We start from the raw sequence: 57,245 nt of genomic DNA on the forward strand, positions 1-57,245 counted from the left end.
ATGTCGGTCAGGGCTATGAGCACAAGCGCTTCAAGCCGCCGAGCCTGAAGGACATGTACGTTACGACCAACTATATCGAGGAAATCGATTCGCCGAAGAGCAAGGAGTTCTACGCCAAGTTCAAGGCCAAGTTCCCGAGCGAGCCTTATGTGAACCAGGAAGCGGAGAATTCCTATCTCGCGGTCTATCTCTACAAGCAGATGGCGGAGCGGGCGAAGTCGACCAAGCGCGACGACATTCGCAAGGTGATCGCGCAGGGCGACGTCTGCATGGATGCGCCCGAGGGCAAGGTCTGCATCGACCCGAAGAGCCAGCACATGTCGCACACGATCTATCTGGCGAAGGTCGGCGCCGATCACTCGATCTCCTTCCCGAAAGTCTGGGAGGACATCAAGCCGTACTGGCTCGGCGAAGCCGGCTGCGACCTGACCAAGAAGGATCCGATGGCGCAATACACGCCGTCGAATCCGCCCCCGCCGAAGCCCTGATCGGCGGAAGAGTCGCCCCGGCGTCCCTCACGCCGGGGCGGCTCTTGCACCCCCCGCAAATCTGCGCCCCCGCATATCTGACCTTGCGCAAACCTCGACCGAAGTCATGGACATCGCGACACTGACATTCTCCGCACTCTACCAATTCGGCGACGCATTCGCGTTCCTCGTGCTGTCGGCCTGTGGCCTGGCCGTCATATTCGGCATGATGGGGGTGATCAATCTCGCTCATGGCGAGTTCATCATGTGCGGTGCTTACGTGACCGCGGCGACGGTGCATGCCGGCCTGCCGCTGCCGCTCGGCATCCTCGCCGGCACCCTGGTCGCGGCTCTGGTCGGCGTGCTGGTCGAACTGCTGGTGGTCCGGCATCTTTATGAGCGTCCGCTCGATACGATTGTCGCGACCTGGGGACTGAGCCTGATCGCCACACAAGGCACCTTGATCCTGGTCGGCTCCACTATGGCCGGCGTCGGCACGCCGTTCGGAAGCTTTCAGGTCGGCGCCTATTCCTACTCGGTCTACCGCATCGTGCTGTTCCTGGCGGCGCTCGCGGTGCTGGGCTTGCTCTATGCGTTGTTCAATTGGACCCGTTTCGGTGTGCTCGCGCGCGCGACTATCCAGGTGCCGCACATGGCGGCAGCGCTGGGGGTCGACACCCGCCTGATCTACAGTCTGACCTTCGCATGCGGGGCAGGGCTCGCCGGCCTCGCTGGCGGGCTCTACGCGCCGACCATGACGCTGGTGCCGACCATGGGCGCGACCTTCATCATGGAGGCGTTCGTCACGGTGGTGATCGGCGGCGCCGATGTCTTCCTCGGCACCGCTCCCGCCGCCGGCGTGCTCGCGATCGTGAAATCCGCGATGACCTCCTGGCAGGGGCAATTGTTCGGCCAGATCGGGCTGCTGATCGCGGTCATCATCGTGGTCCGGGTCCTGCCGAAGGGCATTTCCGGCTTCGTGCTGCGCGAGCGGACCTGAAGGAGAGCGATCGTGACCGGACTCGTTTCGCTGCTTCGCCGTCTTGAAGGTCCTCAGACGCTCGGTCGGGGCCGGGGCTTTTGGTCGTTGTTCGCGCTGGTGCTGGCGGGAGCCGTGGCCTATCCGCTGTTCAGCGACGGCTACACCGTCGGCAACACGGTGTACTTCTTCGTCTGGGTGTTCATCGCGCTCAGTCTCAGCCTGATCTGGGGCTATGGCGGCTCGCTATCGTTTGGCCAGACGGCTTTCTTCGGCATCGCCGGGTACGGGTACGGAATCCTCACCATCAATTTCGGCTCGGCCTATGGTTTCACCTGGATCGCGCTCGTGCTCGCGGTCTTGATTGCCTCGCTGTTTGCGGCACTGCTCGGCTATTTCATGTTCTTCGGGCGTATCGCGGGCGTCTTTCTCGGCATCGTCACGCTGGCCGTGACCCTGATGCTCGAGCGCTTCATGGCGCAGACGGCGGGGCCTGAATGGCACATCGGAAGCGCACGCCTGAACGGGTTCAACGGCATGAGCGCAATGCCGCCGCTGACCATCCCCTGGTTCGACGAGCCGATCGTACTATTCGCCGACGTCGGTCTTTACTACGTCGTGCTCGCGATGCTTGTCGTGGTCTATCTCGCACTGCGCATCCTGATGAATTCCTCGTTCGGGAACGTGATTGTCGCGATCAGGGAGAATCCGGAACGGGCCGAGATGCTCGGCTACGACATCCGGAAATACCAGCTGATCACGTTCGTTATCGGGGCGGCGCTCGCCGGCCTCTCCGGCGTGCTCTACACGGTGTGGGGCCAATACATCACGCCGTCCAGCATGGGCATGACCGCTGCGTCGCTGCCCTTGATCTGGGTCGCCGTTGGCGGCCGCAGCGACATCACCGCGACCCTGATCGGCACGCTCGTCGTGCTCGCGGGCTTCCAGGCGCTGACGATCTACGGCAGCCAATATGCGCTGGTATTCATGGGCGTTCTGCTAGTGGCGACCGTCCTGATCGCACCGAACGGGCTGGTGCTCGGCATCATCAGCTGGGTCGGCCGGCTCGCCACCCGTCGTAAGCGGGAGGCTGCCTGATGACGCTGCTCGAACTGCGCGGGCTGAACAAGCATTTCGGCGGCCTGCATGTGACGAATTCGGTCGATCTGGCGCTGCAGCCCGGCGAAATCCATTGCCTGATCGGGCCGAACGGCGCCGGCAAGAGCACGCTGTTCCGTCTGATCCTGGGCGAATATAGCGTCGGCAGCGGCCACATCTATTTCAGCGGCGAAGAGATCACGACACTGAAATCCTTCGCACGTATCCGCCGCGGCCTGTCGGTGAAGTTCCAGGTGCCCGGTGTGTTCAAGGGGCTCTCGGTCCGGCAGAACCTGGAGATCGCGCTGCAGAGCCGGCATCGCGGCGCCGTACTCGCGCAGGAGATCGATCGGCTGCTCGCTTTTCTCGCCCTCGAAGCCGAGCAGGCGCAGAGCGCGGGCAATCTCAGCCACGGCCAGAAGCAATGGCTGGAGATCGGCATGGCGATCGCGCTCAAGCCGCGGCTGTTGTTGTTGGACGAGCCGACAGCCGGGATGTCGCCGGAAGAGACACATATGACTGGCGAGATGGTGCGGCGGCTCAATGCGGAGGGCGTGACTGTGCTTGCGATCGAGCACGACATGGCCTTCGTCCGTCAAGTGGCGCAGCGGGTCACGGTGCTGCATCTCGGCCAGGTCTTTGCGCAAGGCTCGATCGAGGAGATCGTCGCCGACGAGCGCGTCGCGGCGATCTATCTGGGACAGGCTCATGCTTGAGGAAACGCGTAAGGAAGTCATCCTCACGACGCTCGGCCTGCGCGCCGGCTACGGCGGCAAGCCGGTGCTGCAGGGGCTCGAGATCGAGGTGCGCGAGGGCGAGATCGTCGCGGTGATCGGCCGCAACGGCGTCGGCAAGTCGACGCTGATGAAGAGCCTGATCGGGCTGGTGCCGGCGATGTCAGGTTCGATCGTCTATCGCGGCGAAGCCGTCGAGCATCTGCCCGCGCACAGGCGTGCGCGGCTCGGCATGGGCTATGTGCCGCAGGGCCGGGATGTATTTCCGCGCCTGACGGTCGGCGAGAACATCGCCGTGGGCGCCGCGATCAAAGGCGGCATTCCCGAAGACGGCAAGCGGCGCGTGCTCGATGCGTTTCCGATCCTGCAGGAGCGTTGGACGCAGCGCGCGGGCACCATGTCCGGCGGGCAGCAGCAGCAGCTTGCGATTGGCCGCGTCTTGATCGCCGATCCCAATCTGATTCTGCTCGACGAGCCCTCCGAAGGCATCCAGCCGAACATCGTCCAGGACATCGCGCGCAACATGGTCGAGCTCAACCGCCAGACCGGTGTCACGATCATCCTGGTCGAGCAGAATCTCGACATGATCCGAGCGATGGCGCAGCGCTGCTACGTCATGGACAAAGGACGCATCACCGCGAGCCTCGCGCACGCGGCGCTCGACGACCAGGCCGAGATGCGCCGCCACCTCGCGGTCTGATGCAAGAAACGTCACAACCAGAACAAGGAGAATGAGAATGGCCTGGCAGTCGGAATCGATCATGGCCCGCAAGGGCATCGCCAAGGGCAAGCGCGGCAGCGAGCACGTGATCACGGAGAAAAATCAGGGCAAGTACCACTATGTCTACGGGCCCTATGTGAACCCGATCCTGAGCGTCGATCCGGGGGCGGTGGTCTCCGCGGAGACCCATGATGCCTTCGAGGGCCAGATCAAGCACGAGACCGACAGCCCGTCGAAGATCCTGAATTTCCCGTTCCTCAATCCGCAGAATGGGCCGATCTACGTCAACGGCGCCGAGAAGGGCGACACGCTCGCGGTCTATATCGAGAGCATCGTGCCGCGCGGGCCGCAGCCGCGCGGCACCACCGTGGTCATGCCTGATTTCGGCGGCCTGGTCTCGACCGGAAATACGGCCTTGCTCAACCCGGCACTGCCCGAGCGCGTCAAGAAGCTCGAGATCACGCTGGAGAACGGCACCAAGTGGAACGACAAGATCACGCTACCCTATGAGCCGTTCATCGGCACCATCGGCACCTCGCCGGAAATCGAGGCGATTTCCTCGCTGGTCCCGGACTATTATGGCGGCAACATGGATCTGCCTGACGTTGGCGTCGGCGCCATCATCTATCTGCCTGTGAACGCCAAGGGCGCGCTGCTCTATCTGGGCGATTGCCATGCCGCGCAGGGCGACGGCGAGCTCTGCGGTGTCGCGATCGAGCATCCGACGGTGACGACGGTCCAAGTCGACCTGATCAAGAACTGGACTATCGCTTGGCCGCGGCTCGAGACCAAGGATTTCATCATGACGATCGGCTCGGCGCGGCCGATGGAGGATGCCGCACGCATCGCCTATCGCGAGCTGTGCCGCTGGATGGCCGCCGACTACGGCTTCGAAGAGATCGAGGCTTATATGTTGCTGACTCAGGCCGGCCGCGTCCGCCTCGGCAACATGGTCGACCCGAAATATACGCTCGGTGCTTCGATCAAGAAGTCGTTCCTGGTCTGAGGGGAACGGCAGGATGTCGTCGACATACAAGGTCGCCACCGTTCAGTTCGAGCCGACATTGTGCGAGAAGGAGCGCAACATCGCGCGCCTGCTCGAGCTTTGCGAACAGGCGGCTGCTGCGGGCGCCAAGCTCATCGTGACGCCCGAGATGGGGACGACCGGCTATTGCTGGTACGACCGCGCCGAGGTCGCCGCGTTCGTGGAGAAGATCCCGGGCTCGACCACGCACCGGTTTGCCGCTTTGGCGCGCCGCCACGGCTGCTACGTGGTGATCGGCATGCCCGAGGTCGATGACGACGACATCTATTACAACAGCGCGGTGCTGATCGGCCCCGACGGCATCATCGGCCGGCACCGCAAGACGCATCCCTATATTTCCGAGCCGAAATGGGCGGCGGCCGGGGACCTGCACAATCAGGTGTTCGAGACGGAGATCGGGCGCATCGCGCTCCTGATCTGCATGGACATCCATTTTGTCGAGACTGCGCGGCTGATGGCGCTCGGCGGGGCGGATATCATCTGTCACATCTCGAACTGGCTCGCCGAACGCACTCCGGCGCCGTATTGGATCAGCCGCGCATTTGAGAACAGTTGCTACGTGATCGAGAGCAATCGCTGGGGGCTGGAGCGCACGGTGCAATTCTCCGGCGGAAGCTGCGTCATTGCGCCCGATGGCGCCGTCGCAGCCGCAATCGACAAAGGGGACGGAATCGCCTTTGCCGAGGTCGATCTTGCAGTTGCGCGGACAAGACGCGTGCTCGGAGAGCCGGTGTTGGCGCAGCGTCGGCCGGAGCTCTATCCGGAGCTGCTGACCAATACTTACAGCTGGAACCCCCGCGATTTCTTCGGGCTCTACGGTCATCAGCCATGGCCGGCTGGAAAGCGCTCGCGGGTAAGTGTCGGGCAATTTGCGCCCACACCGGAGGTCGCGACGAACTTGTCCATCATTGCCGATCTCGCGCGCAAGGCGAAGGTGGACGGCGCCGAGCTCGTGGTATTCCCCGAACTTGCGGCGACGGGCCTCACCGACCCGGCCGGGTCGGCGCAACCGATCCCGGGGCCGGTGACGGAGCGGCTTGTTGCGCTTGCTGGCGAACTCGACATCTATCTGGTCTGCGGGCTAGCCGAGCGCGTGGGCGAAGAGAGCTACAACAGCGCCTGTCTCGTCGCTCCCGACGGAGCCGTCTCGGTCTATCGAAAGACGCACCTTGCGAGCGGCGATCGAAGCTGGGCTACCGCGGGCGACAGTTGGACCGTCGTTGACACCCCGATTGGGCGCATCGGCTTGTTGATCGGCCACGATGCGCTGTTTCCTGAAGCAGGGCGGGTGCTCGCTTTGCGCGGCTGCGATCTGATCGCTTGTCCGGCGGCGGTGCAGGGGGCGTTCACATCGTCGCACGCGGGCACCACGGTCGCGCAGCCCGCACCGATTCCAACTGGAGCCGACCCCCAGCATTGGCATCATTTTCGGGTGAGGGCGGGAGAGAACAACACCTTCTTTGCGTTCGCAAACGTGCATGATCCGGCCCACGGCTACTCCGGACTGAGCGGCATCTTCGGCCCCGACACCTTCGAATTCCCGCGCCGTGAGGCAATTGTATCGGATGGGGCGGCGATTGCGACCGCGCAGATCGATACCAGCAACCTCGACACTGCCTATCCAACCAACGTTGTAAGGCGCAAGGATCTGGTCGCGATGCGCATGCCCCACAGCTATCGTGGGCTCGTCCGCACACAGGCCGGCAATCGATGACCTCCAGCGGAGGTTGATGACGAAGCAGAGGAGCTGACAATGGATATGGGGCTCAAAGGAGCGAAAGCTCTGATCACGGGTGCTACCAAGGGGATCGGCCGGGCAATCGCTGAGACGCTGGCGGCAGAAGGCGCCGATGTTGGTATCTGCGCTCGCAACACCGGAGATGTCGAGGCGACGGTGGCCGCGCTGAAAGCAACAGGTGTCACGGCGGCCGGAAAGGCGGTCGACGTCGCCGATGGACCCGCGCTGAAAGCCTGGGTCAACGAAATGGCCGATGCGCTCGGCGGGATCGATATCGTGGTCGCCAATGTGAGCGCGCTCGCCATCGGTCAGGATGACGAGAGCTGGAGCAAGGAATTTTCTACGGACATGATGGGGACGGTTCGGCTCGTCGATGCCGCCATGCCGTATCTCGAGAAGAGCAAGCACGCGGCCATCGTGACGATTGCCAGCGTGTCGGGGCGGGAAATCGATTTCGCCGCGGGTCCCTACGGCACATTCAAGGCTGCGATCATCCACTACACTCAGGGGCTCGCTTATCAGCTGGCGGCCAAGGGCATCCGTGCCAATACGGTTTCACCGGGCAACACCTATTTCGAGGGCGGCGTATGGAACACGATCAAGGATGGCAATCCCGATCTCTATAAGGCGGCGCTTGCGCTCAACCCGACCGGACGGATGGGGACACCTCAGGAGATGGCCAATGCGGTCGTGTTCTTGGCGAGCCCCGTCGCGAGCTTCATTTCCGGCACGAACCTAGTCGTCGACGGAGCTCTGACGAGAGGTGTGCAGTTCTGAGCGTGGACACTGGGCGAGAGGCAGCAACGCGGTGATGTTGATCGGGCGTCGGCAGACGGTCCCCATCACCGACGATAAGTGCCGATGAGGGTCGCTTCGGCGAGCGTGAACTGGCGAGCCTTGTGCGCGACCTCCCGGCAAGACGTCCCTGGATGGACCTTGAGGTGGTCGGTCGAAAGAGCCAGGAGCTGGAAATGATAGTGGTGAACTCCATGGCCCCGAGGAGGGCATGGACCTCCATACCCGATCGTTTTGAAATCGTTGAGCGCCTGTTTCAGGTTGCCGGCTTGGGCCGCCCCCTCGGCAAGCCCGGCCTGATCGGGCAGAAGATCGTAGACGGCCCAATGATGCCACGTTCCAGCCGGCGCATCCGGATCACTGCAAAGCAGGACCAGGCTGCGTGCGGTGCTCGGCACGCCTGACCATTGCAGAGGCGGTGAGATATTTTCACCGTCGCAGGTGAAGCGTTGCGGCAAGGACGATCCGTCCGCGAAGGCGCTGGATGCGAGTTTCATGCGGCCTCTCCATCAGCTTGCGAGTGAAGTCGCCTCCGGCTTCACCAATTCGTCCAGATCCGGCTCGCCGACATGGGCGAGCATCACGCGGCGCACTTGGTCCCTCAAACGAATGACGGCCTGAAAGTCGGAGCCGGATGGCATTATCGGATCGCAGATCGCAACGCTGATTGCGCTGTGACGCGGAAACCACTGATCGCTGCGCAGCATGGTTCGCGTGCCCTTGATGATGCCCGGCAGAACCGGAACGTTGAGCTCGGCTGCGATCTTGAATGCGCCCAGGAAAAAGCCCGAAAGCCCCGCGCGCCGGGTGAAGGTGCCTTCGGGGAAGAACACCAGAATGCGTCCTTGTTGTGCGAGAGCGGTCAACGTCGCCGTGTCCGTCAGGCTGCCTGCAACATCGTAGCGCTCCACGAACGGGATGGCGAGCCGTCGCAACATCAGTCCGGCGATGACTTGTTGAGCCAATTCGCGCTTGGCGACGATAGCGGGTTCCGACGGTAGCGTCGCGGCCAGCACAAAGGCATCCATGTAGCTCGAATGATTGAACACGAGCACGGCTGCATGGCGGGGGATCTTTTCGAAGCCCAGAGTCGTGAGTGGCACGCCCATGGTGCGGAGCGCGCCGCGGCCGATGCATCGAAGCGCCGACCAACGGGCGGATACGCTCGGCAGCACCAGGACGGCCAGGCATCCGGCCAGGGCCGAACAGCCTAGTACGCTGCACCACCACGCCGCATAAGATGTTTCGGAGATGCGGCGCGCCACCCGCCGGAGTTGCGGGCCGATGCCGGCGAACGCGAGCCGGAGCAATTGCCACCAGAGGACCCGCTGGATTGGGCCGATATGGCCGCTCTGATAGAGTTTCTTGGCGGCGCTTCGCCGGATTTTCCCGCTGGAGGTCTTCGGTACCGTGCGGGGAGGCGCAAGCACGATCTCGTCCGGCGGCGTTCCCGCGACATCGGTGACAATCTCATGTGCGCGGGCCTGCAAAGTGGCCCGCATGCCTGGATCGGACTCTCGCGTTTCGAGCAGAACCACTACGCGTTCGGTCCCGGTTGCGCGATCGGCAACGCCAAACACTGCAACCCCGCCTTTGTGCGCACCTGGCAAGGCTGCGACGGCCTCCTCGATCTCCTGCGGATAGAGATGGCGGCCGGCCCGAATGATGATGTCCTTGATGCGGCCGGTGATGAAGATGTCTCCATCGGCCATGTAGCCGCGGTCTCCCGTGTCGCGCCAGTCGCCGCGGACCAGTTCACGCGTCTTTGCCTCATTGTGGAAGTAGCCGCTGGTTGCGGATGGACCGCGAAATTCGATGCGTCCTTCCCGCCGGTCGCCGAGTTCTCGCCCGGCCTGATCGACGATCCGGATTTCGTGGCCGGGGAGCGGCTGGCCGCAGCCGACGAGTTCGAACGGTCGCGGATCTTCTGGCTTGGCAGGGACCGCAACACCATGGAGGCTGAGCTGATCCCGGTCGATGCGGTCGACCGGCGGAAGGCGTCGCGCAGGCCGGAAAGCCAGTCCGACCGAACATTCCGCCAATCCATAGACTGGCGCCATCGCGTTCGCAGGAAAGCCGTACTTGGCAAACCGTTCGGTGAACTTACGTAGGGTTTGGACGCTGACCGGCTCGGCGCCGTTGGCGACCATGCGCAGCGAACCGAGGTCCAGGCCCTCAAGCTCCTGGTCGGCGATCTTGGTAAGGCAGAGCTCGAAGCCGAAATTGGGCGATGCCGAGAACGTCGCGCGAAAGCGATGCATCGCCCATAGCCAGCTTTGTGGCCGGATCAAAAAGCTGAGCGGCGACATGACATAGAGCCGGGCGGCGTAATGCAGGCATCCGAGCCAGGCGCCGATCAGGCCCATGTCGTGATAGAGCGGCAGCCAACTGACGAAGATGTCGGATGAGTTCGCGCCGATGACGGTTCCCATTGCGCGGATGTTGGCCAGGAGATTGGCGTGTGACAGGACCACGCCTTTTGGATCGCCGGTGCTGCCCGAGGTGTACTGAATCAGCGCGACCGCAGCCGGATCGTCCACATGCGGGAGCGCCGCCGATACAGTAGACTCGATATCGGCGACGCTGACAACGTGATCGAGATCGCCTGCCATGGCCCGAAGCAGATTCCCCACACGCAGGGCTTCCGGCACGGCTATCAGCACGCGTGCTCCTGCATTCTGCAATATGGTCGTCTGTCGACGAAGATGGTCTTCGACCTGGGATAGACGCATTGGCGGGTAGAGCGGCACCGGGATAGCACCCGCATAGAGAATGCCGAAGAACGCCACGAAGAAATCGACGCTGGTCGGAAGCATCAGCGCCACGCGGTCTCCGGGAGAGATATCCCGCTCGAGCAGTCCGTAAGCGACGCTACGCGCGCGGGCTGCAAGCTCGCCGTAGGTCAGCGTTCCCAGCGAGACCGTTTCGTCCTGCAGGACGGTCAGATGTAACCGGTCCGCATGTCGGGCCGCATGCCAGTCCAGAACGGCCGTCAAGGTGACGGCTTCATCCGGTGCAGGGACGCTCGGAAGCGCGGTCGTGGTGAGGACCTTGAGAGCGGCGACATCACCCGCCGGCCCGCCGCGTTGGACGCAGCGAATGACATCCTCGACCGTTTCCGCTTCGCCGACCGCTTGCGCCGGCAGATGCAGATGAAGCGCGCGTTCGATGCGGAGCACCAGCTCGATGCGCGCCAGACTATCGATCCCGAGATCGCGCTCGATGCGGCTGGAGGGAGTAATCTGGATAAATCGGCTGCGCTGCGGATGCAGCTCGCGGACGAACTCGCGCACGAGCGAAATCAGATGTTCCCGCTGAGATGGTCCCAGTGCGTCATCCATGGTGTCTCTCTAAGCCGCCGAGGCGGCCTGGCGTTGACCCGTATCAATCCGGAGGATGTCGGCTCCTCTGGCTCCCGGCGGATGCGACATCGAAGGTGGCTCTGGCAGGCCTGATCTACGTCAAAGTCTGGCTCCGGCTTGTCGCTAGGCTTGGACGGAGGGATGGAGACACGACGATGCCGGTCCAAAATGCCGAGATCGCCGAGATGTTCGACCACACCGCCGAGCTGCTCGAGATCAAGGGCGATAATCCATTCAGATCGCGTGCCTATCGTAATGCCGCGCGGGTGATCGAGCGGTTGCCGAAGAGCATCACGGGGCTGCTGAAGGCGGGCGAAGACCTCTCGGAACTCCCCGGCATCGGCAAGGACCTGGCCGGCAAGATCGCCGCTATTGTGACCACGCACAAATTCGACGTGCTCGAGCGACTCAAGCGCGAGTTGCCCGGTGATCTCGGCGAGATTGCCGCTTTGCCGGGTCTCGGTCCCAAGCGCGTCAAGTTGCTCTACGATAGCCTGGGAGTGCGGACGCTCGACGATCTGCGGCGAGTGATCCAATCGGGACGCTTGCGTGATCTGAAGGGATTTGGCCTCAAGAGCGAGCAGAAGCTGGTCGCTGCGCTGGCGAAGCCCCCGGCCGAAAGGCGCTTCAAGCTGGTGGAGGCTGAGGCCGAAGCGGAGGCGCTGCTCGCCTATCTCCGCAAAACAAAGGGGCTCGCCGAGGCCGTGGTCGCCGGGAGCTTTCGTCGCAGGCGCGACACGGTGGGCGACCTCGATGTTCTCGCCATTGCGCGCAATGGTGCGGCGGTCGGCAACCGACTTGTCCGCTATGAAAATGTGGCTCATGTGGTCGCGCACGGTCCGACGCGGACGACTATCATCCTCCGGTCCGGCCTGCAGGTCGATCTCAGGGTGGTCCCAAAAGCAAGCTATGGCGCGGCATTGATGTACTTTACCGGATCGAAGGCGCACAATATTGCGTTGCGCGGCCTCGCCAACGACCATGGCTGGAAGCTCAACGAATATGGGCTGTTCGACGATAGGCGTCGGATTGCAAGCGCCACGGAGAATGAAATCTATCGCAAGCTCGGTCTGGCCATGGTTCCACCCGAAATGCGCGAGGACCGCGGAGAGGTTGCGTTGGCGGCCACAGGAGATCTGCCGAAATTGATCACGCTTGGTGATATTCGCGGCGATCTTCATGTTCATTCGCGCTGGAGCGATGGAACCGCGTCGATCGAGGAGATGGCCATTGCTGCGAAGGCGCGCGGCTACGCCTATATCGCGATCACCGATCACAGCAAGCACGTCACGATTGCTCACGGTCTCGATTCCGCGCATCTTGCCCGGCAGCTCGACGAGATCGATCGCGTGAATGAAAAGCTCTCAGGCTTCACCGTGCTCAAGGGAGCGGAGGTCGATATCCTGGCTGATGGGAAGCTGGATCTGCCGGATAAGGTGCTCGTGCGTCTCGACCTCATTGTTGCTGCGGTGCACTACAAATTCGATCTCTCCCGCAAGGCCCAGACCGAGCGCATCATTCGGGCGATAACCAATCCCTACGTATCTGTGATCGCGCATCCGACCGGCAGACTGATCAATGAGCGAGTGCCGTACGAGGTAGACATGGAAGAGATCATTGCCGCGGCGGCTGAACATGGCTGTTGTCTGGAGTTGAATGGAGATCCGGATCGCCTAGATCTTGACGATATTCATGCCCATGCGGCGAAGCTGAACGGTGTCAGGCTGGCGATTTCGTCCGACGCCCATGCCATTGGCGGCCTCGGCAATATGCGCTTTGGCGTGGATCAGGCTCGCCGCGGGTGGCTTGAGGCTGGGGAGGTGATCAATACGCGTCCAATCGCCGAGTTACGCATGCTGCTGAAGCGACGGCACTAGCCGGTTTCTTGCCACGATGGACCGGCAGCAAGACGGAGGAAGAGGTGAGTAAACTCAAGATCCCACATGATGCGCTGATCTTTGTTGGCGACGGCCGAAAGGCATTATTCCTCCGCAACGAGGGAGACGAGAAATTCCCAAATTTGAAGGCTGAGAAGGTCTTCGAGGATGAAAACCGGCCGACTCACGAGCAGGGCAGCGAACGGCCTGGACGGGTCAGCAAGGCGCATCAGTCGGGGCATCGGAGCGCCGTGGATGCGGTGGACTGGCATGAACTTGAAGAGCATCGGTTCGTGCACAACGTTGCGGCTGCGATGGAGCAGATGGTCCGATCGCAAAAGGCGAAAGCACTGATCGTTGTGGCGCCTCCACGAGCGCTCGCCGATCTGCGTGACGCGTTCCACGACGACGTCAAGGCGCGCATCATTGCTGAATTGCACAAGGATCTGACGAAGCATTCGGTCGGCGAAATCGAGAAACATCTTCTCGGGGAGTGAACGACCGACGTGGAGCGCGGATCGGAATTCTAGGAGCGCTGGCAAGCGAATGAATTGGCGCGACGTTAGCTTGACGTTCCCAACGATAGAGCGCACGAAGAACTTGATCGGAAGCGTCAAGTTCGCCGTCCTAAGGCACGACGACCACAACGCAGGGGGCGAGGCTGACAAGCTTCTGAGATACGCTGCCGAGCAGTAGCCCGGTAAGGCGTCCGCGGCCTCTGCGCCCGACGACAATGGCGTCCGGTCCTAGATCTGCGATCGCATCCAGGATGGCCTCGGCCGGGTCACCCCATTTGAGCAGCGTTCTTGCGGCTGTAAGGCCGGCCAGATCCAGGCGGTGTTCGGCTGCCTTGAGAATCTGTTGGGCCATCATGTCGGACGCATCCGCAACGTTGCCCTCGGCTCGTTCGAACGCGGTCTGCTCTGCCTGCGTCAGGGGAACGGCGACCGCCAGCAGGGACAATGTTCCGGACGCAGCCTTCGTCATGGCGATGGCAACATCCAGCGCGCGCGTGGCAGACTCGGACCCGTCCACTGTCGCTATAAAGGTCTTGATCCGGATAGGCATGATGCTCTCCGCGCAACAATTGGCGGTCCAGTCTGTTTGATGACACGAGCGGCAGGTTGATTTCGCTCAAAGTCAACAGATGTTGGCGTGCTCAAATGTCTCATAACTGAGGTGGAGAATTGCGATGCAAACGTCAGCTCGGATCGAGTTCGAGGGATTTGAGGCTTCGAACGAACTGCAAGCGGCTATCGAAAAGCATCTCGCGGAACTCGAAAGCCGTTACGGCCGCGTGACCTCGGGGCGCGTCGTGGTAAAAGGGCCGGGTGAGCACCACCGCACCGGCGGTCAATATCACGTCAACATTCGGCTTGCGCTGCCGGATGGACGCGAGGTCAATGTCGGACGCACGCCGAGTCAGGACGAGCGCTACGCCGACCTCACATTTGCAGTCGACGACGGATTCAATCGCGCCCGCCGCCAATTGCAGGACCAGGCGCGCGTCATGCGTGGCGATGTCAAGGAGCACGAAGCGCAGCCGATCGGAACGGTGGTACGCTTCGACAAGGACGGCGGTTTTGGTTTCCTCGCAGCTGCCGACGGGCACGAAGTGTACTTTCATCGCAATAGCGTTCTCGGCACCGCCGAGGTTTCCGTCGGGATGCGCGTGACCTATGTCGAGGAGCAGGGCCAAAAGGGGCCGCAGGCGAGCTCGGTCAGGGTGCTCGGCAAGCACGCCCTTAAGATCTGACCGGTGGAGCCCAACGTGGCCAACGGCACGTCTTTGTCCCGACGGCCATTGAATGGCAGCGACCGGTTACGTCTGTTCGCGCTGAGGGGCTCGGTCGAAATCGGTCAGGATATCGCCGACGCGCTGGGTTGCCGACTTGCCACGGCCGAGGAGCGCAGCTTCGAAGACGGTGAACACAAGATCCGTCCACTGGACAATGTCGCGGGTTGCGACGTGTACGTCGTGCATAGTTTGCATGGGGGACCGCAAGAGAGCCCAAATGACAAGCTGTGCCGGTTGTTGTTCTTCATCGGTGCACTCAGGGATGCGGGCGCGGCGCGCGTGACGGCAGTTATTCCCTATCTGTGTTACGCCCGTAAGGACCGCCGGACCAAGACCAACGATCCCGTGACGATCCGGTATCTTGCCAGTCTGTTCGAGGCGGTTGGCGTCGGTCGTGTCGTTACGCTTGAGGTTCATAACCAAGCAGCGTTCGAAAATGCCTTTCGCTGCCCCACGGTCGCGTTGAGTGCGGTGCCCTTGCTCACCGAGAAGGTTAGGGACATGGCCGGGGTGCGGCCGATCTGCGTGGTCTCGCCCGATCTAGGCGGCGGCAAGCGGGCCGATCTGCTCCGCGAGACCCTCGAGAGGTCATTGGGGCAGCCGATCGGCAAGGCCTTCGTCGAGAAGCATCGGAGCTCCGGAAAGGTCGCTGGCGATCTGTTCGCCGGCGACGTCGCAGACGCGTTCTGCGTGGTTTTTGACGATCTGATCAGCACGGGAGGAACGTTGGTTCGCGCCGCCAAGGCGGCACGGGCTCGCGGTGCCGCCGAGGTGGTGGCCTGCGTCGCCCACGGTCTATTCATGCCTGGGGCCGAGACTAAGCTTTCGGACGGTGCGATCGATCGCATCGTGATCACGAACTCGGTTCCGCCCTTCAGGTTGCCATCAGGACCCGTTCAAGCCAAGCTCGATGTTGTCTCGGCGGCGCCATTGTTCGCGGCCGTCATTGGTCGGCTGCATCTGGACGAGCGACTGGATGATCTGCTGCCTTACCAGGCCTGATCAGCGGAACGGGTATCCGTCGCGATCCAATAATCGTTCGAGCGCCATAACATCGGTGCCGACGAGCTTCAGATAGGTCTGCGCAAGTCTTGGCCATTTGTCCGGCGTTCGTACATGGGTGTCGGCAAGATGCGCAATGGACAGGCGAGCTCGCAACATGGCACGTCCGATCCGATAGAATAGGAACAGTCCGGAAGCCGGATCGTCGTTCAGAACGACTGCCAACTGTCGCCGTAGGGTGTCGCCGACCGCGACCCCTCCGAGCCGTTCGCATTCAAGATGAAGGAAGGCGAATTCGTCGAGGGCGTCTCCGGCACGCAGCGCCGCATTGAATTCCAGGCAGTCGATGATGGGATAGGAGCCGCCGAGCCATATGTGCTCAGGTCTCAAATCGCCGTGCCCGTCAAGAATGAGCCGGCGATGGATTCGGGATGCCAGGACCGGCCGGCGCTGCTGCAGGAAACGGTGCTGAATATTGACGATCCGTTGGATTTGGCCCGGTCGCAGGTCAAACGTGCCGCCCAGGAGAAGGCGGCGGTCGGCCAGGATCGCCTTATTCAGTCCGGACAGATAGCTATCGGCGCCGAGCAGGAGGCGTGGTGCGCGCGAGTAAAAGCACGTCAGTATCTCCCCGAGCTGACGAATCCGGGCTCGCGGGATTTCTCGGCGGCCAAGCGCAGCCTCGAGGGTCTGGCTTTCGTCCAGGCGGCGCATGACAACGAGCCAGTCGACCACGGTTCCGCTAGCGCCGATCGTGTAGCCTTGCGGGGTGATCGTGAGGGGCGCGACCCCGAGGTAGACATCCGGCGCCAGCCTGCGATTGAGGGTCACTTCAGCATTCGCTGCCGCGGCGCGGCGTTCGAGCGTAGAGAAGTCGAGATAGGGAAAGCGGACCGGCTTCTTGAGTTTGTAGACGCGGTGGCCAGCCATGAAGACCCACGACATATGAGTTTCGCGGACAACGACGTTCTCCGGAGCCGGCACATAGGCCTCGGGACGGCTGAGAAAGCTCACTTTGCGCCTGAGCGAGGCCGGATCGTCTTGGTCGATATCGTTCTGGTCTATGTCGCTAGTCATAGTCCGTGCTGTCGCCCGGCATGCCGTGGCCCTTGATCGATTGCGATCCGTCGTGAACTTGACGCGGATCAACCATGTGCGCAATGGGCGTCGGTAGGATTTTGAAAGCTGGAGATTGCGCCATGTCGTTTGAGAACCGAACGGATGCCGGCCGGCAACTCGCCGGGAGGCTGCTCAATTACAAGGATAGAGATCCGGTGATCCTTGCATTGCCGAGGGGCGGCGTTCCGGTTGCTGCCGAGGTGGCGGCGCTGCTCGACGCTCCCCTCGATTTGCTGATCGTGCGGAAGATCGGCGTACCGACCCAGCCCGAACTGGCCATGGGAGCTGTCGCGGAGGGAGCGGAGGCAACGGTCGTCCGCAACGCCGATGTGATCGAGCTTTGCCAGGTTTCTGCGGCGGAGTTCGATTCCGTCTGCCGCGACGAACAGGCCGAGATCGAGCGCCGCAGCAAACGCTATCTGAAGGGCCGGCATCGGGCGCAAATCAAGGGCAGGTTGGCGATCGTCATCGACGACGGTATCGCCACCGGCGCGACCATCCACGCGGCTATCAAGGCAGTCCGGAAGCAGGGGCCGGAAGAGATCGTTCTGGCGGTTCCGGTAGCTCCGTTGGAGACACTTGAAAAGCTCCGACCGGAGGTCGATGTCATCGTCTGTCTGGATACGCCGGTGGAGCTTGGGGCAATCGGCTATTTCTATCGCGACTTTCACCAGGTCAGCGATGAGGAGGTCATCGCACTGCTAGAGCAGTACGGGTCTAAAGAGCCCGTAAAGCGATCGGCAAACCCGTGATTTGCAATGACAGGGCGATCGAAGTGCTGCGGAGTGCATTGCTGACGGATCTCTATCAGTTGAGCATGATCGAGGCCTATTTGGTCTCGGGTCAGACGGATGCGGCTGTCTTCGAGTTCTTCGTACGTAAATTGCCGAGAGAGCGACATTTTCTGCTTGCTGCGGGTTTGGAACAGGCACTTCAGTTCCTGGAAAATCTGAAATTCTCAGACGAGGAGCTGAACTGGCTCGCCCAGTCCCGGAAGTTCAATCAGCAGCTCCTGGACTATCTCGCCACGTTTCGCTTCAGCGGCGATGTTCATGCGATGCCGGAAGGAACAGCGTTCTTCGAGAACGAGCCCATTCTCCGGGTTACCGCACCTTTGCCGGAAGCCCAGCTTGTTGAAACGCGTCTCGTCAATATCCTGCACTTTCAGAGCTTGATCGCCTCCAAGGCCGCCCGATTGAAGCTGTTGGCTCCGGACAAGCTGCTGGTCGATTTCGGCCTCCGCCGTGCCCATGGTGCCGAGGCCGGGCTGCTGGCGGCGCGAGCGAGCTATCTCGCCGGATTTTCCGGCACCGCTACACTTTTGGCTGAGAAGACATTCGGTGTTCCCGCCTATGGCACGATGGCGCATTCGTTCATTCAATCGTTCGACGACGAAGCGAAGGCCTTCGAGGTGTTTGCGCGCGCCCGGCCGCGCGACTTGGTGCTCCTGATAGATACGTATGATACCGAAGCAGCTGCGCACAAGGTGGTCGCGTTGGCGCCCCGGCTCACGGCGCTCGGAATTCCCATTCGCGCGGTTCGAATCGACAGCGGCGATCTGGCTGCACTTGCAAGAAGTGTCCGTCACATTCTGGACGCGGGCGGATTGAAGGACACCGGCATTTTTGTAAGCGGCGGGATCGACGAGGAGGTCCTGCTGGGCTTCTCGCGCCAGCAAGCACCGGTTGACGGTATCGGCATCGGCACCAACCTGACGACCTCATCGGACGTTCCTGGGCTCGATTGCGCCTACAAGCTCCAGGAATATGCCGGCCTGCCGCGCCGTAAGCGCTCGATGGGGAAGGCGACATGGCCCGGGCGCAAGCAGGTCTGGCGATGTTTCGATGGCGACGGCTTCATGTGTGGTGACGTGGTGTCGACGGAAGACGATTGCATAGAAGGCGAGACCCTCGTGCAGCAGGTCATGCAGGCTGGACGTCGTGTCGGTCCGCTCGTCTCGCTCCAGGAGAGCCGTGCCCGCGCCGAACAGCAACTGAGACAATTGCCTCAGGAACTGAGAACGCCGGCGCTGGCCGCGAATTATCCGGTGTGTATATCGGAACGCCTTCAGCATCTTGCCGTTGCCGCGGATGAAAGAATCAAGCTCGCGGAATTCCTGGCATGACCGCCGAGCGCTGTTCGGGTCGGAGGCGAGCTCAGCGGGGGAGATAGTTTCCAGGACGAAGCCGGTTTGCACGGATCAGTGAGGATGGCGTGGTAGAGGGGAGATACGGGAGCCGGGTGGGCGAGACTGGAGGAGGGGGGCCGCATGACCCCTTCTCCTGGTCCTTTCTTGCGGCAAAGATCGCAATCGATGCCTGGCAGTGGTGGCTCCAAGGTGGTGAGCTTGGAGAGGGCAGGCCGGAGCCTGACTTGCAGTGGACCACGCCCAATACGATCGCGCTTGAAATTGCCGATTTGCGGCTGCGGGACTTTTCACTCGCCCGCACGGGCGCGCCTGTTTTGATTTGTGCTCCTTACGCGCTTCATGGGGCTTCGATTGCGGATTTTGCTGCCGGGCATAGTATCGTCGAGGCGCTTCGGAACGGCGGCGTTGCTCGTCTTTACCTTGCGGAGTGGCGCTCGGCATCTCCCGACATGAGCTCGCGGTCCATCGACAGCTACCTCTCTGATCTGAATGTCGCAGTGGATGACATCGGCCATCCGGTCGATCTCGTCGGATTGTGCCAGGGCGGGTGGCTCTCGCTGATCTATGCGGCACGTTTTCCGAGTAAGGTACGCTGCTTGGTGCTCGCGGGCGTTCCGGTCGATATGTCGGTCGGCTCGGCGCTGTCTCGTGCAGTGGCGTCCATGTCGTCGGATGCCTTCAAAGTCTTGGTGGACAGTACGAGCGGCTTGGTAAGAGGCGAACAGATGCGGCGGTTCTGGGGGGCCTCTCCGGATCCGACGACCGCTTTGCAGAGAACGTTGTCACCGGACATTCTCAGTGACCGTCAATTCGTCGAGCGGTTCGATCGTTGGCAAAGGCAGACGCTCGATTTACCCGGTACGTTCTTTCTCCAAACAGTGAACTGGATCTTCAGGGAGAACCGGCTTGCGGCCGGAGAGTTCGTTGCACTCGGGCACGCGGTCCAACTGAACCGGGTGAGTGTGCCGGTCTTCCTGCTCGCTGGCGCCAATGACGAGGTCGTGCCGGCCGAGCAGGCTCTGGCGACCGCGTCGTTGCTGGGGACGCCCGACGCAGAGATCGAGACCGCCGTCGCGCCATCCAGTCATCTCGGCCTTTTCATGGGCCGCGAAACGATTGGCGTGTTCTGGGCGCGCATCGCCGATTGGCTTCGGAGCATGGACGGGAGGTCGTTGTAGGCGGTATCCGCGTGATCTGCAGCACGCTGAATTGGCTGTCTAGGCAGCCACGATGCGTCGCCCGTGCGCAATCAGCATTCGGAACGCTGCGATGATGTTGCCGCATTCGTGTATGGCAGATCGACGGATCGGAGAGCGGCTCTCTCTTCCAATAGTCGCCTCTCGATGTAGGCGCGCTCGACATCCGTCAAGGATGTCTGGAGCAACCTGCTATAGCGCTCAATATTGCGTCTGCGCGCCTGGACAAGAGTAATTGCGAAGTCCGCCATGTTCACCCCCTTTGCGAGACGGTGCATTAGAAAAGGGACGGCAAGGTCACACATTGACGGAAATCAATGGTGCTGGCGCCGATTGTCGCGGCCCGCAAGCGCAGCTTTAGATGCTCCGCTGCTTTGCGCTGTTGCGTAAGCGATGACAAAGATCCTCCAGCAGGGTTTGCCGATTCTCGAAGTTTATCAGCAGCGCGTCCGCCTGGCCGTGTTCGGCCGTACCGACGGCAAGGGCGTCTCGTATCCGACGGACATGGCTCACCCTTTCGCGTCCGCTGGCCGCTCGGCTTTCCGCGAATTCGAGCTGCTCCAGATCGTAGCTGAGCTTGTCCTCTTCGAAGATCAACAGCTTGGTGACAATGCTTCTCGTCTCGTGCGCAATATTGTGGTTATCGAGTAAGTCAAGGTAGTGATCGATATTGGCTTTGACCACGAAATCACTCATGACGCCCTCCGATACCCTGGAGTGGGCAAGAAGTACCGTTTGGATCACCTAAGAAGAGCAGAGAACAGTAGCCTTTCTTGAACGGTCTATAGCGACGAAACCCAACAGCGAAGGCCGAAAAACAACCTATGCTTGAATCTATATTGCAGGGCGGCCGATCTTGCAATATGGACATAGCCACGTAAGCGTGACACACGCCGATGTGGCAGCAGGCATGGTTAAATGTGCCGCGATGCACAAAACATGACGTTCACTGGGGGCCTGCGCGGGCCGAGCCGAAAGGTTAAGGGCGCCGCTGCCGTCCACTCATGAGGTTTAGCCTGCGTGAGTGTGGGACGGCATGGCGAGATATCGCTCGAACCAGTGCGCGGCGTATTCGATCACGGTGTCCATGGCTCCGGGTTCAGGAAAGAGATGCGTTGCGCCCGGAACGATCTCCAGCGCCTTCGGCGCGCGCAGACGTTGGAGTACATCTTCGTTCAACTCGATGACCCCGACGTCGGCGCCACCGACGATGAGGAGGGTCGGCGCAAGTACCTGGGACAGTGCATCGCCAGCGAGGTCCGGCCGTCCACCGCGAGAGACCACCGCCTTGACCCGTTCCGGATCACGCGCCGCAGCAACGAGCGCGGCTGCGGCGCCGGTGCTGGCGCCGAATAGGCCGGTCATGAGGCCGGTAACCGGGAGAGGCTGCTCGTCAAGCCAATGCAGAACCTCGATCAGCCGCTCGGCGAGCAGAGCGATGTCGAATGTGTTGGCGCGGTTGGCCTCCTCCTCCGGGGTGAGCAGGTCGAACAGCAGGGTGGCGAAGCCGCGTGAGTTCAGGGCTTTGGCAACCGCGACGTTACGCGGCGAGAGGTGGCTTGACCCGCTGCCATGGACGAAGACGATCAGTCCCGCGGGGCTCTTCGGTACGTTCAGGGTACCAGCCAGGCCCAACGGCAGGATGGTGAGATCGGATGATCTGATCGACCCGGTCATCGTAAGCAAGTGCCGGGGCTAGGCCTTGAGAGCCCTGATCTGTTCGGGCAGATGGTGCATTGCTTTTTCGAATTCGCCCGGATCGAGCTTCTGCCAGAGCAGTTCGAACACGCCGCGCGCGACCATCAGTGGATGGGCGGGAAATTGCTGCGGCAGTTGCGCAGCCACGTGTTCGACGAAATCATCGACATGACGCTCCTTGGTGGGAGTGCCCGCGACGTGCCAGTTTTCGTAGTAGATGCCGCGTACCAGGATCGGCAGCTGAGCTCCCAGCTTGATTGCGACCTCCGGAGGCAAGCGGTCGCGCAGGATATGCAGCACCGCTCGCAACGCACTATACGCTTGCTGGCGATTGTCGAGCCTGAGCTCTTCCTCCAGACCTTTGAGCCAAACGTTCGCCTCTTGAATCGTATGGTCCAGAGCGGTGACCCCTGTGACACTCATGACGAGCTCCTTTGAGGTGAAGGAAGCTCACGTCTTGCATGCATCCGTCGAGTCCAGCTTGAGCTGCATCAAACCGAATTCATGCGACGTCGGTGCAGCAGAGGTTGATCTCGCGCAAGGATGGCTGTCCTCTCGTCGGCAATATTGCGTGCGATATCTGCCTTCGTTGGAGGATGAGATGCGCAAGTTCGCGTTGCTTACTGCCGCTGCGATGGTCCTCTCGGTCGCGGCTGTGGCGCCCAGTAGCGCCCAGGCCGGCTGCTATCGGCTGGGCGAGACCGGCTACCACTGGTATCGGTCATGCTGGGGTCCGCACTGGATCTATCCCCATCATCGTGTCTGCCGTCGCGGTCATTGTTGGTATCGCTAATGGCTGGATTTGAGCCGGGCACGCCCATTTTGCCGGCTATGGAGATCGTGCGTGATCGCCCGATTGTCGTCGCGCTGCCGTGCGGTCAGTTCTGCAGGTGCTCGAGGTAGAGGTAGACGGCGGGCTCGGTGTACAGCGTGAGTGCTTGCGGCGCGGCAAGGACGCCAACGATCCCTCTCGTGGAAGGACGGAGTTTCGAGCCTGCGCCGGTGCCGGGCACGATTGGCACCGCGGGTCGCCTTGCCGGGCAGCAAATCACCACGCGGGCTTCCGATTGCTGATCGGCTTTCGTCGCCAGATACCAGCGATCAGCAGAGAAGCCTCCCTCGTAAACGGGCGCAACTCATTTGGAGCGGTCGCATGCGTGGTCCTTTGGTATGTGGTATCTTGCTCGTCTTGTGTATTCCCACGTTTGCGGCAGGGCGCGATCGAGTCCGGCCAATGACGCGACACGCGCACGCACACCGGGTGGTCAGTCCGAGTCCGGTTTTACGTACGCAATACGTGCCGTCGTTGACCCAATCCTATGGGACGTCCGGATCGCCGACGGTCCCACCCAGGACCTATGGAACATCCGGAACTTCCGTCGGAACTGTCACGGCTCCTTCAGTTGGCTCCTACTATTGGCCGTCGGTTGGCGTGACCAACGCGGTGCCCACCTGGAGCAACACCAATCCGCCTGCGCGGTAGGGGCATTGCTCTCCCGTCAACCGGTCAAACACGATTGGGGCAATTGCTGAAGGCTATGGCGATCTCGCGCGGCAGCAGCCGGCACGTCGGATGATGCATCGTGGCCTGCTTCGCAGATCGGTATTTGCACGGCACTCCGTTCCGATTTTCGCATGCGCAACGTGTGCAGCGAGGGATCAAATGCGGTACAAGCGCGTGAAATTCTGGCTGGTTTGGGACGCAAACCGAGCGCGCGGAGGCCTGATCCAGTCCATTGGAAAAACAGAGTAAGCTATTGAAGTTGCAGCATTATAAGTTCTCCGTGGCCCCCATGATGGATTGGACGGACCGGCACTGCCGCGTTTTCCATCGGCTCTTGTCGCGCCGGGCGCTGCTCTACACCGAGATGGTCACGACGGGCGCGGTCATCCACGGCGACCGGAAGCGGCTGCTTGGTTTCGATAAAAGCGAGCATCCGGTTGCGCTGCAGCTCGGCGGCTCGGAGCCTGGCGACCTCGCGACGTCGGCGAGGATCGGGGAGGATTTCGGTTATGACGAGGTCAATCTGAATGTGGGCTGTCCGTCTGATCGGGTGAAGGATGGTCGTTTCGGTGCCTGTCTGATGGCCGAGCCTGGGCTCGTCGCCGCCTGTGTAGCGGCGATGAAGGGCGCGGTGAGGATTCCGGTCACGTTAAAATGCCGGATCGGTATCGACGACCAGGATCCCGAAGTGGCGCTGGATGTGTTGGCTCGGGCCGTCGTCGCGGCCGGGGCCGATGCGTTGATCGTGCATGCGCGCAAGGCCTGGCTCAATGGCCTGTCGCCGAAGGAGAACCGCGACGTTCCGCCGCTCGATTATGATCGCGTGTATCGGCTGAAGGCTGCGCTGCCGCAGGTACCGATCATCATCAATGGCGGCGTTCCGAGCATCGAGGCCGCGAAGCAGCATCTCGCTCACGTCGACGGCGTGATGCTGGGGCGGGCGGCCTATCAGGAGCCGTGGCGGCTATTGGCCGTCGATCCCGAACTCTTCGGCGAAGCGCCGCCGCATGCGAGCATGAAGGATGCCTTGGCTGCGCTCGAGCCCTATATCGCACGTGAACTCGCCGGCGGCACGCGCCTGCACGCGATCACCCGCCACCTTGTCGGTGCTTACCACGCCGTGCCGGGCGCGCGTGCCTTTCGCCGCCATCTCGCCGAGTACGGCGTCAGGCCGGAGGCCGGCATCGCCGTGCTGCGCGACGCGGTCGCCATGGTCGAGGAGCGCGCCGCGTCGGTTGCGGCTTACGCTTAATTCGACCTGATCGCGGCGGTGAAGCTCCGGTCGACCGCCCTGCTGACCTCGAGATGCTTTGTGAGGATGCCGTAGCGGGTGGCGCGGTCCGAGGCAGCCTGTACCTCGTTGACCACACCGTCGTCGATCGCAATGGGTGAGGTGTGCTGAGCTTGATAGGCTGACTGCACCACATCCTCGGGCAGTTTGGTCAGCTCGGCCGTGTTTCTGGCATACTCCGCGATATGGTCGAGCGACCACAATCGCGCCTTGTTGAGGCGGTTGACGAAATCCTGGACGGCGGCGCGCTTGGCCACGATTGCCGCCTCCGACGCGACGATGAAAGTGATCGTGGGCGTCAGCCCGTCGCCATCGGCGATCACCCGCGCCTTGTCCTTGAGCACCGCATAGGAGACATAGGGCTCCCATACGGCCCAAGCGTCGACCGAGCCGGCGAGCAGCGCGACCTTGGCGTCGACCGGGCCGAGCGGAGCGAAGGTGGCATCGTCGAGCTTGTATCCTGCTTTCTCCAGGGTGGCATCGATCAGGAATTGGCCCCAGCCGCCGCGGGTGCCGGCCAGCCGCTTGCCCTTCAAATCGCCGGCCGACTTGATCGGCGAATCCTGCCGCACCAGGATCGCTTGCGTCTTTGCATCCGATCGTGTGCCACCGATCGCCTTGATCGGCGCGCCGCCGGCATAGACCGTGAGGAATGAGAGGTCGCCGGTGTAGCCGACATCGAGCGCGCCAGCGTTCAAGGCTTCGAGAATGGGGGCCGCCGCCGGAAATTCCGACCATTCGATTCGATAAGGCAGGTTGTCGGCGAGGCCGGAGATCTCGAGCAGCGAGCGATTGCCGCCTTTCTGATCGCCGACACGAAGGACGACCTGCTCGGCGGCTTTGGCGATTAGCGTTTCCGACAGGAGCAAGGCTGAGCCGAGCAACGCTGCAACAAGTAGCCGGCGATGCCATTGGCCATGCCGATGGGAGTTCGACCTCTTCATTCCTGGTCCCCGGATTTTCTATGTCAGTGCAGATCGCGAGTGCGCAACATCGAGTCTAAGATCGTGCGCTGTGCCGTCAATGAAATGCCTGACTGAATTGAGCGGATGGCAGATAACGTTCGTGTCGTTGATCGTGACGTGCATGAAACATGATGGTCTCGTGCTTGTTCGTGGACGAGATCGACGACAAACGTCGTGGTCTTGCGGGTGTCTGACACGACGATGTCTACAAAATCCTTTCACTGTCGATATTGGTGCGCGTGGAGATATTCGTTTGCCCGCGCGCGACATTCGAAAATCCATTTCATTGACGACGATCAGCCATCTCCGCATCATCAGTTCATCTTTTCGCGGTGCAAGAGCCGCATTTGTTCGGCGAACCATTTGACGCGCTCCGTTGATGGCTGAGTGTGCGGGCGTTGTGCGTCCGCGCAGACGGCGGAGTTTTGCAATGCAGGGGGTGGGATGAGCGACGAAGCAAAGCTTGATCAGACAAGATGGGACCGGCGCCGGTTGCTCCGGGCCGGCGGTGCTGCTGCGTTGCTGGCGCCGCTCGGGGGCTTGGGCGCGCAGGCTCTGTCATTGCGCGCGCCGCCGCAGATCGACTTCTCGGAGTTCCCGATCTGCAAGACCGGCTCCGACGCGCCGCCGCTGACAGGCGCGCCACGCAAGCTGCGGCTGTCCTGGAATGCGGGCGCGGTCTGCCTGACGCCGCTGCCGGTCGCGATCGACCAGGGCTTCTTCCGCAAGCAGAACCTCGATGTCGAGCTGGTCAATTACAGCGGCTCGACGGACCAGCTCCTTGAAGCCATTGCGACCGGCAAGAGCGACGCCGGGCTCGGCATGGCGCTGCGCTGGCTGAAGCCGTTGGAGCAGGGGTTCGACGTGAAGATTGCCGCAGGAACCCATGGCGGCTGCATGCGCGTGCTGGCGCGCGCTGATTCCGGCATCACCAAGCTCGCAGACCTGAAGGGCAAGGCCGTTGCGGTCGGCGATCTCGCCGGCCCCGACAAGAACTTCTTCTCGATCCAGCTGTCGCGGCTCGGCGTCGATCCGGTGAAGGATGTCGACTGGCGAGTCTATCCCGGCGCCGTCGTCAACCTCGCCGCCGACAAGGGCGAGGCGCAGGCGTTCCTGGCCTCCGATCCGCTGGCTTATCTCTGGCTGAAGGACCCCGCTTACAAGGAGGTCGCCTCTAACCTCGATGGTGAATATCGCGAGCGCGTCTGCTGCATCGTCGGCTTGCGCGGCAGCCTGGTGCGCGAGGAGCCGCAGGTCGGGCGAGCGCTCACCCAGGCGCTGCTCGATGCAGCGATGTTCACATCGCAAAATCCGAGCGTGGCAGCGAAGTCGTTCCAGCCTTATGCGCCGAAGAACGCCAGCCTCGAGGATATCGAGGGGATGGTCCGCTACCACACCCACCATCATCATCCGACCGGGGCTGCGCTGAAGCAGGAGCTCAAGGCCTACGCCGACGATCTGAAGGTGGTGTCGGTTTTCAAGCCGAGCACCGACACGAATAGGTTCGCGGAGCGCATTTATGTCGACATTTTCTCTGTCTGACGTCGCGGCAGCCAGTGAGCTGTCGCGGGGCAGTGCGCTCGTCGAACGGCTTCGCGGGGCGCTGCCCGGGCTCGCCGCCGCGCTCGCCTGGGCTGCATTCGGTATCTCCTGCCTGATCCGGGAGGATCTCGGCGACTGGTCGCGGACGCAGGAGGTCGCGATCGCGGCCTTCGTCGTCGCAATGCTGGTTCTGACAGGGACGTTAGGTGGCCATCATCTCGGCCGCGCAGGGGATGGATTGCGCCGGCGCGCGCCGTGGCTGATTGTGCTCGGCTTGGTCCTGTCGGTCTGGGAGCTTGCGACCGCCAAATTCGCCCTCCTGCCGTTGCCGTTCTTCCCGCCGCCGCAGGCGATCGTCGAGGTCTATACCGACGATCTGCCCAAGCTCGCCGACAGCGTTTTCGCCTCTATCAAGCTGCAACTCGGGGGCTACATCATCGGTGCTGCGCTCGGGTTCATCACCGGTGTGGCGATCGGCTGGTCGACCAGCATCGGTTACTGGGTTCATCCGGTGCTGCGCTTCATCGGCCCGTTGCCAGCGACCGCCTGGCTGCCGATCGCCTTTTTCACCTTCCCCTCGAGCTGGAGCGCCTCGACCTTCCTGATCGCACTGGCGACCGGTTTCCCGGTGACTGTGCTCACCTGGTCAGGCGTGGCGAGCGTCAGCTCGGCCTATTACGACGTAGCCCGCACCCTCGGCGCCAAGCCCTCATTCCTGGTGCTGAAGGTCGCCATTCCCGCCGCGCTGCCGCATGTCTTCGTCGGACTGTTCATGGGGCTCGGCGCGTCCTTTGCCGTGCTCGTGGTTGCCGAGATGATCGGCGTCAAAGCAGGCCTCGGCTGGTACCTGCAATGGGCACAGGGCTGGGCCGCTTATGCTAACATGTACGCCGCGCTGCTGGTGATGTCCCTCTTGTGCTCGGGCGCGATCACGCTGCTGTTCAGGGTGCGCGATCGCGTTCTTATCTGGCAGAAGGGCGTCGTCAAATGGTAGCGCAAACGATTGTCGAGCCGATCGCCTATCCGGCGGTCGGCGCCTCGATCGACATCGAGCATGTCGATCATGCCTTCGACATCGATGGCACCGAGCTCCAGGTGCTTGACGACGTAAGTCTGATCGTAGAGCCCGGAGAATTCGTCGCGCTGCTCGGCCCATCTGGCTGCGGCAAGTCGACGTTGCTGCGGCTGATCGCAGGCCTGGAGGCGCCGCGCAGTGGCGTGTTGCGCGAGGACGAGATTCGGATCAAAGGGCCGCATCCGTCTCGCGTCGTCGTGTTCCAGGATCCGACGCTGTTTCCCTGGCGCTCGGTCTGGGACAATGTGGCGCTCGGGCTGGAAGCGCAGGGCATCCTGAAGACGCTGCGGCATCGTGTCGATGCCGCGCTCGATCTCGTTAGCCTCTCTGGCTTCCGCAACGCCTATCCGCATCAGCTGTCCGGCGGCATGGCGCAGCGCGTCGCGCTGGCGCGGGCGCTGGTCAACGATCCCAAGGTGCTGGTGCTCGACGAGCCGCTCGGCAAGCTCGATTCGCTGACGCGGATCGCGATGCAGGCGGAGCTCGTGGCGCTGTGGCAGCGCAAGGGATTTACGACCTTGCTCGTCACCCATGATGTCGAGGAGGCGTTGGTGCTCGCCAACCGCGTCGTGGTGCTGAGCGACCGTCCCGCGCGGGTCAAGGCCGATATCGCGGTGGCGCGGCCCTATCCGCGCCATCGCGGCGATCCTTACCTTGCCGATCTGCGCCGCCGGATTCTCGGTCTGCTCGGTTTGGAGGCGACATGGTAGCGGCGATCGAACGGACGGCGGTGCAGCCCAAGGCGGGCGAGGACGAACTGATTGCGCGCGCGCAGAAGCTCGCGTCGCTCTTTGCCCAGCGTGCGGTGGTGCACGACCGCGATGGCAACGTTGCATCCGAGAGCTTCCAGGATTTGTTCGACGCCGGACTGTTGTCCCTGACCGTGCCCGCGGCGTTCGGCGGTCACGGCGCCGGTGCGCGAATGACGTCCCGTGTGCTCGGCGTCGTGGCTCAGGCCGATCCATCCACCGCGCTGATCCTGGCCATGCATTACATTCAGCATTTCGTGATGGCCCGGAGCAACGAATACCCGCCACGGCTGGCGCGCAAGCTTGCGCAGGAGTCGGTGGAGGCCGGCGGGCTGATCAATACGTTGCGGGTCGAGCCGGCGCTCGGATCGCCTTCGCGCGGCGGGCTTCCTGAGACCGTCGCCCGACGCACCGAGACCGGCTGGCGATTGACCGGGCACAAAATCTATTCGACCGGCGCGCCGATCCTGAAATGGTACTCGGTCTGGGCCAGGACCGACGAGGCCGAGCCGCGGCTCGGCCTGTTCCTGGTGCCGGCGGGGCTGCCGGGCACGCGCATCGTCGAGACCTGGGACCATCTTGGCCTCAGGGCGAGCGGCAGCCACGACGTGATCTTCGATGATGTGGTGATCCCGCTCGACTACGAGATCGCGCTACGCAAGCCGGAAGCTTGGCGCGTACAGGATCCGACTCAGGCACTGGTGCACGGCATCTTTGTCGGTGCGATCTATGACGGTATCGCGCGTGCCGCGCGGGATTGGATCGTCGGGTTCCTGAAGGCGCGGAGCCCGTCGAGTCTTGGTGCGCCGCTCTCGACCTTGCCCCGTGCGCAAGAAATTCTTGGCGGCATCGAGGCGAAGCTGCAGGTCAATGCGCGGCTGATCGACGGCGCCGCGCGGGAGTTCGACGAAGGCATCGTTCCGAGCGCTGCCGAGTCCAACATCATCAAGCTCACCGTCACCAACAACGCCGTGACGGCGGTGGAGGATGCGCTGTCGCTATCGAGCAATCACGGTCTCAGCCGGACCAATCCGCTGGAGCGGCATTATCGCGACGTGCTGTGCGGCCGGGTGCATACGCCGCAGGACGATGCGACGCGCATTGCCGCCGGCCGCCTGGCGCTCGGTCTCTGAATTTTTCAAAAAGGAAAGGCTTACCCGATGTCCATCGAATTCATCGGTTTCATCTCCAACAACAACTCCTCCGAGACCATCGTCCGCAACGGCCCGGTGCTCGATCCCATCCATATTGAGACGGTCGCGAAGGCGCATGAGAATGCCGGTTTCGACCGCGCGCTGCTGGCATTCCACTCGACGACGCCGGACAGCCTGCAAGTTGCCCAGCACGTGTTGGGTGTGACCGAGAGGCTGAACGTGCTGATCGCGCAGCGGCCGGGCTTCACCGCGCCGACCTTGCTGGCCCGTCAGTTCGCGGTGCTCGATCAGTTCTCGCGGGGACGCGTCGCTCTGCACGTCATCACCGGCGGCAATGCCGCCGAGCTGCACCAGGACGGCAATACGCTCGACGACAAGGACGAACGCTATGCCCGCACCAGCGAGTTTCTCGATGTGGTGCGCTCCGAATGGAGCAGTGACAAGCCATTTAGCTATGCGGGCAAATATTATCAGGTCGAAAATGGCTTCTCCCAGGTGAAGCCGTATCGGCCGGAAGGCATCCGGATCTATTTCGGCGGAGCGTCCGATGCGGCGATCGAGGTCGCCGGCAAGCATGCCGACACCTTTGCGCTGTGGGGTGAATCCTACGCACAGGTCCGGGAGCAGACCGCGCGTGTGCGTGCGGCAGCCGCGCAGCACGGCCGGCCGGCGCCGCGCTTTTCGTTGTCGGTACGGCCGATCCTCGCCGATACTGAGGAGAAGGCCTGGGCCAAGGCGCAGGATATCCTGGAGCGCGCCACCGCGCTGCAGGACCAGACAGGCTATCGCAAGCCGGCGGACGGTCATGCCACGGCGGGCGCCAAGCGGCTGCTTGCGATCGCCGAGCAGGGCAAGCGCGTCGACAAGCGGCTGTGGACCGAGATCGCCAAGCTCACCGGCGCCAACAGCAACACCACCGCGCTGGTCGGAACGCCGGAGCAGGTGGCCGACGTGTTCGGCGACTATTACGACCTCGGCATCAGCCATTTCCTGATCCGCGGCTTCGATCCCCTGATCGACGCGATCGAATATGGCCGCGAGCTGATTCCGCTGACCCGTCAGCTCATTGCAGAACGGCAGCGCACCCGGGGAGTGGCGGCGGAATGATGCGCCTGTTCGTTATCGCCGGGCTTCTGCTCGGGCTCGTCACCTCGGCCGATGCGCAGGTGAGCCTGCGGGTCGGCGATCAGAAGGGCAATGCGCGCGCTGTGATGGAGGCGGCCGGCGTGCTCGACGACGTGCCCTACAAGATCGAGTGGAAGGAGTTTGCCGCGGCAGCTCCTTTGCTTGAAGCATTGGGGGCGGGAGCCATCGAAACCGGACTGGTTGGCGATGCGCCCTTCACCTTCGCCGCGGCCTCGGGCGTGCCGGTGAAGGCGATCGCCGCCATTCGGCAGACCCAGGAGGGGCTTGCGATCCTCGTGCCTGAGAGTTCCTCGATCAGAAGTTTCGACGAGCTGAAAGGCAAGAAGGTCGCGACCGGCCGCGGTTCGATCGGGCACCAGCTGGTCCTTGCTGCACTCGAGTCCAGGGGCTGGACAGTGAACGACGTCCAGCTCGTCTTCCTGGCGCCGTCCGACGCGAAAGTGGCGTACACGCAAGGTTCAGTGGATGCCTGGTCGACCTGGGAGCCCTATGTGAGTCAGGAGGAAGTACTGTTCAAGTCGCGCCGGATCATTACCGCTGAGGGGCTGACCCCGGGACTCAGCTTCCAGGTTGCGACGCCGGGCGCGATCAAGGAGAAGCGGGAGGCGCTTGCAGACTTCGTACGGCGGCTGCGCGATCGCGCGCGCCTGGTCGCAGGACCATGTCGAAGGCTATGCCGAGACATGGGGCAAGCTGATGAACATCCCGCCGGCGGTGGCCTTGAACTGGCTGAAGCGCGCCAGGATACGGATCGCGCCGATTGATGACACAGTCGTCGCGGACGAGCAGAGCACGATTGATCTCTACGTCCGTACCGGTCTCATCAAGCAGCAGCTCAAGGCCTCCGACATCGTCGACCGCTCGTTCACTGAGGCCATTGCCAAGGGCACGGGCCTGTAGTCGAGGCGACTACGCTGGAGCTAGGAGGTCTGCCACGGCCTTTCGTGCGATCGCATTCTCCTCCGGCAGGCCGATCGAGATGCGCACCCAATTGTCGAGCGGCGGCTGGGCGCGGCCGATGAGAATGCCCTGTGCGGCGAGCGCGGCTGCGACCTTCTGCTGCGGCTGTCCGGCATCGAAGAAGACGAAGTTGCCGTATGAATTGGTGAAGCGGACCTTCCGCTCGCGAAACAACTGATGCCAGGCCTCGCGCTCGGCCGTTACCTTGTCGCGTATCGAGGCGACATAGCCTGCATCAGCGAGGCTCGCGGTTGCCGCGACCAGGCTGAGCCGGTTCAATCCGAAGAAGGCGCCTATGCCCATCTGCTTCAAGGAGGCGGCAAGCTCCTTCGGGGCAAGTGTGTAGCCAATGGCAAGGCTGGCCAGTCCGTAAATCTTCGAGAAGGTTCTGAACACGGCGACATTGGCACCATCGCGGACCAGACCTGCGACGGTCCGTTGTTCGAAATCCGGGGTGAATTCGAGATAGGCTTCATCGACGATGACGAGCGTTCGCTTGGCCATCTCGCGGACGGCGTCGGCGAACTCTTTGATGTCGCTGACCGTGCCTGAAGGATTGTGCGGGTTCACCAGATAGACGGCGCGGGTATGGGAATTGATCCGACCCGCAAGGGCAGGCAGGTCGTTTTCGAGCCGATGGTTCAAGGGGACACCGACCACGACGCCGCCGGCGGGTGCGACGGCATCGACCAGTGCGGTATAGCCCGGCTCGGAATAGACGAATTCGCCGTCCGGCCCACCATGCGCGGACAGATAAAGCCCGAGCACGTCGAGGTTCTCGCCGAGCACGATCTGCTCCGGCCGGATGTCTTCGCGCGCGGCGATCGCGTCGGTCAGCCCTGTCAGTTCGTCACCGGTATAGCGGCTGAGGCCGGCAAGATGCGTCCGGATGGCTTCCACGGCCTGAGGTGACGGCCCAAAGGGATTTTCGTTGAGGGCAAGCCGGATGGGATTGTGTGACGATGTGCTGGCCATGGCAGGATGTACCAAATTGAGGGCCGCCACCGTCGTCGTGAGCAACAGCCATTCGCGACGATCGAGATGAGCCACGTTTTGCTCCCACGGCGGGACCGAACTGACGCCGAAGTCTGCCGTCCGCATGACGATCGCGCAACCCGATGCCGGTCACCGTGAAGTGAGGGGTGCGATGTTTGTGGTTACAGTCGCAATGTCGCCGGTCAGCCCCGTTCCGGATAGCCGTGCAGCATCAGGCGGTCGGAGCGCACCTCCCAGCGTTCGAGCCGGTCCAGGAAACTCATGCCGAGCAGGTTGGTCTTCATCTGGCCGTGCGGCACCACCAGCGCCGGCACTGAGCGCTCGACCAGCTTGCCGACCGCCAGCCGATCAAGCGTCAGGCGGGCGGCCTTGGTGTGGCCGCCGGCGGTCTCGACATCGACGTCGTAATCGAGCAGTTCGAGCGGAAGCCCTGCAGCTTTTGCGGTCTCATAGGTCAGCACGACGGAGGTTGCGCCGGTATCGACCACCATCGGAGCTGTGATCCCGTTGATCTTGGCGCGCAGCGTGAACTCTCCGCCTTGGCCGCGCTGGATCTCGACCGCGCTTGCCTTCATCCTGCTTGCGCTCTTGCGCAGCAACTCCGACACCGTGTCGCTGGCGAGCGCGGCCTGTTCAGGGTCCTTGTAGGCGATCACGGCGCCGGCGGTGATCGCCATCGTCATCAGAACGAGCAGGAGACGGCTCACGGGGCAACTCCAATTGCGACCGAGGCGTTCAACGGCGTTCGCGTGACGGAGCCTGATCCGGCAATCCAGCCTCGTGCATCCGCGCAGGCAGTTCGGCCATCAGCGAACGCCGCTCCGCGTCGTCCATTTGGCTCCAGCGCGCGATTTCCGGCAGCGTGCGGCCGCAGCCGAAGCAGAGGTTGATCTTCGGATCCATCATGCAGATTTTGATGCATGGCGTATCTTTGCTGGTCTCTTGGCTCATCGTTCGAGAATGGAGGAGGTCTTCCCGCCGGTGCAAGGGCCGTCATGTCACAACCCCGTTCCCGCATTCATGATCGGCTTGGCTCGCGGTCGGCGCTTGCCTTCGGTTGCCATCACCACCGGCTCCGGCTGCAGCGGCGGCGCTTCGTCCGACATCGGCCCGAGCGCCGACATCACCCGCTCCGGCGGGAACGTGACGATGACCTCAGTGCCGATTCTGAGCTTCGATTTCAATGTGAAGGTGCCGCCATGCATCTCGATCAGGTTCTTGGCGATGGGCAGCCCAAGGCCTGCGCCCTGTTCGGCCGATTTGATCGAGTTCGAGCCCTGACCAAACGAGGCCAGAACGATCGGAATTTCGTCTTCGGCGATGCCGGAGCCGGTGTCCTTGACGCTGAGATATTGTCCCCCGGAAGCGGTCCAGCCGGCCTTCAGCCAGATATCACCGCCTTGCGGGGTGAACTTGATCGCGTTGGACAACAGGTTGAGCACGACCTGGCGGATCGCGCGCTCATCCGCCCACAGCTTCGGCATGTTGCGCTCGAACACCTCGTGAATCGTCAGCCCGCGGCTGGAGGCGCGCAGTTTGAGCAAGTGATGACAATCCGCCACGACATGCACCAGCGAGACGGCTTCCTCGTTGAGCTCATAGCGTCCCGCCTCGATCCGCGAGAGGTCGAGGATCTCGTTGATCAGGTTGAGCAGGTGCACGCCGGAATTATGGATGTCGGCGGAATATTCCTTGTAGACCGGCACCGCATGCACGCCGAAGATCTCGCTCTTCATCACCTCGGAGAAGCCGAGAATGGCGTTCAGCGGCGTGCGCAGCTCATGGCTCATTTGCGCGAGAAAGCGCGATTTGGCGACATTGGCGGCCTCTGCGCGGTAGCGTGCCTCGTCGGAAATCGCCTTGGCCTGTTCGAGCTCGCCGATCAGCGCATCTTTCTCGGCGCGCGCCTCGAGTGTGGCGAGGGTGGTCGAATGCAGTTGATGCGCGAGCAGTGCGAAATAGCCTTCGGCTGCGATCGCAAACGCGGCCAGGACATAATTGTCGAGCTTGCCTGTCAATGCGAGATTGAGCGCGATAGCGATCGTGACCGGCGTGGTGGCGGCAAGGGCTGCGAGCGGCAGGTTGGCCGCGAGCATGCTGGAGACGGCGATCACCAGCAGCATCAGGAACATCATCAACGTGCCGGAGACGGCCGCCAGCGCCGGGTCGATCAAGATCGCCATCCAGCAGACGCCGTAGAGCAGGTCGAGCAGCAGGAACCGCGTGCGCCAGCGCCGCGTCGCGGCCAATGACGGCTTGTCGGCGAGAAAGCGCTGGCAGGTGCGCACGATTGCGGCGTGGATGCAGAGGATGCCGCAGGTCCAGGCGCCGGCCGCGAGCGGCTTTAGCCAGACGCTGAGCAGCATGCCGGTCGCAACCACCAGCAGCATCACCACGTAGGAAGCGGAGATCCGGGTCTGCGCATATTGGCGCAGCAACTCGCGATCGAAGGCCGGCCGTGTCCCCGAAGTCGACGTCAGCCGGTCGCGCGCCTCACGAACCCGCTGTTGCGCCGCCCGCCGCTGGCTCGCAGACGCGAGCGCCGGCGGGTCGGCCGGAATCTCGACGACCTCAGGCGTTTCAGCGGAGTTACTCATCAGACACACAAGTTCTGCCCGCGGCCGCACGGGCTCTTCGCATTGTCTATAACTGGCCTGAAATCCTTAAGAGGGATTATAGAGAACTGAATATTTCCGTTAACGGCGCGTTAAAGCCGATCTTCGGCCGTGCCGCCGCACCAGGATCATAAGAAAAACGCCCGCGCGAGGCGGGCGTTTGGGTCGTTGTCTGTGAGCCGAGGCGCGACGGCGCTGCTCGATCGTTCCTGCTTATTTTTCCAGGCGCGCGAGCAGGCTCGAAGTATCCCAGCGCTTGCCGCCGAGCTTCTCGACCTCCGAGTAAAATTGGTCGACCAGCGCGGTCACCGGCAGATGCGCGCCGTTGCGGCGGGCCTCGCTGAGGCAGATCGACAAATCCTTGCGCATCCATTCCACCGCAAAACCAAAGTCATACTTGCCTTCATTCATGGTCTTGTAGCGGTTTTCCATCTGCCAGGACTGCGCCGCGCCCTTGGAGATGGTTTCGATCACGGCCGCAACGTCGAGGCCGGACTTCTTCGCGAAATGGATGCCTTCCGACAGACCCTGAACGAGCCCGGCGATGCAGATCTGGTTGACCATCTTGGTGAGCTGGCCGCTGCCCGCGGGGCCGAGCAGCTTGCACATGCGGGCGTAGGCGGCGATGACCGGTTCGGCGCCGGAATAGGCGTCCTGGGTGCCGCCGCACATCACGGTGAGCACGCCGTTCTCGGCGCCGGCCTGTCCGCCGGACACGGGAGCATCGACGAATTTGAAGCCAGCCTTGGTCGCTGCGGCATCGAGTTCACGCGCCACTTCGGCAGAGGCGGTGGTGTGGTCGACGAAGGTTGCGCCCTTGGCCATGCCGGCAAAGGCGCCATCGGGGCCGATCGTCACCGAGCGCAGATCATTGTCATTGCCGACGCAGCACATGACGAAATCCTGCCCCTCGGCGGCCTGCTTCGGCGTCGGCGCGGTCTTGCCGCCGAACTTGTCGGCCCATTCCTTCGCCTTGGCCGCGGTGCGGTTATAGACCGTGACCTCGTGACCGCCTTTTTTCACGAGATGTCCTGCCATGGGAAAACCCATGACGCCGAGACCGATAAAAGCGACTTTAGCCATGTGAGCTACCTTGGGTTTGCCGGCGGCCTTGCGCTGGCCGGCCTGTTCTCATCCAAATACGCTGCAAGGACCAGCCCGGCTGGGAACCGCGGCGGCCGCTTGGGAGGGGCACCATAAACGCTGAGCCCATAAGGGCAATGCCCAGCTACGAACGGCTCGCAACCTTGTGCTAAGGTTTTGCCGTCAGCGAGGCTTGCAAAGCCGTCATCCGACAACGAAATCCGCCAGACGGGCAGACAACAGGGAGTGTTTCGCATGAGCATCAGCGTAGGCGTGCTCGACCATTTCAACATCCGAACCCGCAATCTTGCCGACACGGTTCGCTTTTACGAGGACGTGCTGGGGCTGGAGAATGGCCCGCGGCCGAATTTCGGCTTCCCCGGTGCCTGGATGTACAGCGAGGGCCGGCCGGTGGTGCATCTGGTCGACATCGCCCCGACCTCGGAGCCGCAGAAGCCGGATTCCGGCGTGGTCCATCACGTCGCTTTCGTCAGCCGCGGCTTTGCCGGGATGAAAGCGCGGCTTGCCGCCAAGGGCATGCCGTTCGATGCAAGGCAGGTCCCGGGCGGCGAGCTCTGGCAGATCTTCGTGCGCGATCCCAACGGGGTGACCATCGAGCTCAATTACGAGGCTGCCAAGGAGCAGGGCGATTCTGCACCGGTCGAGACGGATTCCGATATTGGAACCAAGGTGGCATTTTGAGCCGACGCGCTTTATTGGAAGCGTCCAAGCGGGGGCCGGACCGAACCGGTCGGACCGGAAGATCATGTCCAATCAGCGGGATGGAGCGCGGTGATGTGGCGCGCTCTTAAGTTTTTCAGGAGAGGCGTCGTGAGCGTCAACCAGCAGCAGGTTCTCGAAGCACTGAAGCGGGTTCGCTCGCCGCGCGGAGTGGCGTTGCCGGACGCCAATGTCCTGTCTCCGATCACCGCCAATGATGGCAAGGTGTTCTTCTCGATCAATGTCGATGCGGCGGAGGCGCGCGCCTGGGAGAACACCCGGGCCCAGGCCGAGGCCGCCGTCCGCGCCATCCCCGGCGTGACGATGGCGATGATCGCGTTGACCGCCGAGCGCAAGCCGGGCGCCTCGTCGCCACCACCACCACGGAGCTCCGGTGTGCAGCCTGTCGCAGCCCATCGACCGCCGCCGCAGCATCCCGCGGGCTCGCCGATGGCGCGCCAAACCGAGATTCCCGGCATCGGTGCCGTCATCGCGGTGGCATCGGGCAAAGGTGGGGTCGGCAAGTCGACCACCGCGATCAACCTTGCGTTGGCGTTGCGCGATCTTGGGCTCAAGGTCGGGCTGCTCGATGCCGACATCTATGGTCCGTCGATTCCGCGCTTGACCGGTCTGCGCGACAGGCCCGAACTCGACGACGCCAAGAAGATGATCCCGCTGCAGCGTTTTGGGCTTGCGATCATGTCGATCGGCTTCCTCGTGGAGGAGGAGACCGCCATGATCTGGCGCGGGCCGATGGTGATGTCGGCCATCAACCAGATGTTGCGCGACGTCGCCTGGGGCACGCTCGACGTGCTGGTGGTGGATATGCCCCCCGGCACTGGCGATGCGCAGCTGACGCTGGCGCAGAACGTGCCGCTCAAGGGCGCGGTGATCGTTTCGACGCCGCAGGACCTGTCGCTGATCGATGCACGGCGGGGGCTGGCGATGTTCCGGAAGGTGGATGTGCCGGTGCTCGGCATCATCGAGAATATGAGCTACTTCCAGTGCCCGCATTGCGGCACCCGCTCGGACATTTTCGGCCATGGCGGGGCGCGACACGAGGCGGAGCGGCTCGGCGTCCCGTTCCTGGGCGAGATCCCCCTGCACATGGATATCCGCGCCTCCTCGGATGCCGGCAATCCTGTCGTCGTCAGCGAACCCGACGGCCCGCATGCGGCAGTCTATCGTGCCATTGCGAAACAGGTACGCGAGCAGCTCGAGGGCGCCATCGCCGCGGCTTGATGCGTTGCAGCATCCATAGCTGGCTCCGAAATGTGGCCTACTGCGATGGTCGCGTTTTCGCATCGACGGTTCCGTGCTAAGGCGGCGCGGCCGGAGCGCCTTCGGCCAGATGCGGGACACGCGCATCGGCGAATGAGCGCGACTTTTTCAAACGGGAAGAACGCCCAACAAGGAGATGGCTTAATGAAGCGTCGTGATTTTCTGAAGGTATCGGCTGCCGGTGCGGCGGCAACGGCCGCGGTGGCCTCGCCGGCGATCGCGCAGTCGATGCCGGAGATCAAATGGCGGTTGACCTCGAGTTTTCCGAAGTCGCTGGACACGATCTATGGCGGCGCTGAGTATATGGCGAAGCAGGTCGCCGAGATGACCGATAACAAGTTCCAGATCCAGGTCTTCCAGGCCGGCGAGCTGGTTCCCGGCCTGCAGGCGCTCGACGCGACCTCCAAGAACACCGTCGAGATGTCCCACACGGTCTCCTATTATTACGTCGGTAAGGACCCGACCTACGCGATCTTCGCCTCGGTCCCGTTCGGGCTGAATGCGCGTCAGCAGAATTCCTGGTGGTACCAGGGCGGCGGCATGGAGCTTGCCAACGAATTCTACAAGAAGTCGGCCAACGTCATTGCTTTTCCGTGCGGCAATACCGGCACCCAGATGGGCGGCTGGTTCCGCAAGGAGATCAAGACCGTCGCTGATCTCTCGGGCCTGAAATTCCGCATCGGCGGTATCGCCGGCCAGGTGCTTCAGAAGCTCGGCGTCGTTCCGCAGCAGCTCGCCGGCGGCGACATCTATCCGTCGCTCGAGAAGGGCACGATCGACGCGGCCGAGTGGGTCGGTCCATACGACGACGAGAAGCTCGGCTTCCAGAAGGTTGCGAAGTACTACTACTATCCGGGTTTCTGGGAAGGCGGACCGACCGTGCATGCCTTCGTCAATCTCGACAAGTACAACGAGCTGCCGAAGAGCTATCAGGCCATTCTCAGCAATGCCGCCAACAACGCCAACACCTGGATGGCGGCACGCTATGACCTGCAGAACCCGGCGGCGCTGAAGCGCCTGGTCGCCGGCGGCACCCAGCTCCGTCCCTTCACCAACGAGGTGCTGGAGGCTTGCCTCAAGGCAACCAACGAGCTGTGGGGTGAAATCTCCGCCAAGAACGCCGATTTCAAGAAGGTCATCGATGCGATGCAGGCGTATCGTTCCGACGAATATCTGTGGTGGCAGGTTGCGGAATACACCTTCGACAGTTTCATGATCCGCTCGCGCACCCGCGGCTGATCGCGCTCACGATCGCTTTAGCTGATCCGAAAGCCCGGCCGTGAGGCCGGGCTTTTTTTGTATTGTGTGCCAGGTTGGACCCGGCGCGGATGACAGGCCTCGGATCAGTGCCTCAGCGCCAGGGAACGTCTCGTCAGTGGCTGTTGCAAGGCGGTTCTTGCGAACACTTCGGTCCTGTAGCGGTCGGCGGCCAACGATGGGCTGGGCTCATCGGAGGCGTCCACCGCCCAAGCACAAATAGGGCGATTGCTCCCCTCGGGCACCGACCAGCGACAGATGAGCCGGGGGCGCGGACGCGCCGCGCGTTGACATGCGGGCCGACAGTTGTCGTTTGCCGGCATGATCGCATCCCGCAGCCGGCGGCGGGATGGAAGCATCTGAAATTTGGGGACTTTCGTAAACATCGCTCACCTCCTTGACCGCGGCTGACGCGGCAGGAAGGGAGCGGAAAGCGGTCACCTAGGTGCGACCGCCAGCCCGCGCGCGGCTGCCGCCGTCGCGATCGATCTCATGATGTGGCGGCAGCGAGGCTCCGATCGAAACAACCGGTCTGGCGCTGCCAAAGCAGGTACTGCCCATGATCTCTTCGTTGGGTTTGAAATACAGCGACGAGCCCGAACGTGCGCGCAACTGCGTTGGCGCACATAGGCTCTGTCCCGGCCTAAGTCAAGCATCGAGTCGACGACATCCGCTATCCTGGGGGGAGGATCACCTGCTATCCTCCAACGAGGAGAAGAGACCGCATGCCAGATCAGCCACACGCCGCGATCGCCCGCCGTCTGCGGCGGGCGCGCGGCCATCTTGAAAGCATCATCGCTATGGTCGAGCAGGGCAGTCCATGTGGCAAGATCGCTCAGCAACTGCAGGCCGTCGAGGGGGCGATCGAGAACGCGAAGAAGGCGCTCATCCACGATCATATCAGCCACAGCCTTGAGCGGAGGTTGAGCGCGTCTGGGAGAAAGTCTCAGGCGCAGGCCATGTTAAAGGATTTCAAGCTGATCGCGAAATATCTGTAGGCGACCTTTGGGGGCCGCTTCCCTTGAGACCCGCCGACATGCGCAGATGCGCGCCTATCGGCACCGGGGCGGTGCCCTTGGCCCGGCAGTGTGCCGTCATCATCTGATACTGGCGTCCACGGCCCGCACCGACCCCGCCATCGCTTCGGTCAATACGCAGTCACGCCAGACCGGTGTGGTGCACGCGGCTGGCCAGCTGCCGCCGAGCGCCATGAACAGCGCCGCAGTATCGGATAGTCGCGTCGCCTCAGCCTGGACGCGGGCGATCGCAGTGTTCAGATAGGCCTGCTGCGCATTCAGCACGGTCACCTGAGTGATCTGTCCCAGCGCGAGCTGCTTCTGGATGATGTCGAGCGTCGCCTTGGCGCTATTCTCGGCCTTGATCGCGGCCTGAACCGCGCGAGCGTCTGCCTGAAGGCTGCGCAGGCCGTCAGCGACGTTCTGCAGTGCGGTGATCACGGCCTGGCGGTACAGTGCGCCGGCCTGATCGAGCGCTGCTTCGCTCGATTTCTGGCGGTGGTAGAGCGTGAAGCCGTCGAACACGGTGGAGGTGGCGCTACCCGCGACCGTGTAGAACAGCGTGCCTGGCGTGAGCAACTCGGCCGCCTTGAATGCGCTGCTGCCGGGATTGCCCGATAACGTGATGTTGGGAAGCCTGGCCGCGATGGCGACCCCGACCAGCGCGCTCGTGGAATGCAGGTTGGCCTCGGCGGCCTTGATGTCCGGCCGTTGCGCGACGAGCGCTGCAGGCAGGCTCACCGGCAGATTTCGCGGCAACGACAAGTGTTCGAGATCGAACTTCTCGAGAATCTCGTTCGCGGAGAATTGTCCGGCCAGAGCCGTCAAGAGATCGCGCTGGATTGCGAGCTGCTTCTGCAGCGGCGGCAAGGTCTGTTCGATCTGCGCCAGTGCCGTCTCCTGGGTCAGGACGTCCACCTGCGCGGCCTGACCTGCCTTGAACTGGCTCTGCAGGATACCGAGGATGTCGCGTTCGATCTTGATGATGTGCTCCGTGGCCGCAATCTGTCCGCGTAACGAGGCTTCCTGGATCGCCGCAGTCACCACGTTGGCGGTGAGCGTCAGATAGGCCGCCTCGAGCTGGAATTGCGACTGATCGGTGAGCGCATCGAGACTTTCGACCGAGCGCAGATTCTGTCCCCAGATGTCGGGCACGAAGCTGATCGTCAGCTGTGCGGTATGCAGGGTATAGCGCGACTGCGGCGGATCGCCCGGGCCCTGCTGGGTGGCCATGTTGGACGACTGCTGGTCCGCCACATTATAGTTTGCGCCGACCTGTGGATAGAACAGGCCGCGCTGGGCCAGCGCATTCTCGTTCGCGATGCGGATCGCGGCATCGGCCGATGCAAGCGTCGGATTGTGCTCGATCGATTGCCGGATGAGCGCATTGAGCGGTTGGGAGCGAAACGCCGCCCACCACCGCACCGGAATCTGGGCACGGGGAATGAATCGTTGTCCTGGGACGCGCGGTCCTTCGCGATCCGTACGCGGCGAGGTCAGCGGCTCCGGCGTATATCCGGTTACATCGGGAGCGGGCGGCGGAGTGAAATCAGGGCCGACAGCACAACTTGCGAGCATCAGTCCAGCCGCCGCGGTGGCTGCCAGATGCAGTCGCGCCTTGCGGGTCCTGCGTGCGAGGCCAAACCGAAGCGGAACGACAATGGTGCGCATTGGTCCGGACACCCTATTCCGCGGGTGCCGGAGGCGTGGCGGTCACGTCATCGACATTTGCGACCGTATGGTCATGCGCCAGGAAGATGCGCCGCAACGCCGGCGCAACGATCAACAACAGGGCGGGGCCGATGAACATGCCGCCGACAACGACGGTGGCGAGCGGTCTCTGCACCTGACTGCCGATCCCGTGTGAGAGCGCCGCCGGAAACAGGCCGACACCGGCCGACAGTGCTGTCATCAGCATCGGCCGCATCCGTTGCTCAGAGCCGCGAAATACGGCGTCCGCCACGCTGAGGCCGGTGGCCCGCAGTTCTCGGAAATAGGTGATGTTGAGGATACCGTCCATGACGGCGACGCCGAACAGCGAGATGAAGCCGATCGCCGCCGAAATGGAGAAATCAAGGTCGGCGAAATAGAGCGCGATCAGGCCGCCGCCGATCGCGAACGGAATGCCGGCGAGCGCCAGCAGGCTGTCACGCAGCGAATTGAACAGGCCGTAGAGCAGCACGAAGATCAGCAGCAGGGTAATCGGCACTACGATGATGAGGCGAGCTTTTGCCGCCTCCAGATTGTCGAACTCGCCTGACCAGACGATGCGGTAGCCGCTCGGAAGCTGCACGGCCTGCGTCACCCGTTCTTGAGCTTCCTTGACGGTACTGCCGAGATCGCGCCCTCTGACGCTGAACTTGATCGGGATGTAGCGTTGGCTGAGCTCGCGATAGATGAAGAGCGCGCCGGTATCGAGCGAGATATCGGCGAGTTCGGAAAGCGGGATGTAGGCGTTGGTGCCGGATGGCGTCGCATAAGCGACCTTGATGTCCTTGACCGCATCGATGCTCTTGCGGAATTTCGCATCGAGTCGGACTGCGACGGCGAAGCTGCGGTCCCCCTCCAGCACCGTCGTCGCATTGGTACCGCCGAGTGCCGCCTGTACCACGGTGGTGACATCACCGGTGTTCAGCCCGTAACGCGCAGCCTTTTCGCGATTGACCTTGATGTTGAGGTTCGGTTGGCCGACGAGGTGGAAGATGCCGAGATCGGCGACGCCGCGGACCTTGGCCATCTCTTCCATCACCTTTGCCGCAGTCTCTTCCAGCACCTGCAGATTGGGGCCGATGATCTTGACCGAGTTGGCCCCCTTGACGCCCGAGAGCGCCTCCTCGACATTGTCCTGAATATATTGGGAGAAGTTGAAGCTGATGCCGGGCAGCTCGGCCTCGAATTCCCGCTGCAGCTCCTCGGTGAGCTTCTCTTTCGTCAGTCCAGGTGGCCATTGGTCGAACGGCTTGATCGGCGCGAACAGCTCGACGTTGGAGAAAGGCGAGGCGTCGCTGCCGTTGTCGGGGCGGCCATGCTGCGACACCACGGTGATGATCTCCGGGTGCCGGAGAAGGATCTCCCGCATCTTGCGGGTCGCCTTAGTGCCGGCATCGAGCGAGATCGTCGGCGGCATCGAGGCGCGAATCCAGAAATTACCTTCCTCTAACGCCGGTAGGAACTCGTTGCCGAGGCGACTCGCCGCGAGCCCGCTCAGGCCGAGGAAGATCAGTCCGCCCGCTACCGCGAACCTGACATGGGCGAGCGACCAGTTGAGTACCGGGCCGTAGAGCCCGCGCAGCCCCCGCACGATCATCGTCTCGACTTCCTCGATGCGTCCGGGCAGCAGCAGTGAGGCAAGCACGGGTGTGACCGTGAAGGTTGCGAGCAGTGCGCCTGCGAGCGCATAGCCGTAAGTACGCGCCATCGGCCCGAAGATCTGACCCTCGACGCCTTGCATCGTGAACAGCGGCACGAAAGCCGTGACGGTGATGGCGGCGGTGAAGAAGACCGCCTTGTCGACCTGCAGCGCGCTGACGAAGATCATGCGCAGCCGTTCGCTCCAGTGGCTCGCAGCCGGATGGCCGTGGGTCGCCAGCGTCGGATCGGGGCCCCAATAGCCTTCCGAGAGCCGCTGGAGTGTGATCTGGCGTGCTTGCGGGCTCGACTGCAGATTCCGAAAGATGTTTTCCATCATGATGACGGCGGAATCGACGATGATGCCGAAATCGACCGCGCCGAGTGACAGCAGATTGGCGTCCTCGTTGCGCAACACCAGGATGATGATGGCGAAGAACAGTGCAAAGGGAATGTTCGCGGAGACGATCAAAGCGCTCCTGAGATCACCCAGGAAGATCCATTGGATGGCGAACACCAGGATGCAGCCGAACACCAGGTTGTGCAGTACCGTGTGCGTGGTGACGCCTACGAGCGAGCTGCGATCGTAATAGGGCACGACCCTGACGCCCGGCGGTAGCGTGCCGTCACTGTTGAGTTTCTCGACTTCGGCTTGTACTTTCGGGATGATGGCGTTGGTGTGCTGCGTGCGGCCCATCACCACGATCGCTGCGGCGATGTCGTCGTCCTTGTCCTTGCCGGCGATGCCGAGCCGCGGCACATAGCCGACCGAGACCGTGGCGACGTCCTTGATCTGGATCGGCAGCCCGCCCGATTGGGTCAGCACGATGTTCTCGATGTCCTGGACGTGATAGCCCTTGGTGACGTCGTCGGCGCCGCCGGAATCGATCAGGCCGATGCCGCGGATGTTCACCGACTGCTGGCCGATCGCGATTTCGCGCCCGCCGACATTGACGTTGGCATTGCCGAGTGCCGAGATGAGCTGCGGCACGGTGATGTTATAGGCTTCCAGCTTCTGGAGATCCGCATCGACATTGAACTGCTTGGTGGTGCCGCCCCAGGAGTTGATCTGGACCACGCCCGGAATGGTCATCAGGCGCCTGGCGACCACGTAATCCTGCAGGGTCCGCAGATTGGTCAGCCCGAAATTGGGCGGTCCGACCAGCTGATAGCGGTAGATTTCGCCGACTAGGCTCGACTGCTGGATGGTCGGAACCAGATTGCCCGGCAGCTGAATATTTTGCTGGATGCTGTTGGCGGTCTGCGTCAGCGCGAAATAGTAATCGACACCATATTTGAAGGTGACGCGGACGAAGGACAGCCCATAGAACGAGGTCGAGCGGATATTGGCGACGCCGGGCGTCGGATAAAGCCCGACTTCCATGGGGATGGTGTAGTACTTCTCCATTTCTTCGGCCGAAAGGCCGGGCGCCTGCGCAGTGATCTCCAGGATTACCGGAGCCGGATTGGGATAGGCTTCGATATTCAGCTTGACGAAGGCGGCGACGCCGGCGGCACAAAATACCAGCAGGCCCAGCGCGACGATGGCGCTGCGCGTCAGACCGAACTGGATGATGCTCTTGACCACGACCGGCTACTTTTCGTTGGATGTGAGGGGCGTCGCGTCAGGACGCCCCGGCAGCGGCCATGGCCAGTTTGTTGCTGAGAAAGATCGCGCCGGTCGACGCGACCTCTTCGCCCGCAGCCAGGCCTTCCACAATCTGGCGCCACCCGTCTTGCTCGAGCCCGGTCTTGACGATTCGGCGCACGAAACGCCGATGATCGGCGGAGACCCAAACCGTCATGGTGCCGTCGCCTTCGCGCACCACTGCCTCGGATGGGACTGCGACGGACTGGCGTGGCTGTTCGGTCTCGATCGTGAAGCTCGCGAGCATGCCCGCGCGCAGCTTGTGCTCGGGGTCCTCGATTACTGAGCGGACCAGCTGGCGGTGCGTGGTCGGATCGATGTTGAGGCCAAGCGTCGTCACGTGGCCGCGAAAGATCTCGGTCGGGTAGGCCGGCACCGTTACTTCGACGGGCTGACCGAGCCGGTATGCAGGTGCATCGATCTCGATCACGTTGGCGATCATCCACATGGTGGAGAGATCGGCGAGCGTGTAAGGCGCGGGTGCGGTGCCGGGCTGTGCATAGAAGCCGGGGGCGGCGGTACGGGCCACGATCCGTCCGTTGATTGGGCTCGGTACGATCAGGATGGAATCGACCTTGCGATCCGCTAGGATACGGTCGATCTCGGTGTCCGTTTTCCCGAAGATGCGCACCGCGTTGCGCGCGGCCTTATAGTTGCCTTCCGCCGTCTGCTGGTCGGACGTCGCCTGATCAACGTCCTTCTGCGCTCCGCCGCCGGTCTGCAGCAGCTGCTTCACGCGCGCGAGCGTCCGCGTCTGCAGCGCCAGCACGCCGGCGCTGGCCAGCAGGGTGGATTCGGACTGCAGCAGATCCGGGCTGTCGATGGTGAACAGGGTCTCTCCCTTTTTCACCTCGTCGCCGATGTTGAAGAACGTATCGACGATCTTGCCAGGGTTGGGCGTGAAAACCTGCACTAGCATGTCCTGGTTGAAATCGATCGAACCGACGGCGTTCTTGGTGATGCGAAATGATCTGGTCTCGGCTGGTAGGACCTTGAACGATCCGGCTTGATGCTCGGTGATCTCGACCGACTGATCTACGACGTTGACATCCGGCTGGGCCGTCATGACGGCCGGCGCGTCGGCCGACCGGCCTTCGGAGTGCAGCACGAACCATCCGGTCAGCGCGAGCGCAAGGACCGCTGCTGCTGCGTAACCCGTATATCTGATACGGACTGGAGTCATGCTGTTGGCGGCCCCCCGGCCGTTGGACGAACTGTTGGATGCAAGGTCTGCGCGCGCTCGGGCGGCAACGCTGTCCTGCCGACAACTACGGTTCCTGTTATCAAGGCAAGCTGACGCCAACCTTACAAGAGCCGTGACGAGCGAACGCTTGCCTGGCGCGGTGCTCAAATAACGGCCTTTCGAAGAATTTGCGCTTGGCGTCGGGCTTGTGCTGCGGCAGGACTCGTGCTGCGCCTGGATGGGCGTGTGGTGGCGCTGATTGATGCGCGGGAGTATCGTGATGCGTCTTCTGATCGTCGAAGATAATGTCGAGCTCTCTGAGCTTGTAGCGAAAGGGCTCGTTGCCGCGGGCTATGACGTCGATAGGGTCAACTCGGCTGCCGAGGCGCGAGACGCGCTCCGAGACGTGAACTACGCTGCGATGATTCTCGATCTCGGTCTGCCCGATGATGACGGCCTGGCGGTCCTGGCCGAACTGAGGCGACGGGCCGATCCGTTGCCGGTGATCGTGCTGACGGCACGCGGCGGTGTGCAGGATCGAGTCGCAGGACTGCGCCGCGGCGCCGACGATTATTTGGCGAAGCCATTCGCGTTGGAGGAATTGGTCGCGCGGTTGGAAGCAATTCTCCGTCGTCCGGGCCAGTTGCTCGGCCGTTCGCTCGCTCTCGGCAATCTCGTCTACGACACCGAGAGCCGGCAGATCTTCGTCGACGGTGTGCCTCGCACCCTGTCGGCGCGGGAGACATCGGTGCTGGAAATCCTGCTGCGGCGGCAGGGGCGGGTGGTGCCGAAGAAGAACGTCGAGGACCATCTGTTCGGACTGTCCGGGGAGGTCGGATCGAACGCCGTCGAGGTCTATGTCTCGCGTTTGCGCAAGCAACTGGGGGAGTATGGCGCGAAGATCGTGATCCATACCATCAGGGGCGTCGGCTATCTGATGTCCGAGGAGAAATAGGGTGCGCTTCAAATCGCTGATCTCGCGTATCGTGCTGCTGCACATCCTGGTGATCACGGTGGCCGCCATCGTGCTGCCCTTGATCCTGTTCTGGCTGCTGACTTCCGAGATCGACCAGTTGCAGCGAAGCGTGATGCACAGCCAGGCCGAGGCGCTGGCCGATCGTCTCGCCGCAGCGGCGGACGGCAGCGTCAGTCTCAATCTCTCCGAAAGCCAGAAGGATCTCTATTCCGAAGCCTATGGCCGCTACGGCTACGATGTTCTCGACGAAACCGGGCAGGTGCTGTTCTCCTCTCGAAAAAGCGGGGCCGCCATCCTGCCGCCGCGCGCGCATTCCTCCGGTTCGATCTCGGGAGCGAGCGTCAGCAAGAGCATCGGCGGTCGAAGCCTGACGATCCAGGTCGCTGAGGACCTCGCCCATCGCGATGTCATCACCGACGATATCGCCGCCAACTTCTTTCGGCGGGTAGGATGGATCACGATTCCGACGTTGCTCGCGGTGCTCGCGATCGACATCCTGATCTTCCGCCGGGCCATTGCGCCGCTGCTGCGCGCCTCCGAGAAGGCCAGCCATATCGGACCGTCGCGCACGGACATCAGGTTGCCGACCGAACAGATGCCCAGTGAGATCGTGCCGCTGGTCACGGCCGTGAACCGTGCGCTCGATCGCCTGCAGGACGGGTTTCGGGTGCAACGCCAGTTTACTGCAGATGCTGCGCACCAACTGCGCACGCCACTTGCGGTGCTGCGCACCCGAATAGAAACGCTCGGGGATCGCACCGGCACCAAGGAGCTGCTCGCAGACATCGAGGGCATGAGTCGCATTGTCAGCCAGCTCCTGGAGATTGCTGAGCTCGACACGCTGGTCGTCGATCCCGCCGAGACTGCCGAATTGCGGACGGTCTGCGCCGACGTGGTCGCGGCGATCGCGCCGTATGCGCTTGCGCAAGGCAAGGAGATTGCGCTCAAAGGGACCGAAGAGCCGGTCATGATCCGCGGCAATGCCGATCTGCTGCAACGGGCGATCTTCAATCTGGCGGAAAACGCCATCAAATACACCGCGCCGAAAACGACGGTGGACATCGAGGTGTCCGGGGACGGCTCGGTGCGCGTGCGCGATTGCGGCCCGGGCATCAGGCCGTCCGAGCAGGCGCTGATCTTCCAGCGCTTCTGGCGCGGCGACCATCGTCACACGGACGGGGCAGGACTCGGACTGTCCATCGTGCGCGGGGTCGTCGACGACCATGCTGCGACGATCGCGGTCGAGAACCTGCCGCAAGGCGGAGCGCAGTTCACGCTGCGCTTTCGGCTGGCTGGCGATGCGCCGGCGAGCGCAGGTCATCTGGCGAACTAATCCCTCTCCGTCGGTACGACCAACTCCTCTTGCTGCTCCTCCTGCCTCGACAGACCAGTGCTCAGAGGCTGGTTTTTGCGTTGCGGGATGGTTTTCGCGTGGCACCCTGTCGGTGAATGTTCCAGACTGATCTCTACGTGTCGTCATCGGAATGGTCGACGCGCAAAAGGCCTCGCACGAAGGCCAGAAAAAACGAAGACACATCATCGTCCAAGAGGGAGGACAGCATGAAGCGAAGGGATTTCATCAAGGTCAGCGGACTTGGCGCGGCCGGTGCTGCCGCGCTCGCTGCGCCGGCGATCGCGCAATCGATGCCCGAGATCAGGTGGCGCATGCCGACGAGCTGGCCGAAATCGCTCGACACGCTCTATGGCGGCGCCGATATGATGGTCAAAATGGTCGGCGAAGCCACCGACAACAAATTCCAGATCCAGCCGTTTGCCGCCGGCGAAATCGTGCCGGGGCTGCAGGTGCTCGATGCGGTACAGAACGGTACGGTCGAGATCGGCCACACTGCCTCCTACTACTACTTCGGCAAGGACCCGACCTTCACTTTCGGCTCGTCGGTCCCGTTCGGTCCGAACATGCGGATCAACCAGGCCTGGTATATGCTGGGCGGGGGCAGGGAGATCCTCAACGAGTTCTATAAGAAGTATAATGTCGTATCGCTGCTTGCCGGCAATACCGGATGCCAGATGGGCGGCTGGTTTCGTAAGGAGCTGACCAGCGTCAATGACCTCAAGGGCCTGAAATTCCGCATCGGCGGCTTTGCCGGGCGCGTCATGCAGAAGCTCGGTGCCGTGCCGCAGCAGATCGCCGGCGGCGACATCTATCCGGCATTGGAGAAGGGGACGATCGACGCGGCCGAATGGGTCGGTCCCTATGATGACGAGAAGCTCGGCTTCTACAAGGTCGCGCCGCATTACTACTATCCGGGCTGGTGGGAAGGCGGGCCGATGCTGCTGGCCTTCGTCAATCTCGATCGTTGGAATGCGCTGCCAAAGCACTACCAAAATGTCCTCGAGCAGGCCGGTCACTACGCCAACAACTGGATGATGGCGAAGTACGACCAGGCCAATCCGCCGGCGCTGCGGCGACTGTTGGCCAACGGAGCCAAGCTGCACGGCTTCTCGCCCGAGATCATGCAGGCCTGTCTCAAGGCGGCGCGCGAGCTGCACAACGAGGTGGCCGCCAGCAATGCCGATTTCAAGAAGACCTATGAGTCACTGACAAACTTCGCAAGTAACGGCTATGCCTGGTTCCAGGTCGCCGAGCTCAACTACGACGCCTTCATGGCGCGCAATTCGCAGAGCTGAGGCTGGGATCGAAGTCAAAACAGAACCCCGGCGCGGTACGCCGGGGGTTTCTCATCTTGTCCAGCCCATCAGAACTTCGGCGGGCCGAAGTCGAGCGGCGGCGCGTCGATCTGGGGGATCTCGATCTTGATCGAGTTCGGATCGACGGTCGAAGCCGCGCCTTTGTAGTGCATGACCATCGACGGGAACAGGATCACCAGCAGCACCATGATCAGCTGGATCACCACGAACGGCACCGCACCCCAATAGATCTGGCCGGTGGTCACCGGCTCCATCTTCTTGCCGGTGACGCGATCGATGTAGGGCTCCTTCGGCGCCACCGAGCGCAGGTAGAACAGTGAGAAGCCGAACGGCGGATGCATGAAGGAGGTCTGCACGTTCACGCCCAGGATCACGCCGAACCAGATCAGGTCGATGCCGAGATGCTCGGCGGCCGGCCCAAGCAGCGGGATCACGATGAAGGCGAGCTCGAAGAAATCGAGGAAGAAGGCCAGCACGAAGGTGAACAGGTTGACGAAGATCAGGAAGCCGATCTGGCCGCCCGGCAGCGAGGTGAGCAGGCTCTCGACCCAGACATGGCCGTTGACGCCGTAGAAGGTCAGCGAGAACACGCGCGCGCCGACCAGGATGAAGACCACGAAGGCCGACAGCTTGGCGGTGGATTCCACCGCCTGGCGGATCAGGTCGAAGCTCAGGCGCCGCTTCATCGCCCCGAGGATGATGGCGCCGGCCGCGCCCATGGCGCCGCCTTCGGTCGGAGTGGCGAGGCCGATGAAGATGGTGCCGAGCACCAGGAAGATCAGGAACAGCGGCGGCACCATCACGAAGGTGGTCTGCTGCGCCATCTTCGACAGGAAGCGGAAGCCGGTCAGACGGTCGATGACCCAGTTGACGACCGCGACCACGAAGGCGAACACGATGCCGGAGAACATCGACAGCACGACGAAGTCGGCGCCGTGATAGTCCGAGCCGCGCAACATGTACCAGCCGAACACGCAGCTCGCCAGGAACAGCAGGCCGAGCGAGGTCAGGCCGCGGCTGCCATTGTCCTCGCGATAGCCGATCGCTTCCTTCGGCAGCCCGGGGGCCGATTTCGGGAAGATCATACTGGAGATGAAGGCCCAGCCGGCATAGAGGCCGGACAGCACGAGGCCGGGGATGAAGGCGCCTTCGTACATGTCGCCGACCGAGCGGCCGAGTTGGTCGGCCATCACGATCAGGACCAGCGAGGGCGGGATAATCTGGGCCAGCGTGCCGGAGGCGGCGATGATGCCGGCGGCGAGCCGCCGGTCGTAGCCGTAGCGCAGCATGATCGGCAGCGAGATCAGGCCCATCGAGATCACGGAGGCTGCGACCACGCCGGTGGTCGCCGCAAGCAGCGCTCCGACGAACACCACGGCATAGGCGAGGCCGCCGCGCACCGTGCCGAACAGCTGCCCGATAGTATCGAGCAGGTCCTCGGCCATGCCGGAGCGCTCCAGCACCAGGCCCATGAAGGTGAAGAACGGGATCGCCAGCAGCGTGTCGTTGTTCATCACGCCGTAGACGCGCTCGGGCAGGGCCTGCAGGAAGTCAGGCCGGAACTCGCCGAGCCCGATGCCGACCAGCGCGTAGAACAGGCCGACCGCGCCGAGCGAGAATGCCGCCGGATAGCCGAGCAGCAATACCACGACCAGCGACCCGAACATGATGGGCGCCAGGTTGGCAATCAGAAACGCTTCCATCTAATCCCCCCGCCGCCCGGCGCTCATTTCTTCTCGATCGCCTCGACGAGGTGCTCGACCTCGGCCTCGATCCCGTGCGCCTTCGACGCATGCGGATCAGGAATCAGTCCGCGCATGACGGCGATGCGCTTGATCAGCTCGGAGATGCCCTGCACCAGCAGGAAAGCGAAGCCGATCATGATCAGCGATTTCGCCGGCCATTGCGGCAGTCCGCCGGCGTTGCTGGACTGCTCGTTGATCCCGTACGAGTTCAGGAAGAACGGCACGCTGGTGACGATCATGACGATCGTGAGCGGCAGCAGGAAGAACACGTGGCCGACGATGTCGATGACGTCGCGGACGCGTTTCGGCATCATGTTGTTCACGATGTCAATGCGGATGTGTTCGTTATCGAGCAGGGTCCAGGGCGCGCACAGCAGGAACACGACGCTGAACAGCACCCATTGCAGCTCGAGCCAGGCATTCGAGGAGGTGTCGAACACCTTGCGGACGATGGCGTTGACGGCGGATACGATGACGGCGAGCAGGATCAACCAGGCAAGCCGCTTCCCGACCCAGGTTGTGAACGCATCGATCCCACGGCTCAATTTCAGCAGCGACTGCAACGCCGGTCCTCCTCCATGCCGCTTTCCTCTCGCGCTGCACTTCTGGCTGCGGATGTCGCGCAGCGGCCCTATCCGGCCCGGCAGGCGTGAAAATCGGGCGCACCATTTCAGCGGCCACTGGTCCCGTCAATCGGAAAAAAGAGAAATTGACGCCCCGTCAAAGCCTTGCTTGGGAGTGGTAAAGTGAGAGGCTAGGGGGCGGAAAGCACCCTTTCTCGAGAGAGCGGCCCCGCAAGCGGGCCCCGGAGCGCCCCGCGCGTTGCGCGGAGGACAGCCGGAGCGAGGCAGTCGTACCGCCATCGATCGCGGCGGGACAGCGCGTTCGCTGCCGCGTTCGATGTTCTCCGCATTGCACCATGCCATGCTCCACGTGGCTTTTCCGACATGACGTCGCGCTCTCGCGGCGCGTATTGCGTCCGAGCTCTGAATGATGGACCTCCTCTTTAGGAAGAGGAGCAGGGAATGCCGGGAGCTGGCCGCACCCATGGCCCGCCTGCAGAAAGAAAGCAGGCGGCAGTCACCACAGGTCCAGCCGAGACATCCCGGCATTCCCTGCACGATGGCTTTAACGGCTGCTTCGCGTTCTCCTTGGTGCGCCGGGCTTGTTGGCCACCATGCTGCGACAACGCGCTAGGCGCGTTGCGCAGGTGATACCAGCGTCGGGGTATCAGGACCGCGCGACTTGACCGTGCGTGCCGGAGTCGTTCGTCCGCGCGAATGCTCGCGCTGCAACCCGACACACCCACCGCATCCCGCGCTCAGCGTCCGTGACGATCGCGATACACCCCTCAGCAAGGCGGGACGAGCGAATGAAATCACAATTTCTGATAAAGCGAAATATGGATATTTTTCGTGAGGGGACTGGACAAGGGTGATCGTTTTGAACCGGCTCGCGAAACGAGTTTTTCGGCGCGGGTCGATTTAGGCCTCAATCGCTCCTCGATTGGCAGGAAATGAGCCGGATCGCGCATTCGCGCGTCTGCTCAGCCGGGGCGAGTCGCCCGACGGGCAGGAATGAGTGCGGTATCCCCTGCAATGTGCAGCCCTTGAGTCCGATCGGCCATTCCCGACGAAGCCGAACCGTGGCGTCGGTTGCGAACAACAAGGTCGCGCCGATAGTAATCGGCGCGACCTCATGTCGCCGGAGCTCGATTGAAATGACGCCGTCGACTACTTCTCCTTGATGACCGTCGTGCTGCTGCTGCCCACGGTGCCTTCGTCTTCGCAGACCTTGGTCTGCTTGATGCGGTCCTCGGCTTCCACGCGGCTGGTGAAGGCCATGGGTCCGATCTGCGTCACGATTTCCTTGTCCGCCGGGCGCGTGGTGGTGATCGTGCAGTGATGGCTGGGTCCTTGCACGACGTAGTACTCATCTGCCATTGCGGGGGCGGCGCATCCGATGATCACTGCGCCAGCAAGAAGAAGGGGTGCTTTCATTGTCGCCTCTCTGTTCAAACGATGCCGAATGGAGGACAAGCGATCAGCGGAACTGTCGCTCATCCAACGATCCTCTCCACGCTGCTGCAACTCGCCCAAACGGCCGTAGTTCCCGGCCTGCTGGCGCCAGGCAGGTCGGTTGACGAACTGCGGTGTGACCGCCGATGCCAGCAGAGTTCTTCTGAGGGGCAGATGACCGCTGAACGTCACGCCAAGGACAGCAGCAGCCAGGCGCCGGCAGCGACAGATGCGATCCCGGCGGCACGCGCGATCCAGCGTCCGACCGGTGTGAGTTTCTCCAACAGCACAAGCAGGGCCAAAAGCGCGATCCACAGCACGTTCATCACCCCGCCGACGAACAACAGCACCATCAGGACCCAGCAGCAGCCGACACAATAGCCACCGTGCCGAAGTCCCAGCAGCAGGCAGCCGCTGGGATCACTGCGAAAGCCACCATGCCGCATCAGGAACAGAAATGGCGACTGGCATTGGGCCAGACAGATGTCCTTAAGCGGAGTCCATTGATAGACGCCCGCCGCAATCAGCAGAACCCCGCCGAGCAGGCTGCTGGCGAGCACCATGCGGGAATCCAGCAGGGCGGCCCGCTCGATGGCCCATTGGAGAACGGTTGCTGCCAGCGAAAAGCCGCTCCAGGCCAGCAGGTAGCCGGCCGCAAACCAGCCGGTCGCAGCGAACGGCTTGCCCTGCGCCTTCCCGTGCCGACCCACACGGGCGTACATCAGGATCATCGGCGCTGCGGAGGGCGCCATCATTCCCACCATCATCACCGCCCACATCAGGAACACATAGGCGAATTCGATGGCGCGCCACGGCGCATCGGCCGGCAGCATGATTCCGATCCCGGCCGGGATCATGCGGAACCCGGTCATGTCCATGCCGCCCATGTCCATGTCATTGGCGAGCCACAGCACATAGGCCCACGCCAGCGCGGCAATGAGGGCGATCGCGCCGCCGACGATCCAGCGATCGCGCCGCAGCACGGTTTCCAGGGCGGTGTCACTCATGTGCGATTGGATGTTGCCGGCCGTGTCAGGCCTGGTTGGACCAACTGATCGGCGCGTAGAGGCCGTTCTTGCCGGAATTGTCCCAGCGCATGCCATGATCGCTGAACGTGTTGCCGGCGGCGCCGACCGCCATCACCATTCGGTCGGGGGCGACGGGGTGGCCGATGTTCACCCACATTTCCCCGCTCGGATGCATGGTCGGCAACGGATCGACCGACATGTGCAGAATGCCGGGAATTTCGGCGGACCGCGTCTTGCCGTTGATCTGGAATGTGATCGGAGCCTTGCTCACACCCAGGTTCTTGCTGATCAGGGGCGTGAACGCCGCCATGGGACCGCCGGCCTCACCGCTGAAGATCGCGGTGAGCGCCTGGGTCTGCGCATCGTCGGCGCGCTCATCGATATAGGTGGCCTGCGACCAATTCCCCTCGGCCATGACACCGGGCGCATGGAGGACGACAAAGACGTTGAGCCCATCCAGTGCGACTTCGCCATAGCGGCCGCTTTCGATGTGGAAGACCAATGGCACGCCGCAATAGCCCTCGGTCGGCCGCGCCGTCAGCGGCGGCGCCGCCGACACGAGACACGGACAGACGAGGCTGCAACTACAATTCTCGAAATAGTCACCGGAAAGGTGCCACGGGACCTGGTCCGCCATCGCTCTCTCCCGCTTGGCTGAACCCGACGGATTGCTTTCGAACGGACGACCTATGGTGGAAAGCTACGCCGCGTAGGAGGGAACCGCAAGCCGATTCCGGTGTGGGGATACTTTGATTGGGTCCTACTCGGGCACGTGCCGCTCTGCACCACTCGAATGAAATACGGTAATTCCCTCGCTCCGCCGCCGTTGGGCTTGCGGCTGTGGGACCCGATCAGGGCGTAGGTCTCTGCGCTTTCGAAGAAGTTGGCGTAGATCGGCGCGTTGAAGGTCAAATCGTCCAGTTTGACCAAGAGATAATCGCGGCTCTCGGTCGAGCGCTTGGGCAGCACTTCACCGATTACATTGCCGCTCTAATTACGGTGACAGTGCACTTAATTGACATCGGTGGTCCGAGAGCGCAGAATGCGTCATGGCCCGCCTTGCCCGTGTCGTCGTTCCCGGTCTGCCGCACCATGTCACCCAGCGTGGCAATGGGCGGGCGAGGACCTTCTTCGGCGATGACGACTACGCGCTTTATCGCGACCTGCTTGCGACCCATTGCCTCGCGGCCGACGTGGAAGTGTGGGCGTGGTGTCTGATGCCGAACCATGTGCACCTGATCCTGGTGCCGTCGGATGCCGACGGCTTGCGCCGGGCGCTGTCGCGCGTGCATCGCGCCTATGCCGGGATCGTCCAGGCTCGCCGCAAGCGCAGCGGGCATTTCTGGCAGGGACGGTTCGGCGCCGTGGCGATGGATCAAGCGCATCTCGCGGCGGCGCTGCGCTATGTCAGTCTCAATCCGGTGCGGGCGCGGCTGGTCGAGCGCGCGCAGGATTGGCGATGGTCGAGCACGCGTGCGCATCTGCGCGGCAGGGACG

General features: G+C 62.7%; 52 protein-coding genes and 1 pseudogene (2 of these 53 only partly in view). 31 read left to right on the plus strand and 22 right to left on the minus strand.

Going from position 1 to position 57,245, the window contains the following annotated elements; genetic code table 11:
* The 8 genes from QXZ85_RS27620 to QXZ85_RS27655 all read left to right on the plus strand — a co-directional run.
* On the plus strand, positions 1–488 hold the 3' end of the coding sequence (locus tag QXZ85_RS27620) for an urea ABC transporter substrate-binding protein (RefSeq protein WP_315741354.1). The gene continues 754 nt to the left of window position 1, outside the view; the window shows 488 of its 1,242 coding nt (coding positions 755–1,242); its start codon lies off the left edge, out of view; the stop codon is at positions 486–488.
* 106 nt (positions 489–594) lie between these two features.
* A complete protein-coding gene (locus QXZ85_RS27625) occupies positions 595–1,467 on the plus strand; it encodes an ABC transporter permease subunit (RefSeq protein WP_315705158.1) in 873 nt (290 codons plus the stop codon).
* A gap of 12 nt (positions 1,468–1,479) precedes the next feature.
* Positions 1,480–2,544, plus strand: coding sequence for a branched-chain amino acid ABC transporter permease (locus tag QXZ85_RS27630; protein ID WP_315705159.1), 1,065 nt, complete (start codon positions 1,480–1,482; stop codon positions 2,542–2,544).
* Entirely contained in the window at positions 2,544–3,260 is a 717-nt protein-coding gene (locus QXZ85_RS27635) for an ABC transporter ATP-binding protein (RefSeq protein ID WP_315705160.1), read from the plus strand. The genes QXZ85_RS27630 and QXZ85_RS27635 overlap by 1 nt, the downstream gene beginning before the upstream one ends.
* Positions 3,253–3,978 carry an ABC transporter ATP-binding protein gene (locus QXZ85_RS27640; RefSeq protein ID WP_315768131.1) on the plus strand — a complete coding sequence of 242 codons (726 nt, stop codon included), beginning with the start codon at positions 3,253–3,255 and terminating at the stop codon, positions 3,976–3,978. Before QXZ85_RS27635 ends, QXZ85_RS27640 begins: the two co-directional genes overlap by 8 nt.
* Before the next feature lie 37 nt (positions 3,979–4,015).
* Positions 4,016–5,005 (plus strand): acetamidase/formamidase family protein, encoded by a 990-nt coding sequence (locus QXZ85_RS27645; protein WP_315768129.1) that lies wholly within the window; start codon positions 4,016–4,018, stop codon positions 5,003–5,005.
* 13 nt (positions 5,006–5,018) lie between these two features.
* Positions 5,019–6,758, plus strand: coding sequence for a nitrilase-related carbon-nitrogen hydrolase (locus tag QXZ85_RS27650; RefSeq protein ID WP_315768127.1), 1,740 nt, complete (start codon positions 5,019–5,021; stop codon positions 6,756–6,758).
* A 39-nt stretch (positions 6,759–6,797) separates the two neighbouring features.
* Complete coding sequence (locus QXZ85_RS27655) at positions 6,798–7,559, plus strand: SDR family NAD(P)-dependent oxidoreductase (RefSeq protein WP_316175266.1); 762 nt, start codon at positions 6,798–6,800, stop codon at positions 7,557–7,559.
* Between the two features lie 65 nt (positions 7,560–7,624).
* On the opposite strand, the gene QXZ85_RS27660 is transcribed toward QXZ85_RS27655, so the two are convergent.
* Both QXZ85_RS27660 and QXZ85_RS27665 read right to left on the minus strand, forming a co-directional pair.
* A complete protein-coding gene (locus QXZ85_RS27660) occupies positions 7,625–8,074 on the minus strand; it encodes a YbhB/YbcL family Raf kinase inhibitor-like protein (protein WP_315768123.1) in 450 nt (149 codons plus the stop codon).
* A 12-nt stretch (positions 8,075–8,086) separates the two neighbouring features.
* Positions 8,087–10,918, minus strand: a complete 2,832-nt coding sequence (locus QXZ85_RS27665; protein ID WP_316175264.1) for an AMP-binding protein — start codon at positions 10,916–10,918, stop codon at positions 8,087–8,089.
* Positions 10,919–11,124: 206 nt separating this feature from the next.
* Between QXZ85_RS27665 and polX the strand changes: the two genes are divergently transcribed.
* Positions 11,125–12,816 (plus strand): DNA polymerase/3'-5' exonuclease PolX, encoded by a 1,692-nt coding sequence (polX, locus tag QXZ85_RS27670; protein WP_316224518.1) that lies wholly within the window; start codon positions 11,125–11,127, stop codon positions 12,814–12,816.
* Between the two features lie 44 nt (positions 12,817–12,860).
* Positions 12,861–13,313: a host attachment protein gene (locus tag QXZ85_RS27675; RefSeq protein ID WP_315728627.1), complete on the plus strand. Its 453-nt coding sequence runs from the start codon at positions 12,861–12,863 to the stop codon at positions 13,311–13,313.
* Positions 13,314–13,443: 130 nt separating this feature from the next.
* Here QXZ85_RS27675 and QXZ85_RS27680 read toward each other — a convergent pair whose 3' ends face one another.
* Complete coding sequence (locus QXZ85_RS27680; protein ID WP_315705169.1) at positions 13,444–13,884, minus strand: universal stress protein; 441 nt, start codon at positions 13,882–13,884, stop codon at positions 13,444–13,446.
* A 124-nt stretch (positions 13,885–14,008) separates the two neighbouring features.
* Here QXZ85_RS27680 and QXZ85_RS27685 point away from each other — a divergent pair, with 124 nt between their 5' ends.
* Both QXZ85_RS27685 and QXZ85_RS27690 read left to right on the plus strand, forming a co-directional pair.
* Positions 14,009–14,572, plus strand: a complete 564-nt coding sequence (locus QXZ85_RS27685) for an HPF/RaiA family ribosome-associated protein (protein WP_315705170.1) — start codon at positions 14,009–14,011, stop codon at positions 14,570–14,572.
* Positions 14,573–14,587: 15 nt separating this feature from the next.
* Positions 14,588–15,616: a ribose-phosphate diphosphokinase gene (locus tag QXZ85_RS27690; RefSeq protein WP_315705171.1), complete on the plus strand. Its 1,029-nt coding sequence runs from the start codon at positions 14,588–14,590 to the stop codon at positions 15,614–15,616.
* On the opposite strand, the gene QXZ85_RS27695 is transcribed toward QXZ85_RS27690, so the two are convergent.
* Entirely contained in the window at positions 15,617–16,630 is a 1,014-nt protein-coding gene (locus tag QXZ85_RS27695; RefSeq protein WP_315761942.1) for a hypothetical protein, read from the minus strand. It lies immediately after the preceding gene.
* Between the two features lie 185 nt (positions 16,631–16,815).
* Between QXZ85_RS27695 and QXZ85_RS27700 the strand changes: the two genes are divergently transcribed.
* The 3 genes from QXZ85_RS27700 (at position 16,816) to QXZ85_RS27710 (ending at position 20,062) form a co-directional block, all read left to right on the plus strand.
* Complete coding sequence (locus tag QXZ85_RS27700; RefSeq protein WP_315705173.1) at positions 16,816–17,487, plus strand: phosphoribosyltransferase; 672 nt, start codon at positions 16,816–16,818, stop codon at positions 17,485–17,487.
* Between the two features lie 23 nt (positions 17,488–17,510).
* Entirely contained in the window at positions 17,511–18,860 is a 1,350-nt protein-coding gene (locus QXZ85_RS27705; RefSeq protein WP_316184821.1) for a nicotinate phosphoribosyltransferase, read from the plus strand.
* A gap of 248 nt (positions 18,861–19,108) precedes the next feature.
* Positions 19,109–20,062 (plus strand): alpha/beta fold hydrolase, encoded by a 954-nt coding sequence (locus tag QXZ85_RS27710; protein WP_315705175.1) that lies wholly within the window; start codon positions 19,109–19,111, stop codon positions 20,060–20,062.
* A 375-nt stretch (positions 20,063–20,437) separates the two neighbouring features.
* On the opposite strand, the gene QXZ85_RS27715 is transcribed toward QXZ85_RS27710, so the two are convergent.
* The 3 genes from QXZ85_RS27715 to QXZ85_RS27725 all read right to left on the minus strand — a co-directional run bounded on the left by QXZ85_RS27715 (position 20,438) and on the right by QXZ85_RS27725 (position 22,201).
* Positions 20,438–20,776, minus strand: coding sequence for a hypothetical protein (locus QXZ85_RS27715; protein WP_315705176.1), 339 nt, complete (start codon positions 20,774–20,776; stop codon positions 20,438–20,440).
* Between the two features lie 315 nt (positions 20,777–21,091).
* Positions 21,092–21,757 (minus strand): dienelactone hydrolase family protein, encoded by a 666-nt coding sequence (locus QXZ85_RS27720; RefSeq protein ID WP_315705177.1) that lies wholly within the window; start codon positions 21,755–21,757, stop codon positions 21,092–21,094.
* Positions 21,758–21,775: 18 nt separating this feature from the next.
* Positions 21,776–22,201: a DUF2267 domain-containing protein gene (locus QXZ85_RS27725; RefSeq protein WP_315705178.1), complete on the minus strand. Its 426-nt coding sequence runs from the start codon at positions 22,199–22,201 to the stop codon at positions 21,776–21,778.
* Positions 22,202–22,931: 730 nt separating this feature from the next.
* Here QXZ85_RS27725 and QXZ85_RS27730 point away from each other — a divergent pair.
* Together QXZ85_RS27730 and dusA are read left to right on the plus strand one after the other, a co-directional pair.
* Positions 22,932–23,261: a hypothetical protein gene (locus tag QXZ85_RS27730; RefSeq protein WP_315741342.1), complete on the plus strand. Its 330-nt coding sequence runs from the start codon at positions 22,932–22,934 to the stop codon at positions 23,259–23,261.
* Between the two features lie 274 nt (positions 23,262–23,535).
* Entirely contained in the window at positions 23,536–24,534 is a 999-nt protein-coding gene (gene dusA / locus QXZ85_RS27735; protein ID WP_409998218.1) for a tRNA dihydrouridine(20/20a) synthase DusA, read from the plus strand.
* On the opposite strand, the gene QXZ85_RS27740 is transcribed toward dusA, so the two are convergent.
* Positions 24,531–25,517 carry an ABC transporter substrate-binding protein gene (locus tag QXZ85_RS27740; protein WP_315768118.1) on the minus strand — a complete coding sequence of 329 codons (987 nt, stop codon included), beginning with the start codon at positions 25,515–25,517 and terminating at the stop codon, positions 24,531–24,533. The genes dusA and QXZ85_RS27740 overlap by 4 nt on opposite strands.
* Before the next feature lie 465 nt (positions 25,518–25,982).
* On the opposite strand from QXZ85_RS27740, the gene QXZ85_RS27745 reads away from it, so the two are divergent.
* From QXZ85_RS27745 to QXZ85_RS27770, 6 genes and pseudogenes are all read left to right on the plus strand, one after another.
* On the plus strand, positions 25,983–27,080 hold the full coding sequence (locus tag QXZ85_RS27745) for an ABC transporter substrate-binding protein (protein WP_315705181.1): 1,098 nt from the start codon (positions 25,983–25,985) through the stop codon (positions 27,078–27,080).
* Entirely contained in the window at positions 27,058–28,074 is a 1,017-nt protein-coding gene (locus tag QXZ85_RS27750; RefSeq protein ID WP_315705182.1) for an ABC transporter permease, read from the plus strand. The genes QXZ85_RS27745 and QXZ85_RS27750 overlap by 23 nt, the downstream gene beginning before the upstream one ends.
* Positions 28,068–28,865: an ABC transporter ATP-binding protein gene (locus tag QXZ85_RS27755; RefSeq protein ID WP_315768117.1), complete on the plus strand. Its 798-nt coding sequence runs from the start codon at positions 28,068–28,070 to the stop codon at positions 28,863–28,865. Before QXZ85_RS27750 ends, QXZ85_RS27755 begins: the two co-directional genes overlap by 7 nt.
* A complete protein-coding gene (locus QXZ85_RS27760; RefSeq protein WP_315705184.1) occupies positions 28,859–30,037 on the plus strand; it encodes an acyl-CoA dehydrogenase family protein in 1,179 nt (392 codons plus the stop codon). Before QXZ85_RS27755 ends, QXZ85_RS27760 begins: the two co-directional genes overlap by 7 nt.
* Positions 30,038–30,064: 27 nt before the next feature.
* Complete coding sequence (locus tag QXZ85_RS27765) at positions 30,065–31,165, plus strand: LLM class flavin-dependent oxidoreductase (protein ID WP_315705185.1); 1,101 nt, start codon at positions 30,065–30,067, stop codon at positions 31,163–31,165.
* Positions 31,162–32,104, plus strand: a pseudogene (locus QXZ85_RS27770) (ABC transporter substrate-binding protein). The gene QXZ85_RS27765 and the pseudogene QXZ85_RS27770 overlap by 4 nt, the downstream one beginning before the upstream one ends.
* Positions 32,105–32,113: 9 nt before the next feature.
* On the opposite strand, the gene QXZ85_RS27775 reads toward QXZ85_RS27770, so the two are convergent.
* The 5 genes from QXZ85_RS27775 to QXZ85_RS27795 form a co-directional block, all read right to left on the minus strand.
* A complete protein-coding gene (locus QXZ85_RS27775) occupies positions 32,114–33,139 on the minus strand; it encodes a histidinol-phosphate transaminase (RefSeq protein ID WP_315705470.1) in 1,026 nt (341 codons plus the stop codon).
* Positions 33,140–33,342: 203 nt separating this feature from the next.
* Positions 33,343–33,867: a TIGR02281 family clan AA aspartic protease gene (locus QXZ85_RS27780; RefSeq protein ID WP_315705187.1), complete on the minus strand. Its 525-nt coding sequence runs from the start codon at positions 33,865–33,867 to the stop codon at positions 33,343–33,345.
* Between the two features lie 28 nt (positions 33,868–33,895).
* Positions 33,896–34,111: a DUF1289 domain-containing protein gene (locus tag QXZ85_RS27785; protein ID WP_315705471.1), complete on the minus strand. Its 216-nt coding sequence runs from the start codon at positions 34,109–34,111 to the stop codon at positions 33,896–33,898.
* A gap of 47 nt (positions 34,112–34,158) precedes the next feature.
* Positions 34,159–35,757 carry a HAMP domain-containing sensor histidine kinase gene (locus QXZ85_RS27790; RefSeq protein WP_315705188.1) on the minus strand — a complete coding sequence of 533 codons (1,599 nt, stop codon included), beginning with the start codon at positions 35,755–35,757 and terminating at the stop codon, positions 34,159–34,161.
* 231 nt (positions 35,758–35,988) lie between these two features.
* A complete protein-coding gene (locus QXZ85_RS27795; RefSeq protein WP_315705189.1) occupies positions 35,989–36,858 on the minus strand; it encodes an NAD(P)-dependent oxidoreductase in 870 nt (289 codons plus the stop codon).
* 255 nt (positions 36,859–37,113) lie between these two features.
* On the opposite strand from QXZ85_RS27795, the gene QXZ85_RS27800 reads away from it, so the two are divergent.
* The 4 genes from QXZ85_RS27800 to QXZ85_RS27815 all read left to right on the plus strand — a co-directional run bounded on the left by QXZ85_RS27800 (position 37,114) and on the right by QXZ85_RS27815 (position 41,114).
* Positions 37,114–37,560 carry a VOC family protein gene (locus QXZ85_RS27800; RefSeq protein WP_315705190.1) on the plus strand — a complete coding sequence of 149 codons (447 nt, stop codon included), beginning with the start codon at positions 37,114–37,116 and terminating at the stop codon, positions 37,558–37,560.
* A gap of 129 nt (positions 37,561–37,689) precedes the next feature.
* Complete coding sequence (gene apbC / locus QXZ85_RS27805; RefSeq protein ID WP_315768116.1) at positions 37,690–38,820, plus strand: iron-sulfur cluster carrier protein ApbC; 1,131 nt, start codon at positions 37,690–37,692, stop codon at positions 38,818–38,820.
* A 183-nt stretch (positions 38,821–39,003) separates the two neighbouring features.
* Positions 39,004–40,098, plus strand: coding sequence for a TRAP transporter substrate-binding protein (locus QXZ85_RS27810; protein WP_315705192.1), 1,095 nt, complete (start codon positions 39,004–39,006; stop codon positions 40,096–40,098).
* Between the two features lie 743 nt (positions 40,099–40,841).
* On the plus strand, positions 40,842–41,114 hold the full coding sequence (locus QXZ85_RS27815; RefSeq protein WP_315705193.1) for a metal-sensing transcriptional repressor: 273 nt from the start codon (positions 40,842–40,844) through the stop codon (positions 41,112–41,114).
* A gap of 99 nt (positions 41,115–41,213) precedes the next feature.
* Here QXZ85_RS27815 and QXZ85_RS27820 read toward each other — a convergent pair whose 3' ends face one another.
* The 3 genes from QXZ85_RS27820 to QXZ85_RS27830 are packed head-to-tail and all read right to left on the minus strand — an operon-like array spanning position 41,214 to position 47,311.
* Positions 41,214–42,803, minus strand: a complete 1,590-nt coding sequence (locus tag QXZ85_RS27820; RefSeq protein ID WP_315768115.1) for an efflux transporter outer membrane subunit — start codon at positions 42,801–42,803, stop codon at positions 41,214–41,216.
* A 13-nt stretch (positions 42,804–42,816) separates the two neighbouring features.
* Positions 42,817–46,068 carry an efflux RND transporter permease subunit gene (locus QXZ85_RS27825; RefSeq protein ID WP_315768113.1) on the minus strand — a complete coding sequence of 1,084 codons (3,252 nt, stop codon included), beginning with the start codon at positions 46,066–46,068 and terminating at the stop codon, positions 42,817–42,819.
* Between the two features lie 37 nt (positions 46,069–46,105).
* Positions 46,106–47,311, minus strand: a complete 1,206-nt coding sequence (locus QXZ85_RS27830; protein ID WP_316175257.1) for an efflux RND transporter periplasmic adaptor subunit — start codon at positions 47,309–47,311, stop codon at positions 46,106–46,108.
* 280 nt (positions 47,312–47,591) lie between these two features.
* Here QXZ85_RS27830 and QXZ85_RS27835 point away from each other — a divergent pair, with 280 nt between their 5' ends.
* The 3 genes from QXZ85_RS27835 (at position 47,592) to QXZ85_RS27845 (ending at position 50,936) form a co-directional block, all read left to right on the plus strand.
* The gene (locus QXZ85_RS27835) at positions 47,592–48,266 is read left to right on the plus strand and encodes a response regulator transcription factor (protein WP_315705197.1); all 675 of its coding nucleotides are present in this window, start codon (positions 47,592–47,594) and stop codon (positions 48,264–48,266) included.
* A gap of 1 nt (position 48,267) precedes the next feature.
* Complete coding sequence (locus QXZ85_RS27840) at positions 48,268–49,620, plus strand: HAMP domain-containing sensor histidine kinase (protein ID WP_315705199.1); 1,353 nt, start codon at positions 48,268–48,270, stop codon at positions 49,618–49,620.
* Positions 49,621–49,847: 227 nt separating this feature from the next.
* On the plus strand, positions 49,848–50,936 hold the full coding sequence (locus QXZ85_RS27845) for a TRAP transporter substrate-binding protein (RefSeq protein ID WP_315705200.1): 1,089 nt from the start codon (positions 49,848–49,850) through the stop codon (positions 50,934–50,936).
* Between the two features lie 68 nt (positions 50,937–51,004).
* Here QXZ85_RS27845 and QXZ85_RS27850 read toward each other — a convergent pair whose 3' ends face one another.
* The 6 genes from QXZ85_RS27850 to QXZ85_RS33870 all read right to left on the minus strand — a co-directional run bounded on the left by QXZ85_RS27850 (position 51,005) and on the right by QXZ85_RS33870 (position 56,717).
* Positions 51,005–52,660, minus strand: a complete 1,656-nt coding sequence (locus QXZ85_RS27850; protein ID WP_315741334.1) for a TRAP transporter large permease subunit — start codon at positions 52,658–52,660, stop codon at positions 51,005–51,007.
* A 23-nt stretch (positions 52,661–52,683) separates the two neighbouring features.
* On the minus strand, positions 52,684–53,265 hold the full coding sequence (locus QXZ85_RS27855; protein ID WP_315705202.1) for a TRAP transporter small permease subunit: 582 nt from the start codon (positions 53,263–53,265) through the stop codon (positions 52,684–52,686).
* A gap of 1,170 nt (positions 53,266–54,435) precedes the next feature.
* On the minus strand, positions 54,436–54,702 hold the full coding sequence (locus QXZ85_RS27860; protein WP_315705472.1) for a hypothetical protein: 267 nt from the start codon (positions 54,700–54,702) through the stop codon (positions 54,436–54,438).
* A gap of 206 nt (positions 54,703–54,908) precedes the next feature.
* Positions 54,909–55,727: a DUF2182 domain-containing protein gene (locus tag QXZ85_RS27865; RefSeq protein ID WP_315761828.1), complete on the minus strand. Its 819-nt coding sequence runs from the start codon at positions 55,725–55,727 to the stop codon at positions 54,909–54,911.
* A 25-nt stretch (positions 55,728–55,752) separates the two neighbouring features.
* Positions 55,753–56,385, minus strand: a complete 633-nt coding sequence (locus QXZ85_RS27870) for a DUF1326 domain-containing protein (protein WP_315705204.1) — start codon at positions 56,383–56,385, stop codon at positions 55,753–55,755.
* A 50-nt stretch (positions 56,386–56,435) separates the two neighbouring features.
* The gene (locus tag QXZ85_RS33870) at positions 56,436–56,717 is read right to left on the minus strand and encodes a DUF736 family protein (RefSeq protein ID WP_410051175.1); all 282 of its coding nucleotides are present in this window, start codon (positions 56,715–56,717) and stop codon (positions 56,436–56,438) included.
* An 80-nt stretch (positions 56,718–56,797) separates the two neighbouring features.
* Here QXZ85_RS33870 and QXZ85_RS27880 point away from each other — a divergent pair, with 80 nt between their 5' ends.
* Positions 56,798–57,245, plus strand: partial view of a transposase gene (locus tag QXZ85_RS27880; protein ID WP_315705205.1) — the 5' portion only. It continues 230 nt past the right edge of the window; the window shows 448 of its 678 coding nt (coding positions 1–448); its start codon is at positions 56,798–56,800; its stop codon lies off the right edge, out of view.

This window comes from Bradyrhizobium sp. SZCCHNGR1005 (genome assembly GCF_032489995.1).
GTDB lineage: Bacteria > Pseudomonadota > Alphaproteobacteria > Rhizobiales > Xanthobacteraceae > Bradyrhizobium.

Coding starts and splice junctions, on each gene's coding strand:
- QXZ85_RS27625 (WP_315705158.1), top strand. CDS start 595: ATGGACATCGCGACACTGACATTCTCCGCACTCTACCAATTCGGCGAC.
- QXZ85_RS27635 (WP_315705160.1), top strand. CDS start 2,544: ATGACGCTGCTCGAACTGCGCGGGCTGAACAAGCATTTCGGCGGCCTG.
- QXZ85_RS27640 (WP_315768131.1), top strand. CDS start 3,253: ATGCTTGAGGAAACGCGTAAGGAAGTCATCCTCACGACGCTCGGCCTG.
- QXZ85_RS27645 (WP_315768129.1), top strand. CDS start 4,016: ATGGCCTGGCAGTCGGAATCGATCATGGCCCGCAAGGGCATCGCCAAG.
- QXZ85_RS27650 (WP_315768127.1), top strand. CDS start 5,019: ATGTCGTCGACATACAAGGTCGCCACCGTTCAGTTCGAGCCGACATTG.
- QXZ85_RS27655 (WP_316175266.1), top strand. CDS start 6,798: ATGGATATGGGGCTCAAAGGAGCGAAAGCTCTGATCACGGGTGCTACC.
- QXZ85_RS27660 (WP_315768123.1), bottom strand. CDS start 8,074: ATGAAACTCGCATCCAGCGCCTTCGCGGACGGATCGTCCTTGCCGCAA.
- QXZ85_RS27665 (WP_316175264.1), bottom strand. CDS start 10,918: ATGGATGACGCACTGGGACCATCTCAGCGGGAACATCTGATTTCGCTC.
- polX (WP_316224518.1), top strand. CDS start 11,125: ATGTTCGACCACACCGCCGAGCTGCTCGAGATCAAGGGCGATAATCCA.
- QXZ85_RS27680 (WP_315705169.1), bottom strand. CDS start 13,884: ATGCCTATCCGGATCAAGACCTTTATAGCGACAGTGGACGGGTCCGAG.
- QXZ85_RS27685 (WP_315705170.1), top strand. CDS start 14,009: ATGCAAACGTCAGCTCGGATCGAGTTCGAGGGATTTGAGGCTTCGAAC.
- QXZ85_RS27700 (WP_315705173.1), top strand. CDS start 16,816: ATGTCGTTTGAGAACCGAACGGATGCCGGCCGGCAACTCGCCGGGAGG.
- QXZ85_RS27715 (WP_315705176.1), bottom strand. CDS start 20,776: ATGAGTGATTTCGTGGTCAAAGCCAATATCGATCACTACCTTGACTTA.
- QXZ85_RS27720 (WP_315705177.1), bottom strand. CDS start 21,757: ATGACCGGGTCGATCAGATCATCCGATCTCACCATCCTGCCGTTGGGC.
- QXZ85_RS27725 (WP_315705178.1), bottom strand. CDS start 22,201: ATGAGTGTCACAGGGGTCACCGCTCTGGACCATACGATTCAAGAGGCG.
- QXZ85_RS27730 (WP_315741342.1), top strand. CDS start 22,932: ATGCGTGGTCCTTTGGTATGTGGTATCTTGCTCGTCTTGTGTATTCCC.
- QXZ85_RS27740 (WP_315768118.1), bottom strand. CDS start 25,517: ATGAAGAGGTCGAACTCCCATCGGCATGGCCAATGGCATCGCCGGCTA.
- QXZ85_RS27745 (WP_315705181.1), top strand. CDS start 25,983: ATGAGCGACGAAGCAAAGCTTGATCAGACAAGATGGGACCGGCGCCGG.
- QXZ85_RS27750 (WP_315705182.1), top strand. CDS start 27,058: ATGTCGACATTTTCTCTGTCTGACGTCGCGGCAGCCAGTGAGCTGTCG.
- QXZ85_RS27755 (WP_315768117.1), top strand. CDS start 28,068: ATGGTAGCGCAAACGATTGTCGAGCCGATCGCCTATCCGGCGGTCGGC.
- QXZ85_RS27760 (WP_315705184.1), top strand. CDS start 28,859: ATGGTAGCGGCGATCGAACGGACGGCGGTGCAGCCCAAGGCGGGCGAG.
- QXZ85_RS27765 (WP_315705185.1), top strand. CDS start 30,065: ATGTCCATCGAATTCATCGGTTTCATCTCCAACAACAACTCCTCCGAG.
- QXZ85_RS27775 (WP_315705470.1), bottom strand. CDS start 33,139: ATGGCCAGCACATCGTCACACAATCCCATCCGGCTTGCCCTCAACGAA.
- QXZ85_RS27785 (WP_315705471.1), bottom strand. CDS start 34,111: ATGAGCCAAGAGACCAGCAAAGATACGCCATGCATCAAAATCTGCATG.
- QXZ85_RS27790 (WP_315705188.1), bottom strand. CDS start 35,757: ATGAGTAACTCCGCTGAAACGCCTGAGGTCGTCGAGATTCCGGCCGAC.
- QXZ85_RS27795 (WP_315705189.1), bottom strand. CDS start 36,858: ATGGCTAAAGTCGCTTTTATCGGTCTCGGCGTCATGGGTTTTCCCATG.
- QXZ85_RS27800 (WP_315705190.1), top strand. CDS start 37,114: ATGAGCATCAGCGTAGGCGTGCTCGACCATTTCAACATCCGAACCCGC.
- QXZ85_RS27810 (WP_315705192.1), top strand. CDS start 39,004: ATGAAGCGTCGTGATTTTCTGAAGGTATCGGCTGCCGGTGCGGCGGCA.
- QXZ85_RS27815 (WP_315705193.1), top strand. CDS start 40,842: ATGCCAGATCAGCCACACGCCGCGATCGCCCGCCGTCTGCGGCGGGCG.
- QXZ85_RS27820 (WP_315768115.1), bottom strand. CDS start 42,803: ATGCGCACCATTGTCGTTCCGCTTCGGTTTGGCCTCGCACGCAGGACC.
- QXZ85_RS27830 (WP_316175257.1), bottom strand. CDS start 47,311: ATGACTCCAGTCCGTATCAGATATACGGGTTACGCAGCAGCAGCGGTC.
- QXZ85_RS27835 (WP_315705197.1), top strand. CDS start 47,592: ATGCGTCTTCTGATCGTCGAAGATAATGTCGAGCTCTCTGAGCTTGTA.
- QXZ85_RS27845 (WP_315705200.1), top strand. CDS start 49,848: ATGAAGCGAAGGGATTTCATCAAGGTCAGCGGACTTGGCGCGGCCGGT.
- QXZ85_RS27850 (WP_315741334.1), bottom strand. CDS start 52,660: ATGGAAGCGTTTCTGATTGCCAACCTGGCGCCCATCATGTTCGGGTCG.
- QXZ85_RS27860 (WP_315705472.1), bottom strand. CDS start 54,702: ATGAAAGCACCCCTTCTTCTTGCTGGCGCAGTGATCATCGGATGCGCC.
- QXZ85_RS27865 (WP_315761828.1), bottom strand. CDS start 55,727: ATGAGTGACACCGCCCTGGAAACCGTGCTGCGGCGCGATCGCTGGATC.
- QXZ85_RS27870 (WP_315705204.1), bottom strand. CDS start 56,385: ATGGCGGACCAGGTCCCGTGGCACCTTTCCGGTGACTATTTCGAGAAT.